This window comes from Dysgonomonas sp. 520, from assembly GCF_010501095.1.
In the GTDB taxonomy this organism is placed as follows: Bacteria; Bacteroidota; Bacteroidia; order Bacteroidales; family Dysgonomonadaceae; genus QVMP01.
The window spans coordinates 1-46,894 of the sequence record NZ_QVMP01000025.1 but is presented as its reverse complement, the minus strand read 5'-3'; the positions used below and the strand labels follow the sequence as shown (position 1 = coordinate 46,894).

Below are 46,894 nucleotides of genomic sequence, written 5' to 3'. Positions count from 1 at the left end.
TCACTCCCTGTAATATTCCTTAAACTTATGTATTTTGCTTCCTGTATCTTTTACTCCTGATTTGTCGGGGTGAAGCACCCAATATTTTGTGGCAAAACTCATTGAAATGAGACAGAGTTGCGAATTTGTTATCGGTCGATATCTGTTTCAGGCTCTTGTCTGTGTGGTATATTTCGTGGTAAACGGTATTGGCTCTTCTTTGCCTGAGCCACGAATAGGCTGAAACACCGAATACTTTTCTGAATTTCTTGTTGAAACCCGAATAGCTATAATGCATCTGATCAGCCAGTTCCCTGACATTTCGGACGCTTTTGGTTAGTTTTCTGACCTGCTCCGAAAAGTGTAAATTGTTTGTCAGGTATGTGCTGAAAAATCCGCTCAGTTGTTCCTCTGCATACGATGCTTTAAGTATGCAAATCAGCTCTTTAGCTTTGATATCAGCCAGAAAATTGTAATCTATATTCTTACCTTTGTAAATAAGAAGAGAACGGATATATCCGCTCATCACATCATTGAAAGGCAGATAGCTAACACCTTGCTGTTCTGCGCTTTTCAACTCATTCATTCTGCAACTGTCATACAAATAATCCTCATCATTAATGCCGATTGACACGAAAAAAGATTTTTCCAGAGCGTTGATCAGGCATCCATATCCTGCAGGCAGGAAGAAGAACTTACTTGCGGAAATAGATTCTTCCTTAACATCCGAAAAGGAGATATTCAGTCTTCCTGAAATTACTAATATTATCCTGCAATAGTCTTGCCTGGCAGTCCATTGTTTTCCTTTTTCCAAATCAACGAACATCATGTTCGTATCAATGTCCTTATTTTCAAAATTCATATCATGTTGTTGTTTAAGTAATTGAATTAGTGCGTGTTTAACGAATATTTAACGAGAAATTTTGATCTGAGCATTTTCTCATTTCAGTTTAATCGTTTGTTATCAGTAATTTATTTCAACCGCATCTCTCGTTTTATTGAGGTGAGTAACCTCATGTTTAACAAGGTGTTTAACATTCTGCTTTATCATAAAACTTAATCGACTAATAATTAGATACATAACATATGCAAAATGACTACTCCGTCACTGCTAAAGTGACAGAGCATATTAGTCGCACAAAATCAGGTGATTAGCAATTTTAAAGAAGAGGCAAAAACGAACCGGAGACGAAAAACTAACACGACAAACAACATTAAAAATTATGAAAAAAAGTTTATTATTCTTATCGATGCTTTTGACCTGCATCATCGCTTACGGACAGGTCGGAATCAACACGGAGAATCCGCAAGGCATATTTCATATCGACCCTCAAAAGAATACATCGGTCAACACAAATGTAAGTGACGATGTGGTGGTCACCAAAAGCGGACAGGTCGGCATCGGAATGGTTAACCCTCAGCATGCACTTAGCATATCGAGCTCAACCGCCGGAGCCATTAAGATTGCAGATGGAAATCAGGGCGGAGGAAAAGTCTTGTCTTCGGATGCCAATGGAGTCGGAACCTGGCAAAATATTCAAGGTGGGTGGTTTGCTTTATTGACAGGTGGTGCTTTGACCTACACTACGGTTATTGGTGAACGGAAAATTCCCTTTAGCGGAGGCGAAGTTTCTATATCAGGAATAGGAAACGTCAATGTTACAGCCGGAACTATCACTGTTCCATATACAGGTATATACCGTATTTCTCTTTTTGGCACATCTTTGATGAATCGTTCTTCAGGATATTATATTGCAGGCTTCTATGATTTACGTAAAAATTCGGCTCCTACATCATGGGCACCTCATTCGTTAGGGAATACTAGCTTATCGTCATCTACTTATGTAAGTTATAATACATTTATGTCTTTGAGCAAAAATGATGTACTGAGTCTGTTTTCAACCGAAAGTAATAGAGGGTATGCTAATGGAGCTTCGGGCTTGACCATGCTTGTAGAGTTTGTCAAATAAATAATTGAAATAATAAAAATAGAAAATAATGAAAAAATTAATACTAATAGCAATATTATTCAGCCAAACGGCATATTGCCTGTCTCAGATAGGTGTGAATACAGACAACCCGAAAACGCTTTTGCATATTGACGGGGCATCCAGTGCGGCAACCACAAATCCATCAACAGGAAACGTGTCGGCGGCTCAGGCTGCAGACGATGTTGTGATAACTAATTCGGGAAATGTTGGCATTGGCTTATTGTCTCCGTCCACAAAACTGGATATTAAAAGCTCGACTGTAGGTGCAATTAAAATAGCAGATGGAACACAAGGTATAAATAAGGTGCTTATTTCTGATGCTAACGGAGTTGGTAGCTGGGCGAATGTCTCCGGTTCTTGGTTCGCTGTTTTGGAGGGTGCTACTCTTCCTACATCAACAGCGTATGCAACCAGGCAATTAAAATCTTTTGCATCCGAAATTATATCCAATGCAACCCAAGGTGCGGTGAATAAAACAAATGGAACTATAACCATTCCATTTACAGGTAAATACAGAGTTAATATTACAGGACATTGGATGTCTACACGCGCAGGAAATAATCCATATTCGGTATTACCGGTTTTATATAAAAACGGAACAGCTGTGTGGAGGCCTAATGCAACAGGCTATAGTTATGGTTGGGGATTAAGTCCGTGTTTCATAACGGTTTTAAGTTTTACGGCAGGAGACGTACTTACTGTGTATAATAATGAAACCGCTGCTACTACTTCAAATCAGGTTACTACTATTAATCTGATTGTAGAGTTTCTTCAATAAGCACACAAACAGAAGAGGATATCCGTTGGGACATCCTCTTCTTCTGCTATATTAATAAGTTATCCTTATTTGGTCTTCAATTTCAATTTTTCATTTTCTTTATCGAGGGAAACCTCAATAACATCACCTTCCTTCAATGTTCCTGCCAAGACAAATTCGGCGATCTCATCTTCCAGATAATTCTGGATGGCACGTTTCAGAGGTCTTGCTCCAAACTGAACATCATAGCCTTTATCGGACAAGAATTGTTTAGCTTCATCATCAATTTCAAGAGTATATCCCAGATCAGCTATCCTCTTATAGAAATCGGTAAGTTCTATATCTACAATCTTGTTTATAGATTCTTTACTCAACTGATCGAAAATAATGATATCATCCACACGATTCAGGAATTCGGGAGCAAACGTTTTGTTCAAGGCTTTTTGAAGAACGCTTCTTGAATGTTCTTTCATTCCGGTACTGCTGGTATCAGTACTGAAACCTACACCCCTTCCAAAATCTTTCAGTTGACGCGTACCCACGTTTGAAGTCATTATCAGGATTGTATTTTTAAAGTCCACTTTCCTGCCTAAACTGTCTGTCAAGTGACCTTCGTCAAGAACTTGCAACAACAAGTTGAATACATCGGGGTGAGCCTTCTCAATCTCGTCGAGCAAAACTACTGAATACGGTCTGCGACGCACTTTTTCGGTCATCAATCCGCCTTCTTCGTATCCGACATATCCCGGAGGCGCTCCAACCAAACGAGAAACATTAAATTTCTCCATGTATTCACTCATATCTATCCTTATCAGCGCATCAGCCGAATCGAACAACTGCTCTGCGATTTTCTTCGCCAAGTGAGTTTTACCTACACCGGTAGGCCCAAGGAACATAAATGTGCCTATTGGTTTGTTAGGATCTTTCAATCCCACACGATTGCGCTGAATAGCTTTCACTATTTTGTTAACAGCTTCGTCCTGACCAACAACCGCCGATTTCAGTTTGTCTTTCATACCCAACAACTTGACACCCTCATTTTCGGATATCCGCTGAACGGGTACGCCTGTCATCATTGCAATTGTTTCGGCAACTTTCTCGGCATCTACTATTTGAGGTTGCTCTTTCAGTTGAATTTCCCAATTCGCTTCTTCTTCGTCCAACTGTTTCATCAATTGGCGTTGTTTGTCGCGAAAACTTGCTGCCAATTCGTATTTCTGAGCTTTTACGGCATTGGTCTTTTCTTCAACAACCTCACTCAATTCTTTCTCCAGATCTTCTATAACCTTTGGCACAGAAATGTTGGAGATATGCATACGTGAACCCGATTCGTCCAAAGCATCGATAGCCTTGTCCGGGAAATTACGGTCTGTAACATACCTGTCGGTCAGCGTAACGCAGGCTTTCAGGGCTTCGTCCGTATATTTCACATTGTGATGTTCTTCGTAACGCTCTTTGATATTTTTCAATATCTGCAATGTTTCGTCAGCAGTGGTTGGTTCAACCATCACTTTCTGGAAACGACGCTCCAATGCACCGTCTTTTTCTATATTTTTCCTGTATTCGTCTAATGTAGTTGCCCCGATACATTGTATTTCGCCTCGTGCAAGAGCCGGTTTCAACATATTGGCTGCATCAAGCGAGCCTGTTGCTCCTCCTGCACCAACAATTGTATGTATCTCGTCAATAAACAAGATAATATTCGGATTTTTAGACAATTCGTTCAGTATCGCTTTTATGCGTTCTTCAAATTGTCCACGATATTTAGTTCCGGCAACAACGGATGCCATGTCCAAAGAAATCACACGTTTGTCGAACAACACACGCGATACTTTTTTCTGCGTAATGCGCAGTGCCAAACCTTCTACAATGGCCGATTTACCCACACCCGGTTCACCGATAAGGATCGGGTTGTTCTTTTTTCTGCGGCTCAGAATCTGTGCCAGACGTTCTATTTCTTTCTCACGACCAACAATCGGGTCGAGTTTATTTTCTAGCGCAGCTTTGGTTATGTCTGTTCCGAAGTTGTCAAGCACGGGCGTATCCGTTGCCTGACGAGGTTGTTGTGTGTTGACGTTTTGAGAAGAACCACCACCGAAGTCGTCGTCATCGTCATCGTCAGTAAAGTCAGCCCCCATTTTTGGCGAAAGGTCTATATCTTCCTGCTCTATTTCTATTTTACTTTTAATGTACATAAATACTCCTTTGTAATCCATGTTAAACATTTCCAATATATTGGCTGCGATATTGTCGTTATCTTTCAGGATAGCCAACAATAGATGCTCCGAATCAGTTTCCTGACTCTTCGTCAGCCTTGCTTCAAGTATACTCATTTTGAGTATCTTCTCTGTACTTTTGCTTAAAACAATTTTTGTTGCGTTTGGATATACTTCTTGTTGATCCAATATCTTTGTGTCTATATTTTGTTTTAAAGCTTCTAAATCAATCCCAAAATCTTTTAATGCCTGTATGGCAACACCATCTCCGTTACGGAGAATTCCAAGCATCAAATGTTCCGGGCCCAAATAATTATTTTGGAGTCGACCCGCTTCTTCGTGACTGAAATCTACGATTTTGCGAACCCTTTGTGAAAAGTTATTTTCCATATACCTAGATAATTTGATGTTCTTATTACAAAAATATTAATTAATATAATTCTGTTGTTATATATAAGACAAAAATAATGCCATAAAGTTTACTGCCCTGTCAATATTATTTTTCTATGCCTGATATTTGACTGTAGAAGCAGGTCTTCGGCCTGCCCGAAAAGTAGGAGTGCTAAATCTTACGCCCGGATACATTTATCTGTCAAATATAAAAATAATAAACGAGTATCGAAGCCCGATACTCGTTTATTATTTTTTAGTAATTATTAGATAACTCTATCAATAAATGTGCCCGTCTTTCTTGAAATCTTTCGAGTCAAACTTTTTCTTTTCCAGTGATTTCCAAGCATATACTATATACGCTAACACAAATGGCACAAGAATGGAAACATAAGACATCACTGTCAGGGTAAATTCGCTGGAGCATGAATTTTCTATGGTCAAGGAGCTCTGCATATCGCCAAAAGTTGACGGGTAGTAAGCCGTATTATTCCAACCCGCAATCAGGAACAAGCATGTTACGGTCAGCACTGTACCTATTCCGCTATACCATATTCCCGAATTGAACGTTGAGGAAAACAATGTGCGCCCAACTCCATATAATACAAGAACGACTCCGATGAGGAATACTGCCAAAACAGCAGGCATTTCTATCAAATTGTAGAAATATTTATATTGTTCCAACGAAACAACCTTAGTTTCGGGATCAACTGCAAAACCTTTTGCCACAAGCGTCCAAATCATGAATGTGAGGAAAAACACTACAAACGGAACGGCATTGTACAGTAAGAATTTACGTGAACGATCTACCAACTCTTTGTCCGCCATGCGATTGACAAAGAAAAGGCATGCCAATGTTCGAGACAAGAACAATACGGCTAACCCTAAGCAAAGGTTCCTGACATTCAACAAAGCCTCAAGTCCGTGCCACGGGTTCTGCCATTGACTGATAACTACGCCATACTCACCCAACGGGTTGGCAAGGTTCTCTTTATTCACGCCAAAATCCGAACCTGTGAAAAATGTGGCTACGGCTACTCCCAATAGGAATGTTCCGAAAACACCATTGATGAACAAGAACCAGCGATAGGTCTTCTTGCCAAGTGTATTGCCGGGTTTCGATTGAAATTCGAAGGAAACTGCCTGTATGATAAAGCAAAATAATATTGCCATCCACACCCAATATGCTCCGCCAAAACTTGTTGAGTAGAATAGCGGAAACGAAGCGAAAAACGCCCCTCCAAATGTGACTAACGTTGTAAATGTATATTCCCATTTACGTCCCATCGCATTCACCAAAAGGAAGCGGTGCTGTTCGGTCTTTGCAAGGGAAAATATCATTGACTGTCCTCCCTGCACGAATAGCAAGAATACTAATAATCCGCCCAGAAGACTTATGATGAACCACCAATAGTGTTGCAAAAATGAATAATCCATATCGTTTATTTTTTTTAAATTAAACACCAGACACAGAGCCTACTTAGACTCTTCTTCGGGCCCTTTTTTAATTTGGTTCAACATAATACGAACTTCTGCTATCGACAAAGCAGTGAATAAAGCCAGGAACAGGAAGAATGTAATCTTCACCGAACTAGCCGAGAGTGCCGATATAGCAGCCTGAAGCGGCAGTATATCCTGAATTGCCCAAGGCTGACGCCCAAATTCTGCAACCAACCATCCCGCTTGGCTGCATATATAAACCAGAGGGATTGAGATGATACACACCCATAGCAACCATTTCATATCTTTCAGTTTGTCTTTTCTTTGAAAGAATATAACGGCAAGGAAAAGCACAATGAAAAATCCGCCCAGATAGACCATAATATGAAAAGACCAATATACTACGGGAATATTAGGCACAAGCTGATCGGGCGTATCCAAGTAACCATATCCGAAATATGGATAATTTTCCATTAAAGTAGCCTTATGTTTTTCGGCAGCTATTTCGTCCTTTGCTTTTTTAGCTGTTTGGTAATCGGCAAGGGCAAGCCTGGCAATTTCACCTTTTTTCTGTTTTTCTGCAAACGACAGAGCCATTGTCCCATCCTGCAATTTATATCCGCCTTCTATAATATCCTGAATGCCCGGCACAAAGGCATCAAAATCCCGATAACCAAGCAATGACAATGCTTTGGGGATTTCCAGCTTGAAGATATACTCTTTTTCGTCATCGTTCCACGATTTTTTTGCAGGGTTTGGCAAAGCCACAGCTATCAGTCCGGCACCTTCCTGTCCTTTATAAAGACCTTCCATCGCTGCCAGTTTCATAGGTTGCTTTTGCGCCACCTCGTAAGCCGAACTATCGCCCGTATAAGCAGTTAGCAAAGATGCTGCGAGTCCGAATATAGCCGCCACCTGCATGCTCTGCTTTGCAAATTCGATATTTCTTTTTTTCAGCATATACCATCCGGCAACACCCACCACAAATACCGATCCCAGAATCCATGTAGAGAAAACCGTATGGAAGAATTTACTGATAGCCACGGGAGACAAGGCCACGGCCCAAAAGTCGGTCATTTCGTTTCGCATAGTATCTGGGTTGAATTCCATACCGGTGGGGAACTGCATCCAGCCGTTGGCAACCAATATCCATAGTGCCGATAAGGTGGCTCCGGTTATAGTCAGCCATGTTGCTGCCAAGTGTGCTTTTTTGCTTACACGATCCCATCCAAAGAACATAATCGAGATGAAGGTGGCTTCCATGAAAAAGGCCAAAATTCCCTCAATTGCCAATGGCGCACCAAAGATGTCTCCTACAAGAAAGCTGTAATTAGACCAGTTGGTTCCGAATTGAAATTCGAGGATAATTCCCGTCGCAACCCCGATGGCAAAGTTTATACCGAAGATTGTCTGCCAGAATTTTGCTGTTTTTTTCCATTGTTCCTTTCCTGTTCTTACATAGGCGGTTTCCATGATCGACATGATTACTCCCAATCCTAGTGTCAGGGGTACGAATACCCAATGGAACATTGCCGTCAAAGCAAATTGTGCCCTCGACCAGTCAATTAACGAAGCGTTTAATAATTCCATATTAAAAGAAATAAAGTTATAAAATAGTAATTTTTAACCCTTAAGAAAAACAAACAAGATGCGCCAAAAAAGTGAGACCGGTGAATTATTTTCTGTTTATTAATTCCTGCCTTACATAATCGGCTTTGCTTTCTTTATCATCAAATCTACTATTCAAGAAATTAGGAAAGAAAAAAGGTTTCAGGATAAAAAACATGATACAGAGTTTTATAATGACCAATATCCACAAGGTTTTACCCAGGGTGGTCATATTTCTAAAACCATCCCAAAACATTGAAAACCAATTGAATTTTCTTATTTTCTCACTCATATAGATGAAAGATTAGCTTCTTGTTTTAAAGCCTGTTCAATTTTTTAATATGAAGTCATCTAGACTTTTTAAATTATACTTAATTTTTGAGTTTTTGTCATGTTGAACGTAGTGAAACATCTAAAAAACAGATCCTTCGATACTCTCAGGATGACAAAATTGAATAAAACGAAAAAGCCTAGACGGTTTCTATAAAATTTTTAAACAGGCTCTAAAAAGATAACAATTATGCTAAAAAAAAGTTCATTATCTATATTCTGTATAGTCTAATCCGAAGGCATCGGCTACAGCTTGACAAACAACTTTGCCGTCAACAATATTCAATCCTTCTTTTAGATCCTGAAATCTGTGGCATGCTTCCTTCCATCCCAGATTTGCTATACTGAGAGCATAGGGAAGGGTGGCATTTGTGAGTGCCATTGTAGAAGTTTTAGGCACGGCTCCGGGCATATTGGCAACCGAGTAATGCACTACTTCGTCAATCACATAAACAGGTTCGGTGTGCGTGGTTGGCTTGGATGTTTCGAAACATCCTCCCTGATCGATAGAGACATCCACCAAAACGGTTCCCGGTTCCATATCTTTCAGCATGTCTTTTGTGATAACCTTTGGCGCTTTTGCTCCGGGAATGAGAACTGCTCCGATGATGAGGTCGGCATCCTTGATCAATTGCCGTATTGTATATTCATTTGAGTAGAGAGTGGATACGTTAGCCGGCATTATGTCAGCCAAATAGCGCAACCTGGGTAGGCTTTTGTCCAGAATAGTGACCGATGCTCCTAGTCCGGCTGCCATTTTCGCAGCCTGATAACCAACTATTCCGCCACCTATGATAATAACTTTCGCAGCCCTTACACCGGGCACCCCACCCAACAGGATACCTTTTCCCAATTGAGGTTTTTCCAGAAAACGGGCGCCTTCTTGTATCGACATTCTTCCGGCAACTTCGCTCATTGGGGTTAGCAGAGGTAAGCTACCGTCAGGAAGCGTTACGGTTTCATAGGCAATACATACCGATTTGCTCTTTATCATCGCTTCGGTCAGATTGAGGCTCGACGCAAAGTGAAAATAGGTGAAAACAATCTGATCTTTCTTTATTAACTTGTATTCCGGTTCGATTGGCTCTTTCACCTTAACTATCATGTCTGCAATACCATAGACATCACTTATGGTGTTAAGTATTTTTGCACCCGAGCGGATATAATCCGAGTCTTCAAATCCGCTGCCAAATCCGGCTTCTGTCTGAACAAACACTTCGTGTCCGGCTTTCGTAAATTCCAAAACACCCGCAGGTGTAACCGCAACACGGTTTTCGTTAGGTTTGATTTCTTTTGGTACACCTATTTTCATAGTATTAAAGGTATTAGGTTAATACTCTGTTCCGATTATAGGTATATCTTGTATACCTACAATCAAGCCTCTCCGCCCACCGGTGGAAAAAACGGGGCAGGATTGTTTTCTATATTGATAGCTCCGTTCTGTTGTTCAAATTTCACAACATTGTCGTTCAAGGCAAAAAGCAGCCTTTTTGCATGTTCGGGAGTAAGAATAATCCTTGATTTTACTTTCGCTTTGGGCACACCCGGCACAATCCTTACAAAATCTACAATAAATTCTGATGAAGAATGAGAGATGATAGCCAAATTGGAATATGTACCTTGAGCTATTTCGTCCGTAAGTTCTATTTGTATTTGGTTTTGTTGATCTTTGTTGTTGCTCATAATCTTTTTTTATTGTATGTTATTTGTTTAAGTATTTGAAGTATTAAAGAAGGTCTGCGACCTAGATTTGTTACAAAGAAATAAAAAACTGACAAGATGCCAAAGTATAAGGTTGATGTTTATTGGCATATAAGTTCATATTTATTGTTAACAATCTTGTTCATCATATTGTTTTATGGTTTTCAGCTTATCTTTCGATTCGGGCATATAGGTATACTTCATCTTTCTGCCCCATCTTCTTTTGCAAAGAACAACATATTGAGACACAGTGCCGATTATGCCCAACCCCAACATGACGAACCGCATTTTTCCGTATGGAAAAATAACAAATGCGGTGAACAATATCATACACCACATTAACAATACCGAAATGGATGCTTCCTTAAAACTCAAACCTTTGCTTACTTTGTTCAGATACCGACCTGTTATCTTGTTATTTTTGAGTTTATTATACAATTTGTCCGAACTCCTTGCATACAAGTATCCTGTGAGCAAGATGAACGGTGTTGTGGGAAGACCGGGTGTAATGATTCCCAGCAGACCCAGCGCGAGGGAAATACTTCCCAGTATTATGTATAATAATTTCATTTATAATATAAAAATTGTAGGGGGCAGAATCTTTCGCTCGATGATTGCTACATTCGGGCGTATATTATATGCTCCTGCATCGCAAGTGTCTTTGTTTTTTTATAAAAATAGCCGACTATTGTCACAGCCAGCTATTTTTTATGTTATAGTGCAATATTTTAGATGCCTTAGTTGATATAGGCAAGCACTTGGTTTTTCTGAACATTTTCGCCTTGTTCAATCTCTATTTGTATAATTTTACCCGAAGCAAGTGCTTTTACTTCTTCTATACCGTAATATGTCTGAACAAAGCAAACCACGTCACCTTCTTTCACCTGAGTTCCAATTACAGGAGCAGTGGAAACATCGTCAACCGATACTTGCCATATAAGTTGTCCTGTTGCAGTGGCTTGCAATGGCTTTGCATCCGGGTATTTGGCTTGTATAGCTTCCGCATCAAAACGGGGAACTTCAACAACCTCACGCGTCACGATGATAGGTGCGCCTGCTTTAGCTTTTTCTTTCTCCAGATCGGCATTGAAACGTTCTTTCGCCAAGCCCGACTTGTAGTCACGATATTGACGGTCGTGCATAGCCAACTCAAACAATTCTTCATCATCCTGACCATAATCCCATCCGTTTTCGTCCATCTCCTTGCGATATTCGTCAAGTGCATCAGGATATTCATCCTGCGGATTACCTGTATAGAATTCAAGTCCTTTCGATTTAGCAAGTTCGATGATCTCGTCGTCCAGTTTTCCGGGTAAGGTTCCTGTCTTGCCCAGAATCATGTTCCAACTGTCTTTGTCAATGTTCGAGAAACGAGCCTGACCTTGTGCCATAGAGAATATATTCATCAATGCGATATTCTTCACATATTGGCTGAAAGGTGTAACCAATGGTGGGTAACCAAGTTTTGGCCAGATGTATTCTACTTCCTGGAACAACTGTACAACCAAATCATTGAGCGAAACCTCCGGTTTGTCGTTGTTGCGCAGAGCCATATTGATGGCAGGATGCATATTTCTAAGGTCGGCCATCATCGATCCCATCATACCTCCCGGTAGGCCACAGCCTACAAGCAGAGAGTTCATTATTTTGTTAGACGGGTCTATGAAATATCCCAAAAAGTCGTCAATGAAAGATTGTGTCATGGCACGAGCTTCCATATATGCGCTCATGTTGATATCCGGAACAGAAAAACCTGCGTCTTTCAACATGGCTTGAATTGTAATAATGTCAGGATGTACCATACCCCATGCAAGCGGTTCGATGGCAGTATCAAGATAGTCGGCTCCCGCACGGGCAACCTCCAACATCGATGCAACAGAAAATCCGGGTCCTGTATGTCCGTGATATTCAATTGGAATGTTTGGATGCCTGTCTTTCAATGCTTTCACAAGTTTACCCAAAAATGCAGGGCGTCCAATACCGGCCATGTCTTTCAAACAAAACTCATCGGCTCCGAAGTCTACCAATTTATCTGCAAAATTCACATAGTAATCAACCGTATGAATAGGCGAGTTTGTAATACAAAGAGCGGTCTGGGATATCATTCCAGCTTCTTTTGCATATTTTACAGATAATTCGAGATTCCGAGGGTCATTCAACCCGTCGAATGAACGAGATATGTCTGTTCCCTGTGCTTTCTTTACCTTAAACATCAGGCGACGCACATCTTTCGGAACGGGATACATACGCAGTGCGTTCAATCCACGCTCAAGCATGTGTGTTTGGATTCCCACCTTATTGAATGGGTCTGTCCATGCACGTACCGATTTGTTTGGATTTTCTCCGTAAAGGAGGTTTACTTGCTCAAAGGCTCCTCCGTTAGTTTCCACACGGGCAAAACAGCCCATGTCGATAATGACAGGTGCCACTTGCACCAATTGATCAACACGTGGTTGGTATTTACCCGAAGATTGCCACATGTCACGATAGAGTAGACTAAATTTAATTTCTCTTCCCATAGCTTTTTTAGCGTTGTATGTATATTTGTATATTTTATCCTATATTAAGTGCTTATTCTTAGGTTTTTCTACATTTCCACAGCTTAAGCCAGACTTAGTTGTTTACTATACAAATTTAGGACTTTCATTTCAAATAGATAGCAAGTTTGAGATACTAAAATTATCAAAATGTTATAAAAAATGGAGAGTCATATTAAAATTGCACAAAGAAGATAAAAGCGTGCAATGAATTGTAAAGTAAAGCTGTCATTTTATCTTATAAAACGGATTAAGATTGCGTTGATACAATAAAAAAACCAGATCAATGTGATCTGGTTTCTTCTTATTTTTTCAGTTCTTTTTCTATTTCATCAATATCGTCCCTGAACGATTTATCCACATCCAGTTGATTTTTGACTGTTTTGCAGGCATGCAGTACTGTTGCGTGATTCTTCTTTCCGATGATAGCACCTATTTGAGCCAGGGATAGATCGGTGTGTTGTTTTGCCATATACATTGTAACTTGCCTTGCCAAAACGATTTCCCTCTTTCTCGAAGCTGTATGAATCAAATCTTTTTTGATTTTGAAATAATTGCAGACAACTTCTGTTATGTCGTATATTGTGAGGTCTTTCTTTTCCGGTTTTTTTATTGCTTGTCCAATAACCCGTTTTGCCAACGGAAGGTCTACATCTCTGTTGTAGATTACGGAATGTGCCATCAGCGAAACTATAACACCTTCAATATCACGAATGTTATCGGTAACATTTTCTGCAATATATTCAATCACATCCTGAGAAATGGACAGTCCATCCTGAAGAATTTTGTGCTGAATAATCTTAATTCTCAGTTCATAATCAGGACTTTCCAATTTTGTTGTCAACCCCCACCTGAAACGTGTCAAAAGCCTGTCTTCAACACCCAGCAATTCGGATGGTGCACGGTCGGAAGTCAATATCAATTGCTTATTGTTTTGGTGTAGGTGATTGAATATATGGAAAAATGTATTTTGAGTTCTTTCCAATCCGGACAACTCGTGTATATCGTCTATTATCAAGACATCAATTCCTTGATAGAAGTTGATAAAATCATTCACCGTATTGAAACGTGTGGCATCGGTATATTGAACCTTGAACAAGTGTGCAGATACGAATAAAACACGCTTTTCAGGATACAACTCTTTTATTTTCACACCAATGGCATGGCACAGGTGCGTTTTTCCAACTCCACACAATCCGTGTATAAAAAGAGGATTAAAAGCTGTTTTTCCCGGATTTTTTGCAATTGTTTCACCTCCTGCCCGAGCCAGTTTATTGCTAACCCCTTCGAAGAGATTGTCGAAAGTATATTTAGGATTCAACTGTGAGTCGAAATCATTTGATACGACTTTCTCGAAAGGACTTGTGATTTTATTTGTCTTTACTTGTTTGGTTGCTTCAACTGCGGTAGACTTGTTTTCTCCTTGATACACTACCATCGAATTCGACGTATTCTCTACAAGAATACGGTAGTTTAAGATTGTCTTCTCTCCGATCACCCTATGCAGTGTCATACGAATCAGATCAATAAACTTTTCCTCAAGGTATTCGTAAAAAAACTGGCTTGGCACCTGAATTGTAAATATATCATTTGAGTATGATAATGGTACAATCGGGGCAAACCATGTATTGAAAGCTACTTCATTGACATTGTCTTTGAAAACCTTCAAACAATTATTCCACAATATTTCTACCGATTCATTCATTTTTCTATTGTTCAACACTTCAACCTTTTTTCTTTTCCTATATTGTCTCCTTTTTACCCTTGATATTGAGAATACACCTATGCAAAATTCAATAAATATTTCGGTTAAAAAAACATCTTTTTTATTTGTATTTCTCGATAAAATTTAAGTTGATAAAAATCAATACATTAAAGCCTCTTCATTTTTTTTCTGCAAATAGACTCATTTAACCCCACATAATCACCTATTACACAATCAATTAAATAACAACAAACAGACCTCAAGATATTTTCTATACTTAAGTGATATGATACATATTTTACCTAAGTGGTTAAGTTACGAGCCTTTTAATATCTCGTAGTGTTATTTAGAATGACTCTAAATAATATCAGAAAACTTTAACATTGATATATCTACTTGGGTTTTCTTTTATATCTTGCAAAAGACCTGACGCATTGTTTATGGTTGTACTTAAGCTATCGTATAACTGTCTGTCATTCAATAACAAACCTAAAGAATTGTTACTTTCGTTTAGTTTACCTGAAAGATACTGAATATTCTGTAATGTCGAATCAATCGAATTGTATGTCTTTGACAAATCTATCGAACCAAGTTGAGACGTCATGTTAGATACATCCGTGGTCACGTTATTCAATTTATTTGTTATCTGAGGTACATCTCTGTTCAATGAAGACATCAGCATATTCAATTGTTTTGTCGAGGCATCTATATTCCTTGTTATTTGTTCCATATTATTCACAGACTGAAGCAATGCCGGACTGTTGACCAATATCTGCAAGCCGGTCATAATAGAATCAACCTTGGGCAATATGGCATTCACCTGCGGAAGCATGTCTTTCGTCACCGCATCCATCATACCGGCATCTCTCACTCCATATATGGTATCGTTGGGCGAGATAAATTCGGTTTGCAGTGGATTTTGCTCAATAATTATGGTTGCACTTCCCAGCATCGATACCTCCAGCTTTACCTTGCTGTCTTTTGGTATTTTCACGCCCTTGTTCATATTCAACACTGTAAACACCTTCTTGCCATCTTCGCTAAGATGCATCGAATAAACCAATCCAACCTGATATCCATTCACAAAAACCGGACTTGACAGGGTTAAGCCTGTTACATCGTCAAACGAAACGATGTACGAGTTCGATGGCTTGAATATATTGATTCCTTTCAAAAAGTTTATACCATAATACAGTATAAATAAACTAATGATAAACGCTATTCCAATTTTTACTTCTTTCGACGCTATTTTACTCATAATACATTATTTTATTCGAACTCCATTTTTGAATTTCACAACAAAAGCATCCGGGAACTTCGCTCTCACTTTTCTCTGAATTCTCAAAATTTCATTAAAATCCGTCGTCGACCCGTACGTGTATTTGTATGCACCTCCATCTTTGTAAGAATCAACAGGGGTTAATCCCTTAAATTTATTGGAATCGGATGCCACCGGGGTCGTTGAAATAAAGAATTGAACACGATATTCAACCTGATCTTTCGCTATTTGCATTTTGTTTGCAGCCTGATCGGGTTTGTTCGGCGTTTCATTCTTCTTTTTAACGTCTGTTTGCTTGATTGGTTCATCAGCATTTACCTTTTTCTCCGCTAAAATTTTCTCTTCTTTTTTAGCCGGTTTGGTAACAGATTCATTTTGATCTGATTTAGTGGTAGTAGTCGTAGTGTTTTGTGGATCTTTTACTTTTTTTATTATAAAATTATTTATTCCGTTTTTTATTTCACGGCTGTTTTCTTTACTTTTCTTCTCTTCTTTTTTTATTTCTGCTTTGTCTTCTTTTTTCTCAGGCTTATTTTCTGTTACTACATCTTCATCCGGTTGTTGCAACTTGCTGTCTGTATTATTGGCTTTCTTCTCTTCTTTCAGCACCTGAACTTCTTTTCCTGTTCCTTGTTTCCTCTCAAAGTTGGCTTTATAATTCTCGAAAGCGGAGAATAGAGCACTGGCCAATGCCCGTTGGCCTCGTTGCGAAGACATGTAGGTGGCCTCGTTGCTGTTGTTGATAAACCCAAGTTCAACCAGAACGCTAGGCATGGTGGTTTTCCACAACACAATCAGCCGTCCTTGTTTCACGCCAATATTTTTCCTTTTTGCCACACCCGACATTTCTCTCTGCACAATGTTTGCAAAATCGTGGCTTTGTTCCAGAAACCGATTGGCTATGTTTTCGAAAATAATGCTTGATTCGGGAGATTTGGGATCAAACCCCTGATATTTTTTAGTGTAATCGTCTTCCAAAAGGATAACATCATTTTCACGTTTTGCTACCTCCAGGTTTTCTTTGGTTCTGCCAATTCCCAGAATGTATGTTTCAACACCTACCGCAGTAGTCGTTTTCGTTTCCGTTGCATTGACATGGATAGAAATAAATAAATTGGCTTTGGCTTTATTGGCTATACTGGCTCTTTTATCCAACCCCACAAATGTGTCGCTGGTGCGTGTGTATACTACTTTTGTGTCTTTATACTTACTGTTTATATATTTTCCTAATTGAAGGGCAACTGCCAGATTGATATCTTTTTCTTTATATTTTCCTCTTACCGCTCCGGGATCTTTACCTCCGTGCCCGGCATCAATAACGACAACAAATTTTTGTGCGAATAAGTTACTTACACAAAAAAGAATTGAAAAGATGAATGTCAGAAAATATTTCATAGTTAAAAATACAGCCTTTATGAATATATTATGGTTTGAACACGACTTCGTTTACTAAGGTTTTCCCAGCGAAAAAATCACTGATATTATTCAGCGTTGTATTTGCAATGTTAGACATGGCCTCTTGTGTGAAAAAGGCCTGATGCGATGTAACTATCACATTGTTGAACGACAACAAACGAGCCAGAACGTCGTCAGTCATTATGCTGTCGGAACGGTCTTCGTAAAAATAATTTCCTTCTTCTTCGTACACGTCCAACCCTGCGTAACCAACTTTACGCGATATCAGTCCGTCGATAAGGTGTTTTGTATGTATCAATTTCCCTCTACCTGTATTTATGATCATAACGCCATCTTTCATTTTGGCTAGGGATGTGTCGCAGATCATATATTCAGTTTCCTTTGTGAGCGGACAATGAAGGGTTATGATATCAGATTTTGCATAAATTTCGTCGAGAGTGGTGTATGTAATTCCCTCTTTTTCTGCAAAGGCATGATCGGGATATACATCGTATGCAAGAATATCCATTCCAAAACCTTTCAATACCTGAACAACAGTTTTCCCGATGCGTCCCGTACCTATCACTCCGATTGTTTTCCCGTTCATGTCGAAACCTAAAAATCCGTGTAGGGAGAAATTCCCGTCCCGGGTTCTTAAGAAAGCCCTGTGCACTTTCCTGTTCAAACTGAGCATCAATGCCAGTGTGTGTTCTGCAATTGCATGTGGTGAATATTCGGGAACCCGCACAACTCTGATACCTTCTTCGGCGGCGGCTTTCAAATCGACATTATTAAAACCCGCACATCTCAAGGCGATAAGGTTTACGCCCAATTGCTTTAGTTTTTTTATAGCTGTTGCGTTTGCATTTGCATTAACGAATATGCAAACGGCATCACATTCACTAGCTAATATTGCATTGTTAGTATCCAGATGTTCTTTGTGAAAAATCAACTCAAACCCATATTTTTCGTTGGCTTTGTTAAAAACAGCCTCATCGTAAGGCTTTGCGTCATAAACAGCTATTTTGTATGCCATATCTTCTTTTTTTTATAGAACCCTGCTAAGAGTATAACCTTGATTTCGATCGGGCAAAGATAATGATTTTATGGATTAGTCAAGACAAAATAAAGAAGCTTAAAATGTTAAGCTTCTTTATAAAATTTTAAATAATCTGCCTGCTAATTATTTAGCAAAACTAACAGATCTGGTTTCCCTGATAACGGTTATTTTTACCTGTCCGGGATATGTCATCTCGTCTTGAATTTTCTTTGCAATTTCGCCCGACAGTTTTTCTGTCTCCACATCGCTTACTTTGTCTGCTCCTACAATTACACGCAACTCACGTCCTGCTTGTATTGCATAGGTTTTCAATACTCCCGGATAAGACAATGCCAACTGTTCCAAGTCGTTCAACCGCTTGATGTATGCTTCCACAATTTCGCGGCGTGCTCCCGGACGTGCTCCGGAAATGGCGTCACACACCTGAACGATCGGAGCCAATAGCGTAGTCATTTCCACTTCATCGTGGTGAGCACCGATAGCGTTGCAAATATCCGGTTTTTCCTTATATTTTTCCGCCAATTTCATACCCAGTATTGCGTGTGGCAATTCCGGTTCATCGTCAGGCACTTTACCTATATCGTGTAACAATCCTGCTCGTTTGGCTTTCTTCACATTCAACCCTAGTTCGGATGCCATAACAGCACAAAGATTTGCTGTTTCACGGGCATGCTGCAACAGGTTTTGCCCATACGACGAACGGTATTTCATCTTACCCACAAGGCGGATAAGTTCAGGGTGTAAGCCGTGAATACCCAGGTCGATAGTTGTACGTTTACCTGTTTCTATAATTTCTTCTTCAATCTGTTTTCTCACCTTGGCCACCACCTCTTCGATGCGTGCCGGGTGGATACGTCCGTCTGCAACCAATTGGTGAAGTGCCAAACGGGCAACCTCACGCCTTACAGGGTCGAAACCTGACAGAATGATGGCTTCGGGGGTATCGTCAACAATGATTTCTATGCCGGTTGCGGCTTCCAACGCACGGATATTGCGTCCTTCACGCCCGATAATACGTCCTTTAATTTCATCCGACTCGATGTGGAATACAGTGATTGCATTTTCGATAGCTGTTTCGGTAGCCACACGTTGTATAGATTGAATCACAATCTTTTTCGCCTCTTTGTTTGCAGTCATTTTCGCCTCTTCCATAATCTCGTTGATGTATGACTGGGCATGAGTTTGCGCTTCATCCTTCAAAGCTTCTACCATTTTATCTTTCACTTCTTCTGCCGATAGTCCGGACAGAGCTTCCAATCTTTCGATCTCTTGCTTATGAAGTTTTTCCAGATCAATTTTCTTACGTTCAACAATTTCCAGCTGAGCGTCAAGATTTTCTTTTATTGTTTCAACTTCGTTTTTGCGTCGTTGAAGTTCTTCTTGTCTCTGGTTGAGGCTCAATTCTCTTTGCTTGTTTTTGTTTTCAGCAATCTGAATTTTCGAGTTTCTGGCGTTGGCTTGGCTTTCGAAGTCGTTTTTCATTTTGATAGCTTGCTCCTTAACCTCCAGTAACTTATTCTTTTTAATTAGTTCGGCCTCTTTTTCAGCCTCTTCTAATCTGCCTTTGATTTTGTTTTTCATAAGTATATTCACGACAACATATGTCAGAATACCACCTATGAAGAAACAAGCAATGGCTAATAATATGCTAGTTAAATTCATAATTAAAAATTTTCAGTATTAAATATTTATATAAAAAAATACACTAACCGAACAACACGGGCGAAAATATCCATGTTCTCCAATTAGTGCAAATGTATCTTTGTTTTGCCTAAACAATAGTGTTATCTGTATTTTCTCAAAAAAAGGTCTAACTCTTCAGTTAAAGACTTGATTTTCCTTTCGTATGCCTCGTTTTCCGTTTCCAGTGCGGCATTCTCCGATAATGCTTGTATGGAGGTCATCACCATATAATCAGTATCTTCAAGCTTGTTGCTTTCTTGTCCTGAGAAATAATCTCTATATTGTTTCGTTTTCTTTTTAATTGCATCTGCCGCATCCCGATAAATTTTCTCGTCTTTCCGTTTCACCTTCAAACGATATACTTTATTGAATACATGCAGTGTAATTACGAAATGCTCATTCATTGTGTCGTGCAATTTTTCTATTTATTTTAACTACTTTTCAACAATGATATGCATTTATCAACTTCTTGCACTAATTTAGATAACCTGACTTTTGCTTTTTCCTTATCGCCATTGCTGTCGGAAATTAAAGCCTTACTTACCTTCAAATTTTCATATTTAGCCTGCATATCAACCAATTCGGAAGAAAGTGATGCTATTTGCACATTCTTTTTTTCGATGTCCTCTTTCAATAAAAGATTATCATCGCGCAAAGAATCACATAATAACATTAATTGCCTCATTCTTAACTCCAAATCGTGAAGCAACTTTTCTTGTTTGTCGGTCATACGCGTTTAAATGCATACAAAAATAAAGATAGATTATGGAAAATCAAAATAAAAACTCGCAAGAATATTATTTTAATTTCTTGCGAGCAATTTATATGGGTTGAATAAAAGCCTAATTTTGTTAAACCATCTTACTTTTCCCACTGTAAGCCAAAGCTGGTTGCTTTGACTTGTAGCGGGTCAAGTGTTTCAGTTTTAAATCAACGAAATAGAAAGTTCTTTTTCTATTTTTTTGATTTCTATTTTACCTTCTCTTGCCAACCAACCTATGGCTGCATACAAATCTTTTTCGGTAAGCTTTGTTGCTGTTTTGATTTCCTTAACGGTTTTTTCTCCTTTTTCGCTTAAGTATTCCCATACTGTACCAGCATTCGCTCCGATCAAATCTTTCATAAGATTACTTTTTTTGTAATTACACATAAAAATTAACTCGCGACAAAGTTAAAAAAATAAATTTCGCTATCCAACAAATTGATTCTCTTTTCTTTTGTCGTTATTAAAACCAATTTAGCATTAAAATGTTCAGTATTCGAAACTGATTTTGATTTCAACTCGTTTTTAGTTGCTATATTTTTCCTATCTTTGTTAACAGAGTTAATAAATTTAAAAGAAGTTGAAACCATGATTATTGATAATTTAAAAAATTCATCTGTTTACGAAGGTATAAACCCTTTATTCCCAAAAGCATTCGAGTATCTTAAATCTTTAGATTTTGCAAATCTGGAGCCGGGCAAAACTGTTTTGGTGGAGAACGAACTGATAGTAAATATCAGCGATACTAATTTGAAAAAAGTAGAGGATGCTAAACCCGAGGCTCACGATAAATTTATTGATATACAGATGCCGGTGAGTACGGCTGAAGGTTTTGGTTGGGCTTGCCGTGACTTGATGAAAGAGCCCGCAGGTGAATTTGATACAACCAAAGACATTATTTTCTACAAGGATAAAACAACAATGAACTTCAAATTGAATCCGGGCGATTTTGCTATTTTCTTCCCCGAAGATGTACACGCACCATGTATTGGCGAAGGTCCGATTCGCAAAATTGTTGTTAAAATATTGGTGAAATAAATTTGATATACACTTAAAAACAATGAGATAGCTATGCTTAACCTAATTAAGAATGACCCTTGGCTCGAGCCATACAGGGATGCCATTGAAGGGCGATACAACTATGTACAGCAGAAAAAAGAGTCGCTAACCGATAATGGAAAAGTTTCCCTGCCTGAATTTGCTTCGGGTTATCTTTATTTTGGGTTGCATAAAACGGCAGAGTGTTGGGTGTTTCGCGATTGGGCGCCTAATGCGATGGCTATCTACATATATGGTTCGTTCAACGATTGGCAATTGCAGGATGAGTATAAGCTAAGCCGTCTCGACAACGGTGTTTGGGAAGTAAAAATTCCTCTGGACAAGCTTCATCATGGCGATATATACAAATTGTTCGTGAAATGGGAAGGCGACGAAGCTGAACGTATTCCGGCATGGACAAGGCGAGTGGTTCAGGATGAAAAGTCCAAAATATTTTCGTCTCAGGTATGGGCTCCGGAAAATCCGTATGAGTTCAAAATAAATAGCTTCGAGCCAAATACTTCGCCATTGCTGATTTATGAATGTCATATAGGTATGGCCACTCAGGAAGAAAAGGTTGGCACGTATGACGAATTCAGGTTGAATGTGCTTCCCCGAATCAAAGAGGATGGTTACAATGCCATCCAGATAATGGCTATACAGGAGCATCCGTACTATGGGTCGTTTGGCTACCATGTGTCCAGCTTTTTTGCGGCTTCGTCACGCTTTGGTACTCCTGACGAGCTGAAACATCTGATTGACGACGCCCATGCGATGGGAATAGCTGTGATTATGGATATTGTACATTCTCATGCTGTGAAAAATGAAGTGGAAGGACTGGGAAGGTTTGACGGCTCGTTCGATCAGTATTTCCATACCGGAGCGAGGCGGGAACATGCTGCTTGGGATTCGTTGAACTTCAATTATGGAAAGAATGAAGTGATGCACTTCCTCTTGTCCAACTGTAAGTTCTGGCTGGAAGAATATAAGTTTGATGGTTTCCGTTTCGACGGAGTTACCTCTATGTTGTATTACAGTCATGGCTTGGGAGATGATTTTCTGAATTATGACAGCTACTACAATGGCAACGAAGACCCCGACGCCATTGCATACCTGACTCTTGCCAACGAGTTGATACATGAGGTCAATCCTAAAGCAATAACCATTGCCGAAGAGGTGAGCGGTATGCCGGGATTAGCTCTGAAATATAAAGACGGTGGTTACGGATTCGATTATCGTATGGCAATGAATGTTCCCGATTATTGGATCAAGATAATCAAGGAACGCACCGATGAAGACTGGAAACCATCGTCCATCTTTTGGGAACTGACAAACCGTCGTGCCGATGAAAAAACGATCTCTTACGCCGAAAGCCACGATCAGGCATTGGTTGGCGATAAGACTATTATATTCAGGTTGATAGATGCCGATATGTATTGGCATATGTCGAAACTATATGGCAGTTCGTACAAAACCGACAGAGGCATTGCATTGCACAAAATGGTCCGCTTGATAACGGCTTCTACCATCAATGGAGGCTATCTCAATTTTATGGGAAATGAGTTCGGGCATCCCGAATGGATTGATTTTCCTCGTGAGGGTAACGGGTGGTCGCACAAATATGCCCGTCGTCAGTGGAGTTTGGTAGATGATAAAGATTTAAGGTATAAAGATCTGGGCGATTTTGACAAAGCCATGCTAAAGGTGGTGAAATCGGAGAAAGATTTTCAGGATATACCTGTCGTAGAGCTTTGGCACAACGATGACGACCAAGTTCTTGCATATATGCGTGGAGATTTAATATTTGTATTTAATTTTCACCCCAGTAAATCATTCTTCGATTATGGTTTCCTTGCTCCGCAGGGGGAATATACAACCATTTTGAACACAGATGGATTTGAATTCGGAGGAAACAATCTTGTGGATGAGACTGTACATCATTTCACATCACCGGATCCATTGTATCAGCAGCACAACAAAGGATGGCTGAAATTATACATTCCGGCTCGCTCTGCGTTTGTGCTGAAACTTCAAAACAAGGAATAATAAAAAAACTAACTAATTGACTAAGAAATAAAAATGAATTTGTATCCACTAAAATTTGATCCTATCTTGAAATCTCTGATTTGGGGAGGGTCTAAAATTGGTCCTTTCAAAAATTTAGCTTCTGCCGGAAGCGGAATCGGCGAAAGTTGGGAAATTTCAGGTGTAAAAAATAATGTATCGGTGGTGTCGAATGGCGACCTCAAAGGGAAAACTCTCGAACAATTGATATCCGAGTATAAAGATAAACTGGTAGGGAAAAAGATATATGATAAATTCGGCACAACTTTTCCTCTGCTGATCAAATTTATTGATGCCGAAGATAACTTATCTATTCAGGTTCACCCTGACGATAAATTAGGGATGGAACGTCACAACTCTTTCGGAAAGACGGAGATGTGGTATGTTGTTGACGCCACTCCCGATGCTTTTCTTTATTCGGGATTTCAGAAACCACTAAGTCCTGAAAATTATGCAAAGACAGTTGAGGATAACACGTTTGTCGACTATCTGGCTAAACAGGATATAAAAAAAGGTGACGTGTTTTTCTTGCCTGCCGGAAGGGTTCACGCTATTGGTGCAGGGTCATTTATAGCGGAAATTCAGCAGACTTCGGATATAACATATCGTATTTACGACTACAACCGTAAAGATAAGGATGGTAATCCTCGCGAGTTGCATACCGAGTTGGCAAAAGATGCGATCGACTTTAAAATTTACGATTCTTATAAAAATCAATACACTCCCCAAAAAGACAAACTTGTGGAATTGGAGAAATGCCAATATTTCACCACCAGCCTGATGGAATTGGACAAGAATTTCGAGAGGGACTATTCTTCTGTTGATTCGTTCGTAATTTATATTTGCACAAAAGGATCGGCAGAAATTAAGGACAATAAAGGTAATTCGTTGAACGTATGTCAGGGAGAGTCTATTTTGATTCCTGCTGACACTTCTTCGATAGAGATTATTCCTTCGGGTGAAGTGACCTTGCTGGAAACGTATGTGTAAAGTAAATAAATTCTTGTCATTCTGAACGAAGTGAAGAATCTGGTTATAGAGAAAAAGATCCTTCATTTCATTCAGGATGACATTTATTATAGCTAGATATGCTTATCCGCAAAGAAAAATATGATACTACCCATTTGGCTATCTGGAAAATAGACGAGTCGAGAGAAGAACTATTTTCAATGTTGGAGAATAAATCCTTTCTTCAAAAGGATGTGTTGCTTGTATCTTCCGAAGCAAAACAGACAGAGAAACTAGCCGTTCGGGTTCTCCTGAAAGAACTATTGGGCAAAGAAGTAAATATAAAATACGAAGTTTCGGGTAGGCCATATCTGTCGGACAAATCATTTCACTTAAGCATTTCCCATACCAAAGGGTTTGTAGCCGTAATTCTGGATAAAGACAAGACAGTAGGTATTGATATTGAGAAAATTTCGGACAAAGTGGTTAGGGTTCGTGACCGGTTTGTTTCCGATCAGGAGTTTATTGATCCGGATAATGAGCTTATCCATTTGCTTCTGCACTGGTCGGCAAAAGAAACAATGTATAAAATTATAGATCGGGAAGGCGTGGACTTGAAAAGCGATCTGCAAATACATCATTTCAAACCTCAGCAAAAAGGAACTTTTGAAGCCGGAGAAATAAAACAAACCTTCACTATCAATTATGAGGTAACGGAAGATTTTGTTTTAACATGGTCTACCGTTCATATTTGAATTTTCTCAGAAGGTTTATACAACCAATTATCAAAGCCATAATAAGGAGAGGTAAAGCAATATTCATTGCAACATATTTGTCCCTGTTTTCATAAATAAGCTGCTTGTTTAGCAGTCTCAACTGCTGTTGCTTATTCCTCAAACTCATCCATTCGTCATCGTTTGCCAGCCAATTAACGGCATTCACTATAAAATCCCTGTTGCCATATTGTTTTCTCTCGATGCGGTCGTAACCCATAGGCAGCAGCATTGTTTCGTCATCTTGACCTGCATAGCTGTTTCGGATGATCTCGGAATTTCCTACTACTATCATTTTTGTTCGTGAGCTTTTAAATCGGGGTTTATATTCCCGCATATCAATGCTATCGGGAATCATCCTGTTTTTGTATGCCGAGTTGAATTGTCCGTCAAGAGCGATAGCAACGGGGATGAATGACTCGTCAAAATAGTCAGGCTGAGATTGGATATGTTCAACCTCGAAGTTTATTTTTTCGGGAACACGCACCGTATGGCTATGTGTTGATGTGGTCAGAAGAACCGTTTTGCTCACATTTTCCGATTTACCCACAATATCTACCGAGCTTGACAGATAGGCGGCAACATCGGATATATCTTTTGTAACAGGATGATTTGGACTAGGGATAAGCAACGGAGAAAAGAACGATGGCACTACCGTAGGTTTCGCATTTTCGTTGTCCGATGCAAGAAGAATAGGCAAACATTGTGCATCTTGCAGCAAAACCGGATTGATGCGCACCCCATAAGTGAAAAGCAAATCGTCCAGATTAGTTTCATTTTTCATGCCGGGCGATTCGCCTTTTCGGGCTAAATCTTCTTTTGAGTAATATACACCATCCATCAACCACAATACTTTTCCACCGTTCATAATGTATTGATCGAGTATGAATTTTTCTTGCTCCGAAAATTTCTCTGTTGCTCCGGCTATGATGACCACGCTAAAGCTGTTTAATACAGATACATCGGGAATGATAGTTCCCCTGTTGATAAAAAAATATTTAGACAGCATGGCCGTGGCGTCTTCCAGATAAGGCTCGGCAATCTCGCCGTGCCCTTCAATGAAAGCAATATCCCGCTTTTCCTTCCGGCTTATCAAACGGATGGCATCAATAAATTCAAATTCCAGATTTTCGGCCGAGGCATTCAGGTTTTCTTCGGCGGAGTTTGTCGTTATGCGTTTTAACAGATTGATAGGCAGGGTGTCATTGTCATAAACAATCTGCGCATAAGGGTAGATAATTTTCTGGCTGACTTTTCCTTCTCTGTTCGTTTCATTCAGGATAATACCCTCCATCTGTTGTTGAGCCATGTATTCGTACACCTCTTTGGGAGAATTGGCATTATTGTATGGATTTATGAATTTAACATTAAAAGCACCGTTTGATTTTCGGTTGAAATCACTCAACAGGTCTTTTACCGAATTTTGTAATTTCTGAAAACCTGAATTCAAATCTCCTTCAAGAAATATATTTACCTGTATATCTTTCTTTTCCTCGGCTATGTTGGCTAGTATTTTTTTTGAGTAATCGCTCAATGTATATTTTTTATCCTCGGTGAAGTCAAACCTGTAATTCGGGATAAAAGATGCAATAATATTCACAGCTACTAAAATGCCTAAACCAATGAAGCACCTTTTCAACCTCAGCGTTTTCCGAATATCAAGAACAAAAACACTAAGAATTACAAATACGGCTATATAATTAAAAAATGCAAGGATATCATTCAATTGCACAACTCCTCGTTGCATCAACGTATAGTGACTGTTCAAACCGAATGAGGATACAGATAGTTGCGCTTTTGGCGATCCGAACAAATATCCGATCATATCGAATCCAAAGAAAAAGAAAGCATTTAAAAATATGGATAACAATAAAGCCAATATTTGATTGGATGTCAATGTAGACGAAAAAACTCCGATAGACACAAAAACCAAAGAGAGAAATATCAACAAGGCATAGCAAATAATGATATTGTGTAGGTCAATATTGCCTTTCGGGATTGACAAATCGCTGATAGTAATGATATAAACAAAAGTAGCAAGTATACAGATAGTTGCAAACATCCACGAAGACAGAATCTTTGAGGAGATAATTGTAACTATTTTTTTCGGGCGGGATAGGAGCAGGTTCAAGGTATTGCTTTTTCGCTCTTCACTGAAAGAGCCCATCGTTAGAGCTGGAATCAGAACAATGAAAAGCAGAGCAGACAGTCGGAAGAAGCTATCCAATGAACTATAATTGGCATCGGGAATATTGAAACTACCCTGAAACAACCACAAAAAAAGACCACAAATGAGCAGGTATGCAAATGAGAATACAATGCCTGAAGATGAACAAACGATGTGTATAAATTCTTTTTTTAACAGACTTTTCATGTCTTGTTTCGATGGATTTATTTATGCTAAAAAATAAAGATATATCTTTGCACCGACAGGTTGACCTGACAATATGCAGATAAAACGAATTGTAAAGATAATTATTTTATCGGTTTTTATGCTTGCCGCAATAATTACCGGAATTGTTATGTACCAAAGGCTAAGTTACAACAAAGAGGTCTTTGATACTGATATTTACGACTTTATCCCCAATTCGGCAACCAGCGTGCTGCAAATAAACAGGGCGGCAGACAATCTATATCCTTTTTTGGGCGAATTGCAACCTACCATTTCTCGTCTGCAACCACTCAGTTATCCGCAATATGTTGTAAATAACAACAGCGACAGGGCGTTTGTCTCGAAAATAAGCAAGGAACAGGAAATTGATATAAAAAACCTGCTTACGAACGAAATATATCCGAATTTTAAGGCAAAAGAACTTAGCTATAAAGATGCTACGATATATTTCTATCCATCGGACGAAGAAAAGTTTTTTGCCTGTATATTCCACAAAGGTATTTTTGCTTGCAGTTATAAATATAAATTGCTGGAACAAATAATTGATTCGGAACAGGAAATGGCTTTTTTCTCAGGGTTAGACTTTGAGCAATTTAAGGAAAAAACTTCAACAGCTTTTGTAGCTAACTTGTTCGTAAAGGATAAGGATAAAGACACAAAGGCGGTTTTCAATTATCTGGAATCGACCGGCAATATTCAATTGGATGGGTATGCCGTTCCGTCTGCTTTGGTATTGGGCAAGATGTGCGATACGGCAGAAGACATACACCTAAAGGTGAACACATCGCTAAGCATTTTCCCCGATTCTCTTTCAGCTTTTGAGGTTCAGAACAATACGGCTATCGTGGCCGACTCCGAGGCCTGTTGGTTTACCGTGCCTTCCTATAAGTTTTATTTGAAAGGAGCAAAATGTGGACCTGTTTATGCCCTGCGTTTCCTTAAATCTCGCTTCAGGGTCTTTGATATGATGGACAATATTGAGCGAAATTTATCAAATCAGCCGCTACATTTGTTTGGTAGTATAAACAGAACAAAATACAATCTATATAAAGGCTCATTAGAGTTTAGTAAGGAGTTTTTCAAACAAGACCGGGTAACTTATTTTTCATTCGTAGATGGCTATCTGGTATTTTCGGCATGCGAGGAAGAACTTGTCGGTTTTGTATCATCATACAGAAATGTGGAAAAAATAAAATCACCGGATATACATATCGAAAGTCCCGATGTTACTTATTATTACTATTGCTGGGGAAGGCCGACAATAGATTCGCACATGTTGTTGCCCAATAATTATTTTCCAGACAATGAGTCGAATAGCGTTACAGTTATTCAGGGTAAGCCGGAAAGAGATATGCTGAAAATAAGTGTTTCTATAAACAATTATAAATAGAGATTGTTAAAATCTGTAGTGTAACGATTAAATATATAAAGATATGGCAAAAGTTTTGAACGAGCTTAAGAGTTTTATGATGCGTGGCAATGTCGTTGATATGGCGGTCGGTGTCATCATCGGTGGAGCATTCGGGAAAATTGTGTCGTCATTGGTTAGCGACGTCATCATGCCTCCCATAGGAATGTTGTTGAACGGGGTTAATTTCTCCGACCTGAAGTTTACTATGAAAGAAGCTACTGTGGACGCAGCAGGTCAAGCCGTGGCAGCAGTGACCGTAAATTATGGAGTATTCATTCAAACGATTCTGGATTTCGTAATTATTGCGACAGTAATATTCTTTGCAATTAAATTGATGAACTCTTTGCAAACGAAGCAGGAAGAAGCTCCGGCAACACCTCCTGCCCCAACAAAAGAAGAAACTTTGTTGACAGAAATACGGGATTTGCTGAAAGAACAAAACGACAAAAAATAGTTGAATCTCCGAATGAGAAGGTTTGCCACTATTGTTGCAATATTTTTTTCTACTATTTGTCTTCATTCTCAAAGCTATCCGAATGGGGTCGGGAAATTGATGAAAGCATATCCTGATTTTATCGGTGCGTATGATGGGAAAAATATTGTTCTGAAAAATGGTGTAAAAATCATTTACGATGACGTAAACCGTAATAAAACCAGCACGCAACTTCTTGACAATCCTTCAATAAGTGATATATTCAGAGATGAATATGTTAAAGGAGAAATAAAAGTTCCCACCAAAGGAAACGATGCCGGGCGAATACGTAGCGAAGTTTTGCTGAAAGCTATGTACGGAGCAACATCTTCGGAGGTCCAGAAAAATCTGATCACAATAACGTGGTGCCCCAAATTAGTTGGAAGTAAAATAAAGGTCACCACACAAAACGGTGTGGACAAGCAACTTCGGAAGGTTTCGGAAGAATTGGACAACCATCCTGAACTGAAAAAATATCTGACAGGAGCTACAACTTTCAATTGGCGAAAAATAGCAGGGACAAACCGGTTGAGCTCGCATAGTTTCGGTACGGCGATCGACTTGAATGCGAACTTTTCGAACTATTGGCAATGGGATTGCAGATGTAGAAACGAAGAGGCAACATTGAAATACAAGAACCAGATACCACAGCTTATTGTTGATACTTTCGAGAAATACGGGTTTATCTGGGGTGGCAGATGGTATCATTACGATACGATGCATTTCGAATATCGCCCCGAATTATTGGCAGAATAAATATATCTTTGCAGAAAAAAGTCACAGATTTTCTATTTCTCAGGCAAGTGTAACAACACCAAATAAAGTTACAGCTTGAGAATATTATAATAATTATTATTGAGTATAAAAAATGATTCAAATTGACGATACGATAATAGCTTTGGATGTAATTGAAGAGAATTTCATTTGCGACCTGTCTGTCTGTAAAGGCGAATGTTGTGTAGAAGGTGATTCGGGCGCACCTCTCGAAAATGATGAGGTGGAAAAGATAAAAGAGGTTCTACCCCTTATATGGAACGATTTGTCGGAAAAAGCAAAAAAAGTGATCGAAAAAGAAGGCGTAGCCTATAAAGATTACGACGACGAAATGGTGACCTCGATTGTTGACGACAAGGACTGCGTTTTCACATATTACGATGAAAAAGGAGTATGTAAATGTGCAATTGAAAAGGCATACAGAGAAGGTAAGACCGATTTCTACAAGCCGATATCGTGCCATCTCTATCCTATACGCCTGCAAAAATACAGGGAATTTACGGCCGTAAACTACCATCGGTGGAAAATTTGTAAAGCAGCCGTGGCTTTCGGAAACAAGGAAGGCGTAAAGGTATATCAGTTCTTGAAAGAACCCCTGATCAGGCGATTTGGCGAAGCCTGGTACGACGAATTAGACCTTGTGGCAAAAGAATACGGAAAAAGTAAAACGAAATAAAAGTTAGCATAATGGCGTGAGAATGAACAAAAATCATTACTTTTGCCGTTCAAAAAATAATCCAAAGAGCTTATACATCCGGTAAAATGCAAAAAAACTTAGTAATAGTAGAGTCTCCTGCGAAAGCAAAAACAATCGAAAAATTTCTCGGAAAAGATTATAAAGTGATGTCTAGTTATGGACATATCCGCGACCTGAAAAAGAAAGATTTAGGCATTGATATGGAAAATAACTACAAGCCTCTGTATGAGATTTCGCCGGATAAGAAAAAGCTGGTATCGGAACTGAAAGCGGCGGCAAAAGATGCAGATGTTGTTTGGCTGGCATCCGATGAAGACCGCGAGGGAGAAGCCATTTCGTGGCACTTGTATGAAACACTGGGGTTGGAAAAGAAAGACACGAGACGAATTGCATTTCATGAAATTACTAAAGACGCTATATTGCATGCGATAGAGAATCCTCGTACGATAAATAAAGATCTGGTTGATGCTCAGCAAGCTCGTCGTGTGTTAGACAGGATTGTGGGTTTTGAACTGTCGCCGGTGCTTTGGAAAAAAGTGAAGCCGGCTCTTTCGGCAGGACGGGTTCAGTCTGTGGCTGTGCGCCTGATTGTTGAGAGGGAGAAAGAAGTTCGCAACTTTAAGCCGGAAGCTGCCTACCGGGTTATCGCCATATTTGAAAAAGACGGGCAACAGATAAAAGCAGAACTGAATAAGCGTCTGAAAACGAAAGAAGAAGCATTGTCTCTTCTTGAAAAGTTGAAGACAGCGGGTTATTTGGTTGAAGACATACAAACAAAACCTACAAAGAAAACTCCCGCAGCACCATTTACCACTTCAACGCTTCAGCAGGAAGCATCCCGTAAATTGGGCTATTCCGTTGGGCAGACAATGATGTTGGCTCAGAAGCTGTACGAATCGGGGAAAATAACATACATGCGTACCGACTCGGTAAATCTTTCCGGGTTGGCGATAAATACATCGAAAGCCGAAGTAGAAACGGCTTATGGAAAGGAATACATAAAAGTTCGTCAATATACGACCAAAGCGAAAGGCGCACAAGAAGCTCACGAAGCAATTCGCCCTACATATATGAGTGAACACGAAGTGTCGGGAACGGCTCAGGAGAAAAAACTTTATGAGTTGATCTGGAAAAGAACAATCGCTTCGCAAATGGCAGATGCAGAGTTCGAAAAAACTACTGCAACAATAAATTTCGGTGATAAAACCCTGAAATTTGTGGCAGAAGGCGAAGTGATGAAATTTGACGGGTTCCTGCGTGTTTATCTTGAAGGTACGGACGACGAAGATACCGAAACCGTAGAAGGAATGTTGCCTCCCATGGCAGTGAACGAGAAACTTTCGGCTGTGGAAGTTACTGCGACAGAACGTTTCACGCAACGCCCGCCACGATACACTGAGGCTTCGTTGGTGAGAAAATTGGAGGAACTCGGAATTGGCCGCCCGTCAACTTATGCACCTACTATTTCTACAATCCAGAATCGGGAGTATGTGATCAAAGATTCGGTAGAAGGAACGGAGCGTACATACAACGTTCTTCAACTGAAAGACGAAAAAATAAAAGACTCGGAAAAAACAGAAGTATTCGGGGCTGATAAAAATAAACTGATACCAACCGATATAGGGGTGGTTGTGAACGACTTTCTGACAGAATACTTCCCTGAAATTATGAATTATAATTTCACTGCAAATGTTGAAAAGAATTTCGATGATGTGGCAGAGGGAAAAGAAAACTGGACAGAGATGATCGATCATTTCTACAAAGGGTTTCACCCTGTGGTTGAGGAAGCTATGGATGTGCAAACAGAGCGCAAGGTTGGTGAGAGGATTCTTGGTGTCGACCCTAAATCGGGAAGGCAAATTTCCGTGAAAATCGGACGGTTTGGACCTATGGCACAGATAGGAACACAAGACGAGGAAGAGAAACCTCAGTTTGCAGGATTGAGAAAAGAACAATCACTTTCGACAATAACATTGGAAGAGGCTTTGAAACTGTTTGAACTGCCTCGCAAGCTAGACAAGTTTGAAGATAAAGAAATGACTGTTGCTATCGGACGGTTTGGGCCATATATCAAGCACAACAACCAGTTTGTGTCGTTGCCAAAAACGTATGACCCTTTTGAAGTGACAAGCGAAGAAGCCATCGAGCTGATATTGGAGAAAAGAAAAAAGGACAGCGAGCGTGTGATAAAAGTGTTTGAGCAAGATGCCGAGATGCAGCTTCTGAACGGAAGATACGGGCCTTATTTAGCATATAAGAAAAAGAATTATAAATTGCCTAAAGGTGCAGTTCCGGCAGAAATGACTTTCGAGGACTGTATGAAAATAATAAACGCAGAACCGGCAACAAAAGAGAAAAAAGGATCGAAAACCGCAACTAAGAGCGAAAAAAAGACAGGCAAGAAATCGACAAAAACTTCTGAGAAGAAGAAATAGGCAAAAAAGTTTATATTATCTTGATTTATTGTCAGAAAATATTTTAGTATGACACCATTATTTTACAGAGAACAGGAGCAGTTCTATGTGTCGGTAGACTGTATTATTCTTGGCTTTAAGGCAGGTAAGTTGTATCTACTTATATCCAAACGTAAATTTGACCCACTGATGGGGTACGATACATTGATGGGTGGATTTTTACGTCACGATGAAAGTCTGTCCGAAACCGTATCGCGGGTAGTGTGGGAATATACAGGAATAGAAGACGTTTACATGGAACAAGTTGGAACTTACGGAGATATAAGTCGTGATGCCGGTGAGCGTGTGGTTTCAATAGCCTACTATGCACTCATTGATATGGAACTGTTTGACGAAACCCTTTGTAAAAAGCATAATGCCCGTTGGCACGAGTTGGAGCAGGTTGGGGAATTGATTTTCGACCATAACCTGATACTGAATGATACCTTGTCCATTCTGAGAAGGAAAGCCGCCAATTTGCCTATTGGTTTTAACCTTCTGCCCGAAAAATTCACTATACCTCAGCTTCAGGCGTTATACGAGGCAATTTATCAAACCCCGATAGATAAGAGAAACTTCAGGAAGAAAATTAATGAAATGGATATTCTTGAAAAACAAGAAGATAAAGATAAATCTAGTTCAAAGCGGGGTGCATTTTACTACAAATTTAATAAAGAGAAATACGACCAATTACTACAAAAAGGATACTATTTCTCATTGTAACTTATCTAAAATTTAAATAACAGTTTGTTGAACGAATAGCCACTGCTATTCGTTATTTTTCTCATATTGTAGTATCTTTAAATGAAAGTTTAATCAGGTTGGATGTGAGAATTTGGACTATTTTGACTATATAAGTTATTTATATTTACACGTTTATAGTTGATTGGGTATGAGCTTTTACGATGAAGGTATAATCGTATGCCATAGCATGATAATGAAAAAGAAGCTCGTGTAGCCATCATTTTCAATTGGGGGCTGGAAATATTTATTTATTAAAATTTGTTTCTTGTTAAGATTGTTTGTTAAAGGGAATAAATATCTGTTCTCACATTCATTTAAGGTATGTAATTTTTATGAGGATTTATTGTTTGTATATCATATTTTTATTGATGGCTTGTTTGTCTTCAAATGTGTTTAGTCAATCATTTGAGGCAGCGGACTCGCTTAATGTGGAGAAAACGAAGAAAAATATTTTCCGAAAAATATATGATTATTTTGAAAAATCGAACGAGGTGAACAATGATAAACGCTTCGATGTTTCGTTTATCGGAGGGCCTCATTATTCTAGCGACACCAAACTCGGACTGGGACTTGTAGCTTCCGGACAATATCGGGTAGACAGGAGCGATCTGACCATTTCTCCATCCAATGTTTCCCTCTATGGCGATATTACAACTTCCGGCTCATTTGTGCTGGGTATCGGAGGAAATACCATTTTTAAGGGGGAGAAGTATCGCTTGGATGCAGACATATTTTTTTCATCAAAGCCAAGTAAATATTGGGGAGTCGGCTACGAAAAAGGAAGGCGCAACAAAGACTATTCGAAATATACGAAACGAGAAGTACAAATTAAAGTCGATTTTCATAAAAAGATATTCAACAACACTTATGTCGGGGTTACAACCATGGTGGAACATGTGAAGGGCGATAGTTTCAAAGATGTTCGTTATCTGGATGGGAAAGATAGAAGCAGTACAGCCGTAGGAGGCGGCGTTGTTCTTTCGTACGATTCCAGGGATTTTATACCTAATCCTTCCGGAGGGGTTTTTCTGAAAATAGAACAAAGCGTTTATCCCAAATTCATGGGAAGTTCGAGTACCTTCAACCGTTCCGATCTTATTGCCAGATACTATATGCCCGTCTGGAAGAATGGTACGCTGGCATTTGATTTTCAGGGAACATTGAACAATGGCGATGTGCCTTGGAGCATGTTGGCTTTGTTGGGCAGTTCGTATCAAATGAGGGGGTATTATAAAGGACAATACCGGGATAAGAAAATAATTCAGACACAGGTAGAATTGCGGCAAAAAATATACGGAAGAAGCGGTGTGGTGATGTGGGCCGGAGCAGGAAATGTTTTCTCAAATTTTGAAAAATTCAATTGGGATCACACATTGCCGACTGTCGGATTCGGCTACAGATGGGAATTCAAAAACCGGGTGAACGTGCGGTTAGATTATGGGATAGGAAAAGGGCAAACAGGCTTCTATTTTAATATAAATGAAGCATTTTGAGAGATGAAGATATGAGTATAATGATTTCTACATTGAAAAAATATTGGAGTTCTTTTTTGTCGAGCCCTCAAAAAATATTTTGGCTATACATTTTGCTGAATATGATTCCGAGCTTACTCTTACTGACATCGGAACCCTATAATATCTTCGGCAAGATTGTCCTGCTCTTATTTCCTCTAGGTTTGTATCTCATTGTTTATTCGTTTACTAAAAATACGGGACTGATACAATTGATATTGTTCCCTCTGATTATAATCCACGCCTTTCAGCTGGTGCTCTTCTATTTGTTTGGCGAAGACGTCATTGCTGTCGACATGTTTTTGAATGTAGTAACCACTAATCCGTCGGAAGCCGGAGAGTTATTGAACAGTATCTGGCCATCAATAGTTTTTGTTTGCGTCGTGTATATCCCTATGATTGCACTGGCAATCAGGCAGGTAAGAAAAAAAGTCTATTTAGGCTCGAAATTCAGAAAATACACAATACCGGCAGGCTTGTTGTTGATTCTGGTTTCATACGTCCTGTCGTTTTTTTCCATTAATCAGAATACAGGTAGGTTTTCGTACGGAAAAAATGTTTATCCGGTGAATGTTTTTTACAATCTGAATTTTGCGATAGACAAGTGGCAAAAAAGTAATAAATATTTTGAAACATCAAAAAATTTCACGTTTAATGCCCGTAAAGACAGCGTAGCCGATAAAAGGGAAATATACGTATTGGTGATCGGGGAGACAAGCCGTTCCGAGAATTGGAGTTTGTATGGTTATGATCGCAAAACAAATCCTCTATTGGAGAAGAAAGAAGGACTGGTGCATTTTCAGGATGCCATAACCCAGTCTAATACCACCCACAAAAGTGTCTCCATAATGCTGTCGACCGCATCTGCCGAAAACTATGGCGTTATATACGAGCAAAAGAGTATCATAGATGCCTTTAAGGAAGTCGGTTTCAAGACGGTATTTTTATCCAATCAGGGTGGTAATCATTCTTTCACTCAGTTTTTTGCCGAAAGTGCCGATTATTATGACAATATTCGTTCGATGGGGAATGTGATAAGTACCGTAAATAATCATGACGATATGTTGATTCCCTTGTTTCAAAAATACGTTGATTCCGTTCCTGATAATTTATTTATAGTGATTCACACATACGGATCTCATTTCAATTACAGGGAACGTTATCCGGACGAATTTTCTGTTTTCAAACCCGATGATGTTACCGAGATCACCCGTCAGCAAAAAGAAAAACTGCGGAATTCCTACGACAATACAATCCTTTATACAGACAGTTTCTTGTCGGAGATAATGGATATGTTGCAAGCTCAGGATGCGTGCGCCTCTTTGTTTTATGCTTCCGATCATGGCGAAGATATTTTGGATGATGACAGGATGAGATTTCTTCATGCCTCTCCCAATCCTACCTACTATCAGTTGGCGATACCTATGCTTGTCTGGTTTTCGGACAATTATAAGAATGTGTTTCCGGAAAAGGCTGCAACTGCAATTTTGAATAAGGATAAGCCGGTAGCAACAAATTCGGTATTCCACACATTGTTGGATATAGCTTCCATACAGACCGATTATCTGGAGCATGATTTGTCTTTAGTGAATCGTGAGTTTAAGGTGAAAAAGAGAATGTATCTGGATGATCACGATCAGCCGATTTTCTTTTATCAAGCCAATCTGAAAAAGGAAGATAAGATGATGATAGAGAAAAGAAAAGTATATCACTAGAATATTGACACTTTAAATTGTATGTGAGATGAAAAGTAAAAATCAAAAGAAGCTCATCGCTACTGTTTTCTGTTCATTGGCATTAAGTTTGAATGCTCAACAAGAAAGAATAGCTCCCGTATCTTTCGGAGATATGGATAAATGGATGGTTCGGGAGGTAAAGGAATCTTCTATAATTGGAGGTAATACAAAGTATTTGTATGAGATAGTATCGGGCGATACTCTGTTTAATAATACAGCCTTTAAAAACCGAAAATCGCCTTGGGCTACTTCGTCGGTTTTGGCAAAAGTAAAAGGCGTGACTAAAGGCAGTGTGACGGTTTTCCCCGAAAAACGGGACAATGGCTATTGTGCCCGCTTAGAAACCCGCATGGAAGAATGTAAAGTTCTGGGATTGATAAGTATAGATGTCATTGCCAGCGGCACTATATTTTTAGGCGAAATGATTGAACCTATTACAAGTACGAGTAACCCTCAGAGTAAGTTAGTTACGGGTATTCCCTACACAGGGCGTCCAATTGCATTGATGTACGACTATAAGGTCGTAACCGGAGGCTTGTGTACGAAGGCAACCGGATTCGGTAAAAAGCATCAGTTGAACGAACCGGATATGGCGGAAGTGCAATTACTGTTGCAGCATCGTTGGGAGGATGAGGCCGGAAATGTATTTGCCAAGCGTGTTGCCACAGGTTGGGAGCGATATGGCAGAACTAACAATACATGGCAAAACGGACATAGGGTTACAATACAATATGGAGATATTACTTCAAAAAGTTTTTATAAACCTTACATGGGATTGAAGCGTGGCGACATAGCTTATTATACCCGTAACAGTAAGGGAAAGATGGTGCCGATTCAGGAAACAGAATGGGCAAAACCCGATGAAGCTGTTACCCATATCGTTTTGCAATTCTCGTCCAGCAATGGAGGTGCATACACCGGAAATATAAACAGCCGTTTGTGGATAGATAACGTAAAACTTGTACATAAAGTAGAATAAACAGTAGTTCGGATTATTATATAAGGGCAGTCGGTATAAAACATTTATATCGGCTGTTTTTATTTTTTTTGAATTATGTTGCATAACACATTATTTTTAAGTGTATAATTAAACACTTATTCTTAATATTGTACACTGTAATTAGTGTTTGTTTTACACTTATAATTTATTTATAACTCTCAAAGTTAATAATCAGTATGTTAGAGTCACTAAAAAAGGAAGTGTTTGATGCCAATATCGATTTGGTGAAGCACGGATTGGTTATATTTACCTGGGGCAATGTCAGTGCAATAGACAGAGAGAAAGGTTTGGTTGTGATCAAGCCTTCGGGTGTATCGTACGACCTTATGAAAGCCGAAGATATGGTTGTGTTGGATTTGGACGGAAATATAGTTGAAGGGAAATTAAAACCTTCGTCCGACACAGCTACTCATTTAGTATTATATAAAGCTTTCCCGAATATCGGAGGAATTGTTCACACACATTCAACCTATGCAACAGCATGGGCTCAGGCAGGATGCGATATTCCGAATATCGGCACAACTCACGCCGACTACTTCAAGGATGCTATTCCCTGTACCCGTCAGATGTTTGCAGGTGAAATTGAAGGTCAATACGAATTGGAAACAGGAAATGTAATTGTAGAACGTTTCAAAGAACTGAATCCGGACTTCACTCCCGGAGTATTGGTGAACAATCACGGACCGTTTTCGTGGGGAAAGAATGCGCACGATGCCGTTCATAATGCCGTAGTTATGGAGCAAGTTGCAAAGATGGCATTCATTTCGTACAATATCAATCCACAATTGAAAATGAATGAAGACCTGATTAAAAAGCATTTCTTCCGCAAACACGGACCGGGAGCTTATTATGGGCAATGAAACTAATAAACTAATATGCCAATGAGCCAATTTGAAAATTAATTTATTAGGCAAATTAGTTATTGGCACATTAGCATATCATCGCTTTAAATATATTATCAAATTAATTAACTAATTAAAAATATAAAGATCATGAATTTCAAAGATTTAGAAGTATGGTTTGTAACCGGAGCACAATTGCTTTACGGAGGTGATGCAGTAGTAGCAGTAGATGCACACTCAAACGAAATGGTAAAAGGCTTGAACGATTCGGGCAATCTACCTGTGAAAGTAGTTTACAAAGGAACAGTTAATTCGGCAAAAGAAGTTACAGCAACTTTCAAAGCTGCAAACAATGACGACAAGTGTATCGGTGTTATGACTTGGATGCACACATTCTCACCTGCAAAGATGTGGATTCACGGATTGCAGGAATTGAAAAAACCGTTGCTTCATTTCCATACACAGTTCAATAAGGAAATACCTTGGGATACTATGGATATGGACTTTATGAACCTGAACCAATCGGCTCACGGCGACCGTGAATTCGGGCACATCGTAGCACGTTTGCGCAGACCTTGCAAGGTTGTTGTAGGACATTGGCAAGACGAAAAAGCTCAGAAGAAAATCGCAGTATGGCAACGAGTTTGTGCCGGTTGGGCTGATGCTCAGGATATGTTGCTTATCCGCTTAGGCGACCAGATGAACAATGTTGCCGTTACGGACGGAGATAAAGTAGAAGCTGAAATGCGTTTAGGTTATCACGTCGATTTTTATAATATTGCAACCTTAAGAGATTATCAAAACGATGTAACCGATGCTGAAATCGACGCATTACTTGATACATACAAAAAAGAATACGATTGCAGTGCCATCAAAGAAGGCTCGCACGAATACGAGCAAGTGGTAAAAGCCGCGCGTATCGAAGTTGCTCTTCGTCGTTTGTTGAAAGAAACGGGTGCAAAAGCATTCACAACACACTTCGACAATCTTGATGGTATTGATCAACTTCCGGGATTGGCTTGTCAACGCTTAATGGCAGAAGGTTACGGATTTGGTGCGGAAGGCGACTGGAAAACAGCAGCTCTTTGCCGTACTATGTGGGTAATGGGACAAGGCTTGCCTAAAGGTTGCTCATTCCTTGAAGATTATACATTGAATTTTGACGGTGAAAACAGTGCCATCCTTCAATCGCACATGTTGGAAGTGTCTCCGATGATTGCTCAAGACAAACCAAGATTGGAAGTTCATCCGCTAGGCATCGGAGGAAAAGCAGATCCTGCACGTTTGGTGTTTACATCAAAAGAAGGAGAAGGTGTTGCTTCAACTATTGTGGATATGGGTAACCGTTTCCGCCTGATTGTGAATAAGGTAGACTGTATTAAGAGTAAAGCTCTTCCAAAATTGCCTGTTGCTTCGGCTCTTTGGATTCCACGCCCTAACTTTGAAGTAGGTGCAGGCGCTTGGATTCTTGCAGGGGGAACACATCACTCGGCATTTTCTTATGACTTGACTGTTGAATACTGGCAAGACTATGCCGAAATAGCAGGAATAGAAGCTATCGTAATAGACGAAAACACAACCATCGACAAATTCAAGTTCGAGCTGAAAGTAAACGAAGTATATTATATGCTGAATAAAGCATTAAAATAAGACAACCAGCTAATACGCCGATGTGCCAATGATACTATAAAAACATTGGCATATTGGCTTGTTAACACATTTGCAAATTAGAATATCATGAAATATGTAATAGGATTGGATTACGGTTCAGACTCGTGCCGGGCGGTAATCATTGAAGCAGGAACAGGACAAGAGGTAGCCTCTTCCGTAAAATACTATAAACGCTGGATGAAGGGGATGTATTGCGATCCTTCGAAAAACCAGTACCGTCAACATCCGCTCGATTATGTGGAAGCTCTTGAAGAATCAATTAAAGAAGCCTTAAGTAAATCTCCCGCAGGAACAGCCGAACAAGTGGTAGGAATGTCGTTCGATACCACAGGATCTACACCCGCATTGATCGATAAAGAAGGACAAGTGTTGGCACTTCGCCCCGAATTTGCGGAAAACCCGAATGCCATGTTCGTTCTGTGGAAAGACCATACGGCAATAAATGAAGCGGCAAAAATAAATGAAATAGCAAAACGTTGGCCTATCGATTATACGGCTTATGAAGGAGGTATCTATTCCAGCGAATGGGTATGGGCAAAAATGGCTCATGTTTTGAAAGAAGATGTCTCTATCAGAGAAGACTCATACAGCTGGATCGAGCATTGCGATTGGATGCCTGCATTGATAACAGGAACAACAAAACCTGCGGATATCATTCGCAGCCGTTGTGCAGCAGGACATAAAGCTATGTGGCTGAGAGAATGGGACGGATTGCCAACAGAAGACTTTTTAGTGGAAGTTGCACCCGAACTGAAAGGTCTCAGGGATAACTTGTTCCATGAAACATACACCAGCGAAGTGAAAGTAGGCAACCTGACTCCTGAATGGGCAAACCGACTTGGTTTGACCACAAATGTAGCTGTTGGAGTAGGGGCTTTCGATTGCCACATGGGTGCAGTAGGTGCTGAAATAACACCTAAGGCCTTTGTTCGTGTAATTGGTACATCTACATGCGACATTATGGTGGTTCCTTACGATAAGATGCACGGCAAACTGATTCCGGGTATTTGCGGACAAGTAGACGGCTCGGTTATTCCGGGAATGATTGGACTTGAAGCAGGGCAATCCGGATTCGGCGATATCTATGCGTGGTTCAAATCGGTATTGGCATGGCCTTTCGAGAATATCCTGAAAAATTCAAGTCTGATAGATCAAGAGACAAAAGATAAGCTGATAGAAGAAACTTTGGATAAAATGATTCCTGAGTTGTCAATCGAAGCAGCAAAAATACCCGTATCGGAAAGTTCTGTTATGGCAATAGACTGGATGAACGGACGCCGCACGCCGGATGCTAACCAATTGGTTAAGGGAACTATAACAGGTTTGAATTTGGGCAGTTCAGCTCCGTTGATCTTCAAAGCATTGGTAGAAGCAACAGCCTTTGGGTCGAAAGCTATTATCGACCGTTTCATCGAGAATGGTATTGAAATAGATAGCGTGATCGGTATCGGCGGTATTTCGTTGAAATCTCCTTTGGTGATGCAAACCCTCGCCGATGTGTTGGGTATGCCTATTAAGGTTGCGAAATCGGAACAGGCATGTGCTTTCGGGGCAGCAATGTTTGCTTCTGTTGCTGCGGGTGTTCATCCGAATATCGAAGCTGCTCAAAAAGCAATGGGACAAGGATTTGCACAAGAATATAAACCGGATGAAGAAAAACACAAAGTTTATATGAAGATATACGAAAAATATCAAAAATTAGGTAAATTTACCGAAACGGAATTATTTAACTAAATGAAAAACTAAAAATGAAGAATGAAAAATTATTGTGAAGCGAGGAAAAAGGCTAATCTAAAGTAAATATACAGTCATTCTGAATGTAATGAAGAACCTGAAAATTGTAATAATCAGACAAAACAGATTCTTCGGCAAGCTCGGGATGACAGACTAAAAGACTTTTGATACAGTTCTTCCACTTCTCATATTTTTCACTTTTCACTTTTCACTTTTAATTATAAAAACAATGAATTGGAATTCACATGAATTTATATGGCTCGACTGGCTGATTCTCGGAGTCGGGATATTGGCGGTAACGTGGGCTGTTTGGCGTTCGGTACAAAAAGACAAACGTTTGCAGCAAGGAGCCAACAGCGAAGACTACCTGTTTGGTAAAGGTGAGCCTTGGTACATTATCGGAGCAGCTATTTTTGCGGCGAACATTGGTTCGGAACACCTTGTAGGTCTTGCCGGAACAGGAGCAAAATCGGGTGTGGGTATGGCACACTGGGAGATGCAAGGTTGGATGATACTTATCTTGGGATGGCTATTTGTTCCGTTCTATCAACTGATGAACAATAAGATGGGTAAAATCATCACGATGCCCGATTTCCTTAAGACTCGTTACACACCTGCAACGGGTTCGTGGTTGTCTATCATTACCCTTATTGCATATGTATTAACTAAAGTCAGCGTAACAGCGTTTACCGGAGGTATCTTCATGCAAAGTCTTCTTGGCTTACCATTCTGGTACGGAGCAATCGGCTTGATAGTCTTGACTGGTATCTTTACTGTTTTGGGAGGAATGAAAGGCGTGATGACGCTGTCGGCAATCCAGACTCCTATACTTATTCTTGGCTCATTCCTTGTGCTTTTCTTAGGATTATCGGCACTTGGAGGAGGCAGCATTGTTGAGGGTTGGACTGCAATGATAGAACATTCTAAAACACTGAACGTAGGAACCGACGGGGTTGCGTATGGCACAAACCATATGTTCCACTTCGAAACAGGAGACCCGATGTATGACGACTATCCCGGTTTTTGGGTATTCATTGGAGCGTCAATTATCGGTTTCTGGTATTGGTGTACCGACCAGCACATCGTTCAACGTGTGCTTGGACAACGCAAAGGTGAGTCTAACGAAGTGGTGATGAAACGTGCCCGCAGAGGTTCTATCGCTGCCGGTTATTTCAAACTGTTACCTGTGTTTATGTTCTTGATACCGGGTATGGTGGCGGCTGCCTTGGCGGCACGACCAGAGAGCGGTTTCACATTGGAAGACCCTGATACGGCCTTCGGTTCGATGGTTAAATTTGTGTTGCCGGCCGGTGTAAAAGGAATTGTTACCATTGGTTTCATATCGGCATTGGTTGCATCTTTGGCGGCATTCTTTAACTCATGCGCTACGCTGTTTACGGAAGACTTCTATAAACCTAAGTTCAAAAATAAGAGTGAAGCCAATTACGTTTTGGTAGGCCGTATTGCAACGGTTGTGGTAGTAGTGCTTGGTATTATCTGGATACCCGTGATGATGAGTCTGGGTAGTCTTTACGACTATCTGCAAGGTATTCAATCGCTGCTTGCTCCTGCAATGGTTGCCGTATTCGCACTCGGAATATTCTCGAAAAGAATTACACCCAAGGCCGGAGAAGTGGGTATGATAGTCGGCTTCATTCTGGGTATGGTACGTTTGCTTACAAATATCTTTACCGATACAGGAAAAGCTGATATGACAGGCTGGTTCTGGGAAAGTACAACTTGGTTCTGGCAAACAAACTGGCTGATTTTTGAGATCTGGCTGCTTGTCTTCATCGTTGTGCTAATGATTGTGGTGTCATTCTTCACTGCAAAACCAACTGCTCAGCAGATAGATGCCATTACTTTCACAAGCGACTACAAAAAACAAATCTGGAAAAGCTGGAACAAGTGGGATGTTATTGCATCGCTCGGAGTTGTTGCTTGTTGTGCTTTGTTCTATTGGTATTTTTGGTAGAAACTAAGGTTATTTACTTACCAAAGTAATAAAAATATTTGCACGTTAGTTTTGATTATTATGTTTAAAATTCTCACCGTGATTATTCTTTTTTTGATTATCTTCACGGTGGGAATTTTTGTTAAAAAAATATTTATGAAAAAGGTTTTATATTTCGCTTTGGCACTTTGTTTGTTCTCTTGTGGAGGCAGTAAGCAAAAAGATTCGTCGCAAGGGAGTGGCGAAATCACATTAATGTCCGATTCGGCATTTAGTACAACAGTAGGGGGGAAAGAAGTTAAGCTATACACCCTTGAATCGGGAAATGGCATAACCATGCAGGTTTCTAATTTCGGAGGGCATGTAATTTCTTTGTGGATACCGGATAAGGACGGAAAATACGAAGATATTGTTCTGGGACAAGATAATATTGATAAGTACATAAATCACAATGGGAACCGCTTTTTCGGCCCGGTGGTTGGTCGTTTCGCAAACCGTATAGCTAAAGGCCGTTTTACGATTGATGGAAAAGAATACCAACTGCCTCAAAACGACAATGGGCAAACTCTTCACGGAGGTCCGGACGGATTCGACATGAAAGTATGGAATGTGGATAACGTTGATAAAAACTCGATCGCATTGTCTTATGTTTCGCCGGACGGAGAAGAGGGTTTTCCGGGAGCAGTTACAGTGAAAATGGTTTACACCCTGACTCCTGAAAATGAATTTAAGATTACTTATGAAGCAACAACAGATAAGGCGACGCATATCAATTTGTCTCACCATTCATTGTTCAACCTGAAAGGTGCTGGAAACGGAACTATCACAGATCATTTGCTAACGATCAATGCAAGTGGCACTACTCCTGTTGACAGCGTATTGATCCCAACGGGAGAGATTGCGCCTGTTGAGGGAACTCCTTTCGATTTTCGTGAGCCAACAGCTATTGGAGATAGAATTGATGTGGATAACGCTCAGTTGAAAAATGGAATGGGATATGATCATAACTGGGTAGTAGACAGAAAGTCAGAAAAAGACGTTGAACTTATCGCCAGTCTTTACGAGCCGACAAGTGGGCGTTTTATGGAAATATTCACAGATCAACCAGGTTTACAGTTTTATAGCGGCAATTTCCTTGATGGAAAAGTTGTAGGAAAATATGGTAAAACGTATAATTACAGGGAAGCAGTAGCTTTGGAAACCCAAAAATACCCTGATACACCCAATCAACCTCAATTCCCATCTACCTTATTGAAACCGGGAGAAACTTATACTCAAACATGTATTTATAAGTTTTCTACGAAATAAGAGTCATTTAGAAAATAAAACTCCAAAAGTTATTTGCTTTTGGAGTTTTATTTTTCCATAAGGATGGTTATAACGGAAAAAGAATGTTAAACTAGAAAAGCGTTTGCTTTATCGGCTAAAGTATCTTTACCAACCAGATTCTCAACTAGATGTGTGGGGATAGAGTTGAACCCAAATTTCAGTCCTAATAATGCTCCGGTCACAGCGCCATTCGTATCGGCATCACCTCCTTGTTCGATAACAGCGCGTAATGCCGAATAAAAATCAGAAGAATAGTTGTATGCCCACAAGGCTGCGCTCATGGTTTTGAGTGTATAGCCGATTTTGCCTTGTTCGTCCAGAGCCAGAGTGTCAATATTGTTTTGATATGCTAATTCTACATACTCAATAATACGGGAATCATATTCATTGGCTATACTGAGAATATCTGGCTTTAAGACTTCCTGATTAGTCAAACATCTATGAACGATATAAGTAATAATTAATTTAAGTTGCTACTTAAAATTTTCTAATAAAAAAGGCCAATCCATTACTTTTG

39 protein-coding genes are annotated in these 46,894 nt (G+C 39.7%); 20 read left to right on the top strand and 19 right to left on the bottom strand.

What is annotated here, in order from left to right; all coding sequences use genetic code 11:
• Positions 1 to 25 precede the first annotated feature (25 nt).
• The gene (locus D0T56_RS13995) at positions 26 to 841 is read right to left on the bottom strand and encodes a helix-turn-helix domain-containing protein (protein WP_163320786.1); all 816 of its coding nucleotides are present in this window, start codon (positions 839 to 841) and stop codon (positions 26 to 28) included.
• Between the two features lie 361 nt (positions 842 to 1,202).
• On the opposite strand from D0T56_RS13995, the gene D0T56_RS13990 reads away from it, so the two are divergent.
• A complete protein-coding gene (locus D0T56_RS13990; RefSeq protein ID WP_163320785.1) occupies positions 1,203 to 1,949 on the top strand; it encodes a hypothetical protein in 747 nt (248 codons plus the stop codon).
• A gap of 28 nt (positions 1,950 to 1,977) precedes the next feature.
• Positions 1,978 to 2,748, top strand: coding sequence for a hypothetical protein (locus D0T56_RS13985; protein WP_163320784.1), 771 nt, complete (start codon positions 1,978 to 1,980; stop codon positions 2,746 to 2,748).
• 65 nt (positions 2,749 to 2,813) lie between these two features.
• Here D0T56_RS13985 and D0T56_RS13980 read toward each other — a convergent pair whose 3' ends face one another.
• The 16 genes from D0T56_RS13980 to D0T56_RS13905 form a co-directional block, all read right to left on the bottom strand.
• Positions 2,814 to 5,333, bottom strand: a complete 2,520-nt coding sequence (locus D0T56_RS13980) for an ATP-dependent Clp protease ATP-binding subunit (protein WP_163320783.1) — start codon at positions 5,331 to 5,333, stop codon at positions 2,814 to 2,816.
• A gap of 279 nt (positions 5,334 to 5,612) precedes the next feature.
• The gene (locus D0T56_RS13975; RefSeq protein WP_163320782.1) at positions 5,613 to 6,770 is read right to left on the bottom strand and encodes a cytochrome d ubiquinol oxidase subunit II; all 1,158 of its coding nucleotides are present in this window, start codon (positions 6,768 to 6,770) and stop codon (positions 5,613 to 5,615) included.
• Positions 6,771 to 6,809: 39 nt separating this feature from the next.
• A complete protein-coding gene (locus tag D0T56_RS13970) occupies positions 6,810 to 8,363 on the bottom strand; it encodes a cytochrome ubiquinol oxidase subunit I (RefSeq protein ID WP_163320781.1) in 1,554 nt (517 codons plus the stop codon).
• An 85-nt stretch (positions 8,364 to 8,448) separates the two neighbouring features.
• Positions 8,449 to 8,673 (bottom strand): DUF4492 domain-containing protein, encoded by a 225-nt coding sequence (locus tag D0T56_RS13965; RefSeq protein ID WP_163320780.1) that lies wholly within the window; start codon positions 8,671 to 8,673, stop codon positions 8,449 to 8,451.
• 246 nt (positions 8,674 to 8,919) lie between these two features.
• A complete protein-coding gene (ald, locus tag D0T56_RS13960) occupies positions 8,920 to 10,023 on the bottom strand; it encodes an alanine dehydrogenase (protein ID WP_163320779.1) in 1,104 nt (367 codons plus the stop codon).
• Positions 10,024 to 10,085: 62 nt separating this feature from the next.
• Positions 10,086 to 10,394, bottom strand: a complete 309-nt coding sequence (locus tag D0T56_RS13955; protein WP_163320778.1) for a DUF3467 domain-containing protein — start codon at positions 10,392 to 10,394, stop codon at positions 10,086 to 10,088.
• Positions 10,395 to 10,541: 147 nt separating this feature from the next.
• On the bottom strand, positions 10,542 to 10,982 hold the full coding sequence (locus tag D0T56_RS13950; RefSeq protein ID WP_163320777.1) for a YbaN family protein: 441 nt from the start codon (positions 10,980 to 10,982) through the stop codon (positions 10,542 to 10,544).
• 167 nt (positions 10,983 to 11,149) lie between these two features.
• A complete protein-coding gene (locus tag D0T56_RS13945) occupies positions 11,150 to 12,931 on the bottom strand; it encodes a biotin/lipoyl-containing protein (protein WP_163320776.1) in 1,782 nt (593 codons plus the stop codon).
• 322 nt (positions 12,932 to 13,253) lie between these two features.
• On the bottom strand, positions 13,254 to 14,654 hold the full coding sequence (gene dnaA, locus D0T56_RS13940) for a chromosomal replication initiator protein DnaA (protein WP_163320775.1): 1,401 nt from the start codon (positions 14,652 to 14,654) through the stop codon (positions 13,254 to 13,256).
• Between the two features lie 367 nt (positions 14,655 to 15,021).
• Entirely contained in the window at positions 15,022 to 15,912 is an 891-nt protein-coding gene (locus D0T56_RS13935; RefSeq protein WP_163320774.1) for an MlaD family protein, read from the bottom strand.
• 6 nt (positions 15,913 to 15,918) lie between these two features.
• Entirely contained in the window at positions 15,919 to 17,328 is a 1,410-nt protein-coding gene (locus tag D0T56_RS13930; RefSeq protein WP_163320773.1) for an N-acetylmuramoyl-L-alanine amidase, read from the bottom strand.
• Positions 17,329 to 17,356: 28 nt separating this feature from the next.
• Positions 17,357 to 18,364, bottom strand: coding sequence for a 2-hydroxyacid dehydrogenase (locus tag D0T56_RS13925; protein WP_163320772.1), 1,008 nt, complete (start codon positions 18,362 to 18,364; stop codon positions 17,357 to 17,359).
• A 147-nt stretch (positions 18,365 to 18,511) separates the two neighbouring features.
• On the bottom strand, positions 18,512 to 20,050 hold the full coding sequence (gene rny, locus D0T56_RS13920) for a ribonuclease Y (RefSeq protein WP_163320771.1): 1,539 nt from the start codon (positions 20,048 to 20,050) through the stop codon (positions 18,512 to 18,514).
• A 122-nt stretch (positions 20,051 to 20,172) separates the two neighbouring features.
• Entirely contained in the window at positions 20,173 to 20,475 is a 303-nt protein-coding gene (locus D0T56_RS13915; RefSeq protein ID WP_163320770.1) for a cell division protein ZapA, read from the bottom strand.
• 26 nt (positions 20,476 to 20,501) lie between these two features.
• The gene (locus D0T56_RS13910; protein ID WP_163320769.1) at positions 20,502 to 20,801 is read right to left on the bottom strand and encodes a hypothetical protein; all 300 of its coding nucleotides are present in this window, start codon (positions 20,799 to 20,801) and stop codon (positions 20,502 to 20,504) included.
• Between the two features lie 195 nt (positions 20,802 to 20,996).
• Positions 20,997 to 21,194, bottom strand: a complete 198-nt coding sequence (locus tag D0T56_RS13905; protein WP_163320768.1) for a winged helix-turn-helix domain-containing protein — start codon at positions 21,192 to 21,194, stop codon at positions 20,997 to 20,999.
• Between the two features lie 228 nt (positions 21,195 to 21,422).
• Between D0T56_RS13905 and D0T56_RS13900 the strand changes: the two genes are divergently transcribed.
• The 4 genes from D0T56_RS13900 (at position 21,423) to D0T56_RS13885 (ending at position 25,639) form a co-directional block, all read left to right on the top strand.
• Positions 21,423 to 21,872: a YhcH/YjgK/YiaL family protein gene (locus D0T56_RS13900; RefSeq protein ID WP_163320767.1), complete on the top strand. Its 450-nt coding sequence runs from the start codon at positions 21,423 to 21,425 to the stop codon at positions 21,870 to 21,872.
• A gap of 33 nt (positions 21,873 to 21,905) precedes the next feature.
• Positions 21,906 to 23,918, top strand: coding sequence for an alpha amylase C-terminal domain-containing protein (locus D0T56_RS13895; protein WP_163320766.1), 2,013 nt, complete (start codon positions 21,906 to 21,908; stop codon positions 23,916 to 23,918).
• Positions 23,919 to 23,951: 33 nt separating this feature from the next.
• Positions 23,952 to 24,926 carry a type I phosphomannose isomerase catalytic subunit gene (locus D0T56_RS13890; RefSeq protein ID WP_163320765.1) on the top strand — a complete coding sequence of 325 codons (975 nt, stop codon included), beginning with the start codon at positions 23,952 to 23,954 and terminating at the stop codon, positions 24,924 to 24,926.
• A 98-nt stretch (positions 24,927 to 25,024) separates the two neighbouring features.
• Positions 25,025 to 25,639, top strand: a complete 615-nt coding sequence (locus tag D0T56_RS13885) for a 4'-phosphopantetheinyl transferase superfamily protein (RefSeq protein WP_163320764.1) — start codon at positions 25,025 to 25,027, stop codon at positions 25,637 to 25,639.
• On the opposite strand, the gene gldG is transcribed toward D0T56_RS13885, so the two are convergent.
• On the bottom strand, positions 25,623 to 28,031 hold the full coding sequence (gldG, locus tag D0T56_RS13880; RefSeq protein ID WP_163320763.1) for a gliding motility-associated ABC transporter substrate-binding protein GldG: 2,409 nt from the start codon (positions 28,029 to 28,031) through the stop codon (positions 25,623 to 25,625). The two genes, D0T56_RS13885 and gldG, sit on opposite strands and share 17 nt — an antisense overlap.
• 73 nt (positions 28,032 to 28,104) lie before the next feature.
• Between gldG and D0T56_RS13875 the strand changes: the two genes are divergently transcribed.
• The 14 genes from D0T56_RS13875 (at position 28,105) to D0T56_RS13810 (ending at position 46,356) form a co-directional block, all read left to right on the top strand.
• The gene (locus D0T56_RS13875) at positions 28,105 to 29,439 is read left to right on the top strand and encodes a hypothetical protein (protein WP_163320762.1); all 1,335 of its coding nucleotides are present in this window, start codon (positions 28,105 to 28,107) and stop codon (positions 29,437 to 29,439) included.
• A gap of 43 nt (positions 29,440 to 29,482) precedes the next feature.
• The gene (gene mscL, locus D0T56_RS13870; RefSeq protein WP_163320761.1) at positions 29,483 to 29,914 is read left to right on the top strand and encodes a large-conductance mechanosensitive channel protein MscL; all 432 of its coding nucleotides are present in this window, start codon (positions 29,483 to 29,485) and stop codon (positions 29,912 to 29,914) included.
• Positions 29,915 to 29,926: 12 nt separating this feature from the next.
• Positions 29,927 to 30,688, top strand: coding sequence for a M15 family metallopeptidase (locus tag D0T56_RS13865; protein ID WP_163320760.1), 762 nt, complete (start codon positions 29,927 to 29,929; stop codon positions 30,686 to 30,688).
• A 112-nt stretch (positions 30,689 to 30,800) separates the two neighbouring features.
• A complete protein-coding gene (locus D0T56_RS13860) occupies positions 30,801 to 31,382 on the top strand; it encodes a DUF3109 family protein (RefSeq protein WP_163320759.1) in 582 nt (193 codons plus the stop codon).
• Positions 31,383 to 31,468: 86 nt separating this feature from the next.
• A complete protein-coding gene (gene topA / locus D0T56_RS13855; RefSeq protein ID WP_163320758.1) occupies positions 31,469 to 33,838 on the top strand; it encodes a type I DNA topoisomerase in 2,370 nt (789 codons plus the stop codon).
• Between the two features lie 48 nt (positions 33,839 to 33,886).
• Positions 33,887 to 34,579: an NUDIX domain-containing protein gene (locus D0T56_RS13850; RefSeq protein ID WP_163320757.1), complete on the top strand. Its 693-nt coding sequence runs from the start codon at positions 33,887 to 33,889 to the stop codon at positions 34,577 to 34,579.
• 353 nt (positions 34,580 to 34,932) lie between these two features.
• A complete protein-coding gene (locus tag D0T56_RS13845; RefSeq protein WP_163320756.1) occupies positions 34,933 to 36,093 on the top strand; it encodes a BamA/TamA family outer membrane protein in 1,161 nt (386 codons plus the stop codon).
• A gap of 101 nt (positions 36,094 to 36,194) precedes the next feature.
• Positions 36,195 to 37,826 carry a lipid A phosphoethanolamine transferase gene (locus tag D0T56_RS13840; RefSeq protein WP_255491184.1) on the top strand — a complete coding sequence of 544 codons (1,632 nt, stop codon included), beginning with the start codon at positions 36,195 to 36,197 and terminating at the stop codon, positions 37,824 to 37,826.
• Positions 37,827 to 37,854: 28 nt separating this feature from the next.
• Complete coding sequence (locus tag D0T56_RS13835; protein WP_163320755.1) at positions 37,855 to 38,826, top strand: PCMD domain-containing protein; 972 nt, start codon at positions 37,855 to 37,857, stop codon at positions 38,824 to 38,826.
• Positions 38,827 to 39,023: 197 nt separating this feature from the next.
• Entirely contained in the window at positions 39,024 to 39,707 is a 684-nt protein-coding gene (locus D0T56_RS13830) for an L-ribulose-5-phosphate 4-epimerase (RefSeq protein WP_163320754.1), read from the top strand.
• A gap of 132 nt (positions 39,708 to 39,839) precedes the next feature.
• Positions 39,840 to 41,339 carry an L-arabinose isomerase gene (araA, locus tag D0T56_RS13825; RefSeq protein ID WP_163320753.1) on the top strand — a complete coding sequence of 500 codons (1,500 nt, stop codon included), beginning with the start codon at positions 39,840 to 39,842 and terminating at the stop codon, positions 41,337 to 41,339.
• 87 nt (positions 41,340 to 41,426) lie between these two features.
• On the top strand, positions 41,427 to 43,094 hold the full coding sequence (locus D0T56_RS13820; RefSeq protein ID WP_163320752.1) for a ribulokinase: 1,668 nt from the start codon (positions 41,427 to 41,429) through the stop codon (positions 43,092 to 43,094).
• Between the two features lie 229 nt (positions 43,095 to 43,323).
• Complete coding sequence (locus tag D0T56_RS13815; RefSeq protein ID WP_163320751.1) at positions 43,324 to 45,069, top strand: sodium:solute symporter; 1,746 nt, start codon at positions 43,324 to 43,326, stop codon at positions 45,067 to 45,069.
• A 135-nt stretch (positions 45,070 to 45,204) separates the two neighbouring features.
• Positions 45,205 to 46,356: an aldose epimerase family protein gene (locus D0T56_RS13810; protein WP_163320750.1), complete on the top strand. Its 1,152-nt coding sequence runs from the start codon at positions 45,205 to 45,207 to the stop codon at positions 46,354 to 46,356.
• Positions 46,357 to 46,442: 86 nt separating this feature from the next.
• Here the strand turns inward: D0T56_RS13810 and D0T56_RS13805 are convergent, their stop codons facing one another.
• Positions 46,443 to 46,811, bottom strand: a complete 369-nt coding sequence (locus tag D0T56_RS13805; RefSeq protein ID WP_163320749.1) for an ADP-ribosylglycohydrolase family protein — start codon at positions 46,809 to 46,811, stop codon at positions 46,443 to 46,445.
• Positions 46,812 to 46,894: the final 83 nt, after the last annotated feature.

Excerpts from the sequence above, each read along its gene's own strand:
- D0T56_RS13810 (WP_163320750.1), top strand. The coding sequence starts at position 45,205 with ATGAAAAAGGTTTTATATTTCGCTTTGGCACTTTGTTTGTTCTCTTGT.
- D0T56_RS13820 (WP_163320752.1), top strand. The coding sequence starts at position 41,427 with ATGAAATATGTAATAGGATTGGATTACGGTTCAGACTCGTGCCGGGCG.
- mscL (WP_163320761.1), top strand. The coding sequence starts at position 29,483 with ATGGCAAAAGTTTTGAACGAGCTTAAGAGTTTTATGATGCGTGGCAAT.
- D0T56_RS13890 (WP_163320765.1), top strand. The coding sequence starts at position 23,952 with ATGAATTTGTATCCACTAAAATTTGATCCTATCTTGAAATCTCTGATT.
- D0T56_RS13995 (WP_163320786.1), bottom strand. The coding sequence starts at position 841 with ATGAATTTTGAAAATAAGGACATTGATACGAACATGATGTTCGTTGAT.
- D0T56_RS13975 (WP_163320782.1), bottom strand. The coding sequence starts at position 6,770 with ATGGATTATTCATTTTTGCAACACTATTGGTGGTTCATCATAAGTCTT.
- D0T56_RS13850 (WP_163320757.1), top strand. The coding sequence starts at position 33,887 with ATGACACCATTATTTTACAGAGAACAGGAGCAGTTCTATGTGTCGGTA.
- D0T56_RS13950 (WP_163320777.1), bottom strand. The coding sequence starts at position 10,982 with ATGAAATTATTATACATAATACTGGGAAGTATTTCCCTCGCGCTGGGT.
- topA (WP_163320758.1), top strand. The coding sequence starts at position 31,469 with ATGCAAAAAAACTTAGTAATAGTAGAGTCTCCTGCGAAAGCAAAAACA.
- ald (WP_163320779.1), bottom strand. The coding sequence starts at position 10,023 with ATGAAAATAGGTGTACCAAAAGAAATCAAACCTAACGAAAACCGTGTT.
- D0T56_RS13885 (WP_163320764.1), top strand. The coding sequence starts at position 25,025 with ATGCTTATCCGCAAAGAAAAATATGATACTACCCATTTGGCTATCTGG.
- D0T56_RS13915 (WP_163320770.1), bottom strand. The coding sequence starts at position 20,475 with ATGAATGAGCATTTCGTAATTACACTGCATGTATTCAATAAAGTATAT.
- D0T56_RS13955 (WP_163320778.1), bottom strand. The coding sequence starts at position 10,394 with ATGAGCAACAACAAAGATCAACAAAACCAAATACAAATAGAACTTACG.
- D0T56_RS13835 (WP_163320755.1), top strand. The coding sequence starts at position 37,855 with ATGAAAAGTAAAAATCAAAAGAAGCTCATCGCTACTGTTTTCTGTTCA.
- gldG (WP_163320763.1), bottom strand. The coding sequence starts at position 28,031 with ATGAAAAGTCTGTTAAAAAAAGAATTTATACACATCGTTTGTTCATCT.
- D0T56_RS13840 (WP_255491184.1), top strand. The coding sequence starts at position 36,195 with ATGATTCCGAGCTTACTCTTACTGACATCGGAACCCTATAATATCTTC.
- D0T56_RS13935 (WP_163320774.1), bottom strand. The coding sequence starts at position 15,912 with ATGAGTAAAATAGCGTCGAAAGAAGTAAAAATTGGAATAGCGTTTATC.
- D0T56_RS13980 (WP_163320783.1), bottom strand. The coding sequence starts at position 5,333 with ATGGAAAATAACTTTTCACAAAGGGTTCGCAAAATCGTAGATTTCAGT.
- D0T56_RS13865 (WP_163320760.1), top strand. The coding sequence starts at position 29,927 with ATGAGAAGGTTTGCCACTATTGTTGCAATATTTTTTTCTACTATTTGT.
- D0T56_RS13945 (WP_163320776.1), bottom strand. The coding sequence starts at position 12,931 with ATGGGAAGAGAAATTAAATTTAGTCTACTCTATCGTGACATGTGGCAA.
- D0T56_RS13965 (WP_163320780.1), bottom strand. The coding sequence starts at position 8,673 with ATGAGTGAGAAAATAAGAAAATTCAATTGGTTTTCAATGTTTTGGGAT.
- D0T56_RS13990 (WP_163320785.1), top strand. The coding sequence starts at position 1,203 with ATGAAAAAAAGTTTATTATTCTTATCGATGCTTTTGACCTGCATCATC.
- D0T56_RS13925 (WP_163320772.1), bottom strand. The coding sequence starts at position 18,364 with ATGGCATACAAAATAGCTGTTTATGACGCAAAGCCTTACGATGAGGCT.
- rny (WP_163320771.1), bottom strand. The coding sequence starts at position 20,050 with ATGAATTTAACTAGCATATTATTAGCCATTGCTTGTTTCTTCATAGGT.
- D0T56_RS13970 (WP_163320781.1), bottom strand. The coding sequence starts at position 8,363 with ATGGAATTATTAAACGCTTCGTTAATTGACTGGTCGAGGGCACAATTT.
- dnaA (WP_163320775.1), bottom strand. The coding sequence starts at position 14,654 with ATGAATGAATCGGTAGAAATATTGTGGAATAATTGTTTGAAGGTTTTC.
- D0T56_RS13895 (WP_163320766.1), top strand. The coding sequence starts at position 21,906 with ATGCTTAACCTAATTAAGAATGACCCTTGGCTCGAGCCATACAGGGAT.
- D0T56_RS13930 (WP_163320773.1), bottom strand. The coding sequence starts at position 17,328 with ATGAAATATTTTCTGACATTCATCTTTTCAATTCTTTTTTGTGTAAGT.
- D0T56_RS13830 (WP_163320754.1), top strand. The coding sequence starts at position 39,024 with ATGTTAGAGTCACTAAAAAAGGAAGTGTTTGATGCCAATATCGATTTG.
- D0T56_RS13985 (WP_163320784.1), top strand. The coding sequence starts at position 1,978 with ATGAAAAAATTAATACTAATAGCAATATTATTCAGCCAAACGGCATAT.
- D0T56_RS13860 (WP_163320759.1), top strand. The coding sequence starts at position 30,801 with ATGATTCAAATTGACGATACGATAATAGCTTTGGATGTAATTGAAGAG.
- D0T56_RS13905 (WP_163320768.1), bottom strand. The coding sequence starts at position 21,194 with ATGAAAGATTTGATCGGAGCGAATGCTGGTACAGTATGGGAATACTTA.
- D0T56_RS13815 (WP_163320751.1), top strand. The coding sequence starts at position 43,324 with ATGAATTGGAATTCACATGAATTTATATGGCTCGACTGGCTGATTCTC.
- D0T56_RS13910 (WP_163320769.1), bottom strand. The coding sequence starts at position 20,801 with ATGACCGACAAACAAGAAAAGTTGCTTCACGATTTGGAGTTAAGAATG.
- D0T56_RS13900 (WP_163320767.1), top strand. The coding sequence starts at position 21,423 with ATGATTATTGATAATTTAAAAAATTCATCTGTTTACGAAGGTATAAAC.
- D0T56_RS13845 (WP_163320756.1), top strand. The coding sequence starts at position 34,933 with ATGAGGATTTATTGTTTGTATATCATATTTTTATTGATGGCTTGTTTG.
- D0T56_RS13875 (WP_163320762.1), top strand. The coding sequence starts at position 28,105 with ATGCAGATAAAACGAATTGTAAAGATAATTATTTTATCGGTTTTTATG.
- araA (WP_163320753.1), top strand. The coding sequence starts at position 39,840 with ATGAATTTCAAAGATTTAGAAGTATGGTTTGTAACCGGAGCACAATTG.